This window comes from Bradyrhizobium sp. 138, from assembly GCF_023074075.1.
Taxonomy (GTDB): Bacteria; Pseudomonadota; Alphaproteobacteria; order Rhizobiales; family Xanthobacteraceae; genus Bradyrhizobium.
On sequence record NZ_JADPKT010000095.1, the window covers coordinates 115,344 to 169,532 of the forward strand.

Genomic DNA, 54,189 nt, shown 5'->3' on the forward strand with positions numbered 1-54,189 from the left:
GATCGCGAACCTGCTGGCCTCGCCAGAGACGTACAAGCCGGACGACGTGCTGGTCCCCGCCGCTCGCGCCTTTGCCAAGATGGCAAAGAGCACGGCGTGGCCGGCAGTGGTGCGGCTGCGCGAGGCGTCTCTCGCCCATTTACGTGGGCGCGTCGCCCTGCCGCTGGAGGCGCCACGGGACTGGACCAGGGCCAACCCGCTCAAATGCACCTGCGCTGACTGCCGTGGGCTGGGCGCGTTCCTGGTTGCGCCGGATCAACAGCAATGGCGCCTGAAGGCGGTCCAGGATCGGCGGAGCCATGTCGAGCAAAGCGTCCGGAGTGCTGTGTGCGACCTTGACCTCACGACCGAAAGGCGTGGCAGCCCCCACACGCTGGTCGCCACCAAGAATCAGGCGAGCTACGAACGACGCGCAAAACAGCGTCGGCAGGATCTGGAGCATGTGTCGGCGCTGGGGGGATGATGTTGGCCTTGCAACGCATGGAATAGCGGGTTCGACTGCACATGAGTCGGAAGAATAAGGTTCCACTTGCTGATCGCGTCGCCAGGGCGGCGGAAGCGGCGCTTGCCGCCCGGCAATTCGTGAGCAGCATCGACATCCTCATCGGCATCGGGTGGCTCGACCTTGAGGCGGTGGAGCGCTGGCGCCGCGGGCAGATCGATTGCCTGGAGGATGCGGTCCGGACCAATCTGCCGCGCATCTCGGAAGCCATGCAGCTATTCCGGTCGTGGGCGACCGCGCAAGGATTGTTCGCAAGCGAGACGGCGTATGTTGCTCGTACGCCGCGGCGTCAGATGCTGCGCTTCAGCCGGAGCGGAGATCCCCAGATCGAGGCGTCATACCGGACACATTGGGTGTCGCCGGAGCTTTCCGAGAAGAAGCGCGAGCGCCTGGCGGACAAGGCAAGGCGTGCTCCGGAGCTGGTGGTCATCCAGCCACTGAACACGGAGTGGACATGCCATCGATGCGGCGGCACCGGCGATCTCCTGATGATGGAGGATCCTGGTCCGGCATGCCTGCGCTGCGTTGGTCTCGATGATCTCGAATATCTGCCGGCGGGCGATGCTTTGCTCACGCGGCGCGCGAAAGCGAAAAGCACCCGATATGCTGTGGTCGTGCGCTTCAGCAGGACTCGTGGCCGCTATGAACGACAAGGTCTGCTGGTCGAGCCGCAGGCGCTGGCAGAAGCCAAGACGCCATGATGGATTCCAGCTCCGTTCATCGCCTCGGTGGCATCGTGCGAAACAGCAAGCAATAAATTCTCGTCCATCATTGATGGCGCCGGCGAGAGTGCAATTGGTTCAGCTGATTCTTCCGCGATCGTACAAAATCGCAGCCTGGCGTAGATTTGGTGCCCCGGGGCCGACCATATCTGATCTACTAAGTAATTGACAACACTGGATAATCTAGGCGAACGAAAATTGCCTACCCAAGTTCCCACCCGTTAGGTTGCGGGCTGCCGTGGTGTACTATGCAGCTACACGATAAGAGATCGGGCCCAGTCCATCCTCAATCAGGTATTCGGTCCCCGAGGACGCAAAGCTGCGTTCCGCTTCGAGCTCCGCTTCCTCGTAAGATAAGAAAATTCGCCGCATAAATTGATAGCCCCTGATTGCCGCGACCACTGCACCAGAATCGAACTTCACATCCTCAGTGCCGCGAGCCCGCAGCACCGACACGATCCATAGCAGAGTAACTATCCGGGTAATGCTGACGTTTGGCATTTTCGTACTGGCAATGGTCATCGGACTCACCTGCGAGACCTAGGTCTATTTCGTTGAGGGTTGCGCACATGACGGTATTTCTCTCGATCCTCGGCGCACTCGGCGTCGGCGGCGTGATCGGTGTCCTCGTTACGCAGGTCATGACGAACCGGCGCGAGATCACAAACCGGCGAGTTGCTTTCAAAAAGCAGCAGCTTGAGCAATTCTACGGGCCGCTCCTTGCGGCACACAAGGAAATCCGTTCACGGAGCGAGCTTCGGGTGAAGCTTGAAAACGCGCTCGACAGCGCACACACCGAAGACATGTTCCGCTCTGGCCCTAGTCGTGTCGAAGCGGCATCTAATCCACACGTATCTGCAATCGCGACGAATGTGCAAGACGAGAACCAGACGTTCCGCGAGGTGTTGATGCCGCGCTACCGGCAGATGATCGACATTTTCCGCGACAAGTTGTGGCTTGCCGAACCGGAAACTCGGAAATTCTTTCAGCAACTCATCGAGTTTGTAGATGTGTGGGACAAGATATTGACTGAGAAATTGCCACGCACAGTCGCAGTTGCGATAAATCACACGGAGAAAAACTTAGCGCCGTTTTACGAGCACCTCGAACAAGTGCACGATCGGCTTCAGTCTGAAGTCAGCTAGTCAAGCTCGCGAAAAGCCTCCCCGCCATATCTACATCTACTGCGACCATGCACGTCGCACGCGAGACTCGCGCAGCAATCGCAAGCCTTCGTTGCCTCATCCTCGCAGTCCGGATTATTGTTGTAGTCAATGTGTTGGCAGGTTTTCATAAGGTTCATTGTCTCATGCGCTCGGAAACGTCCAAACGCCGCTGCAACGAATCGTATGACTTGTCAAAAGGTGGGAATCGAACCACGGACAAATCGGATGGGTAGGACGCTAGTTCGATTTTCGTCGCTACCCAGATTCCTCCCCATATGAATGTAACTCGCGGTTGTTCACCGCGTTGCATAGCGCTTCATGTTGAGTGAGATCGGGAATCGAACCACCGACATTTGGTGGGTAGAAGTCATGGTGCCCAGGGGCGGAATCGAACCACCGACACTGCGATTTTCAGTCGCATGCTCTACCAACTGAGCTACCTGGGCGTGCTCCAAGAGAGGGGCCAAAGCCCATCGAGCGGGCGGTTTATAGTGGGCCGGAAGCGGCCTGTCCACCCGGCTTCGCCAACTGGCTTCGCCGGGCGCGGCCCGGCTGTGCACAAGCTGCAGCGGGCTTGCGGCGGCTGGCGTGCGGGGCGCCGGCCATCCAAGCAATCTCTTGATCTTATTTGACTATTCTACGTCTTCGACGTCGTCGTCGCGGCCGGGGATGACATAGGAGCCTTTCAGCCAGCGGTTCAGGTCGACGTCGCGGCAGCGCGAGGAGCAGAACGGACGGGTGGCTTCCGACTGCGGCTTGCCGCAGATCGGGCAGGTTTTGATCGGGCTGGCGGGCTTTTTGATGTGGTCGTCCATGATGTCGGCAGCTTGCGCGGGCTGAAACAGTTCAAGAGCCTGTCGGCAAACGGGTTCCTCGTACCGGCGGCGCATGCGCCCCGTCAGGCCATTCTACTTTGCATGGGGTTGTTTTCGCGATTTTTGTTGGCCGCGGCTTGCCGGCTCACAGGGCGGTGGCGTTGAGCCAGCCGAAGCGGATCGGGAAACCCTCGCCGCCGAGCAGCGTGGTGGTCTCGTAGAGCGGCAGGCCGACCACGTTGGTGTAGGACCCCACCATCTTGACCACGAAGGAGCCGGCGATGCCCTGCACGGCGTAGCCGCCGGCTTTGCCGCGCCATTCGCCGGAGCCGATATAGGCCTGAATGTCGTCTTCCGAGAGGCGCTTGAAGCGGACGCGGGTCTCGATCAGGCGCTGGCGGAAGGCCTCGCGCGGCGTGACGAGGCAGATCGCGGTGTAGACGCGGTGGTTGCGGCCCGACAGCAGCCGCAGGCACTGCGCGGCTTCGTCCACCAGATTGGCCTTGGGCAGGATGCGGCGGCCGACCGCCACCACGGTGTCGGCGGAGAGGATGAAGGCGCCACGCAGCTCATCATCCAGCTGCACCGATTTCAGCGCCGCATCGGCCTTGACCCGGGCAAGCCGGTTGGCGCAGGCGCGCGGCAGCTCGCCCCGCCGCGGCGTCTCGTCGACGTCGGCCGGCCGGAGCGCGTCCGGCTCGATGCCGGCCTGGTTGAGCAGCGACAGCCGACGCGGCGAACCGGAGGCAAGTACGAATTTGGGGCGGCCAAGCATCAGGTGATTTGGGGGATGAAACAGGGGTGAATTGCGCGCGGAACCTATCGGAAGGGGCCCGGTTTCACAACCCGGGAACCCGAGGTTTGGTGATTCGAGGTTTCCGACATGGCTGTGCCCTCAGTCTGTGACGCGGGTGTTACGAACGCCGCGCGCTACCCGCTCGCCGCGCCCACCTTGGCGAAGCGCCGGCGGATGCGCATCACGAGCTGGTCGCAGACCTCACGATAGGCCGCGAGCTTCTGGTCGCGGCTGCCTTCGATGGTGGTGGGATCCTGCGTCGGCCAGTATTCGACGTCGGCCGCGAGTGTCCGCGTCAGCTCCAGCGCCTTGTGATGCGCTTCGGGCGAGAGCGTGATGATGAGGTCGAAATTCAGCCCCTCCCAGTCCTCCAGCTCCTCGAAGGTCTGCGGCTTGTGGGCGGAGATGTCCTGGCCGAGCTCGGCCATCACCGACACCGCAAACGGATCGAGCTCGCCGCGCCTGGCGCCAGCCGACTTCACGTAGAGGCCTTGCGGAAACATGTGCTGCAGCAGGCTCTCGGCCATCGGCGAGCGCACGCTGTTCATCGCACAGGCGAACAGCACCGATTGCGGATCGCGTGCGCGTGGCGGCGCCGCCATCGCGCTTAACCCTTCCAGTGCAGGACGGTTATGAGCGTGAACAGCCGGCGCGAGGTCTCGAAATCGACCCGCACCTTGCCTTTCAGCCGCTCCTGCAGCGTGCGCGATCCCTCGTCATGGATGCCGCGACGGCCCATGTCGATGGCCTCGATCTTGTCGGGGGTCGCGGTGCGGATCGCCTGGTAGTAGCTGTCGCAGATCATGAAATAATCCTTCACGATCCGCCGGAACGGCGTCAGCGACAGCAGATGCGCGACGACGGGCGTGCCGTCCTCGCGGCGGATGTCGAACATCAGCCGGTTGCCGGTGATGCCGATATGCAGCGTGAACGGGCCCTGCCGCTCGGCGCCATCAGGCGCGAACAGGTTCTGCTCGATCAAATCGTAGATCGCGATCGCGCGCTCATGCTCGATGTCAGGCCCGGAACGGCCGATCGATTCTTCGTCGAGCGTGACGCCGACGATGCGGTTCTGCGAGTCGTCCTGTTCGGGCGGCTTTGTCATGACAGATTGAGGCGCAATCCAATCGAACGCGAATGGGCGTCCAGCCCCTCCGCTTGTCCGAGCGTCATCGCGGCCGGACCCAGCGCACGCAGCTGATCCGGGCCGCATTTCAGGATCGAGGTGCGCTTCATGAAGTCGTGCACCGACAGCCCCGAGGAGAATCGCGCCGAGCGCGCCGTCGGCAGCACGTGGTTGGAGCCGCCGACATAATCGCCGATTGCCTCCGGCGTGTGGGGCCCGAGGAAAACGGCGCCGGCATTGCGGATTTTCGCGGCGAGCGCGTCGGGATCAGCAGTCATGATCTCGAGATGCTCGGCCGCGATGGCGTCCGCGAGCGGAATTGCGTCATTGAGGTTCTTCACCATGATGACGGCGCCGAAATCGGCCCACGACGCACTGGCGATCGCGGCGCGCGGCAGCGTCTTCAACTGCGCCTCCACCGCCTTCTCGACATCTGCGGCAAGGCGCGCGGAGTCAGTGATCAGGATCGACTGCGCGCTGGCGTCGTGCTCGGCCTGCGCCAACAGATCTGCTGCGATCCAGTCGGCATTGCCGCTGTCGTCGGCAATCACCAGCACTTCGGACGGGCCGGCGATCATGTCGATGCCGACCTTGCCGAACACCAGCCGTTTTGCAGCGGCGACATAGGCATTGCCCGGGCCGACGATCTTTGCGACCGGCGCGATGGTCGCGGTGCCGTGCGCAAGCGCAGCCACGGCCTGCGCGCCGCCGACGCGGTAGATCTCGCTGACGCCGCCGAGATGCGCTGCCGCCAGCACCAGCGGATTGAGCTTGCCGTCGGGCGAGGGCACCACCATCACGAGGCGCGCGACGCCGGCGACCTTTGCGGGCACGGCGTTCATCAGCACTGAGGACGGATAGGCGGCGGTACCGCCGGGCACATAGAGGCCGGCAGATTCGATCGCGGTGTAGCGCCAGCCGAGCTCGACACCGAGCGGGTCGGTGAAGCGCTCGTCCGTCGGCAGCTGGCGGCGGTGATAAATCTCGATGCGGTCGCGTGCGAGCTTGAGCGCGTCCAGCGTCGCGGCATCGCAGGCCTTTGTCGCGGCTTCTATCTCGGCGGCGGTGACGCGAAGCTGGGATGCATCCAGCGTCAGCCGGTCGAATTTTTGCGTGGCCTCGAGCAGGGCCGCATCGCCCCGCCGGGCGACGTCGTCGACGATCGCGCGCGCGGCGGCCTCGACGTCGGCCGAGGCCTCACGCTTGGCGGCGAGGAAGGCCGCGAATCGCTGGTCAAAATCGGCGCTGCTGCGGTCGAGGCGAACGGGCATGTCTGGCTTGGCTTCTGGCTGGTCTTTGGGGCGGATTGGCGCACCAGGTCCCCTGCTCAATGGCGCGGCAGGGAAGCGGCGTCAACCCTCGCAAGGCGCCGTTCTGGCTTCGGGGGCGAGGCGATGCGGCTGGTATACAGGCAAGTTCACAGCTCCCCCTCGATCTCCATCCCCGCTCCCAGCGAGTCCGCCCCGAGGTCGGTCAGCTCGCATTCCAGGCATTCGACGTCGAGCCGGATGGCGCCGCCTTGCGCGAACAACAGCAGCGCGCTGCCGGCGGGCTCCTCGTTGCGCCCGTCCCTCGGGTGAAATTCGATGCCGACGAGGTCCAGGACCTTGTCGGGACCGCCTAAGTCAATGTTGCGCGACTTGCAGGCGAGCACGCGGTCGAAGCGGAGTGCGGCGACCAGCCGACGCGGCTCGGCCTCGCCCTCCAGCGTCTGCTCCCAGTCCAGCCGGCTCATCCCGACCACGAGCCGCTTCTCGCTTTGTCGCCAGATGATGTCGGAGGCCTGGACACGCGCGTCCTGGACATGGGTCGAGATCACGGCGAGATCTTCGGCGTCGAGTGCGATCAGTTTGAGCTGGGGCGGCATCGCCGACGCTTCTCCTTCGGAGTGGATCGGGCTCAACGCGCACAGGCCCCGAAATTTCCGTCCAAAACTAACGGGTCGGCGGGTTAGAGGCTATTGATATCCTCCATCTCCAGCACCTTCCGCGGATACCCCGCCCGGGCGACGTGAATCATGGCGCGGCCGATTTGCTCGGTGGAGGTGACGAGTCGCGGGAAAAGCCGGCGCAGCACCGACCACAGGGGGCCAGGTTGCGGTATAGACCGCCTGCACCCAGGCGGTCTTGGAACGGGCGCCGTGCAGGGGCTGGATCGCGCCTGGCCGGAACATATAGGCGGCCTTGAACGGCAGCTTGAGCAGATCGTTCTCGGTCTTGCCCTTGATCCGCGCCCACATCCGCGACCCCTGCTCGGTGGAATCGGTGCCGGCCCCGGTGACATAGGTGAAGGTCATCTGCGGATTGAGCCGTGCCAGCGTCGTCGCTGCCGCGAGCGTGAGGTCATAGGTGAGGTGCCGGTAGCGCGCTTCGCTCATGCCGATCGAGGAGACGCCGAGGCAGAAGAAGCAGGCATCGAAGCCGGTCAGTTGGGTTTCGATCGTCGAATAGTCCAGAAAATTATCGTGGATGATCTCGACGAGCTTGGCGCTGCGCACGCCGGTCGGGCTGCGGCCGACCACGAGCACACGGTCGATGCCGGGATCGATCATGCATTCGCGCAAAACGCCCTGCCCGACCATGCCGGTCGCGCCGAAGATGATGACTTGCATCGGGACGTCCCCAACAGGCTCGCGGCTCATGCGGCGGCCGCGATCTCGTCGTAGGATACATCGGTCAATGTCGCCGAGACATCCCACAGCATGGCCGCGGCAGCGAAATCCTTCGCGTGCGGCATGATCTTCGCCACCGCGGGCGCCCCCTTCATTTCGTAGAATCCGTTCGGACCGTAATACCCGCCGGGCTCCGCTGTGGGCGAAGTCGCGGCGAACAGGGTCGGCAGTGCGCCCTCGGCAGCGGACTGGCTGAACAGCGGCTGGAGGAGCCGGCCCACCCGCCACTGCAACGTGTTGGCACCCGGACCGTTCGCGATGAGATCGGTTCGCGCAAAGCCGGGATGCGCCGCAATGCTCCTCACACCCCAGCCGGCCGCGTCGCTACGGCGCTGCAATTCGAGCGAAAACATCAGCATCGCCAGCTTGGACTGGCAGTAGGCGCGCCACGCGCGATAGGAGTTCTTGCCTTGCAGATCGTCGAAATTGATCGCGCCGGAGCGGTGCGCAAGGCTCGCGAGATTGACGACACGAGACGCCTTGGCGCGGCGCAGTTGCGGTAACAGGCGCGCCGTCAGGGCGTAGTGACCGAGATAGTTGGTGCCGAGCTGCATCTCGAAACCATCCTCGGTCTGCTGTCGTTTCGGCAGCGCCATCACGCCGGCATTGTTGACGAGGAGGTCGAGCTGCTCGTTGCCGGCGGCAAAGCGCCTGGCGAAATCGGCAACGGAAGCGAGGCTGGCGAGATCGAGATGCTCATAGGCGATCAGCGCGTTGTGAAACCGCTCGCAAATGCCCTCGATCGCCCGCAGGCCCTTTGCGTCGCTGCGTCCGGTCAGTATGACAATGGCACCGGCGCCCGCCAGCGCCATCGCCGTCTCGTAACCGAGGCCGCCCGTCGCTCCCGTAACCACGGCCGTCTTGCCGGCGAGAGAGGGGATGTCTGCCGTGGTCCAGTCGGTCATGCCATGTCTCCCTTCGGGCTGGAACGAGGCCCGCGACCGGTCTAAATGTGCACTGAGTGCAACTTTGCAAGAGGCGAAACATTTGAAGGCTTCGAAGGTCGTCCGGAAACGCATCAAGTCATTGCCCCCGGGCGGAAATTCCCCTGATGGCACCGGCCTGCGCCAGCGCAAGCAGCAGGAGACCCGCGCGCGGCTGACCCGGGCGGCGATGACGCTGTTCCTGGAGCGCGGCTTCGAAGCCACGACCATCGACGACATCGCGGCCGCAGCGGACGTGTCGCGTCGCAGCTTCTTCCATTATTTCGCCTCCAAGGAGGACGTGGTCGCTGCCTGGCAGGAAGGCGCAGCAAGCGCATTGGTTGCCGAGATCGTTGCCCGGCCTGCGGATGAAGCCATGCTGACGGCCGCGGAGAATGCGATCGCAGCGGCGGTCAAGCGGATCGATCCGGCGGAAGCCGCGGCGATGTCGCGGCTCAAGCGCGACAATCCCGCGCTTCAGGCCCGCGATCAGCTCAAATACGAGAAGCTCGAGCGCGCGCTGGCCGACGGGCTCGCCCGGCGCGCCAGAACCAAGTCCGACCGGCTGAACGCTCGGCTCGTCGCGATGATCGCCACCGGCGCGATGCGCGTCGGCGGCGAAAGCTGGATCGGCGACGGCGCGCGGGAGAAGCCGGAGGCTTTCGTCAAGCGCACCTTCGACGCGATCAGGGCGATACTGAAGTGAGGCGCCCTCCCCTGGAGGGCATGTAGGGTGGGAAAGCGAAGCGTGCCCACGTCTTCTTCGTTATCAATGACAGATGGTGGGCACGGCGCAAGTGCGCCTTTGCCCACCCTACGATTCTCTCCCCTTGTGGGAGCAAGTTTCGTAGGGTGGGCAACGCGAAGCGTGCCCACGTCTTCGTCGTCATCAATGACAGGTGGTGGGCACGGCGCAAGTGCGCCTTTGCCCACCCTACGATTCAAGGCTCGCGGCGAGCCCTCACTCCCTGAAGAACGCCAGCAGGTCGGCGTTGATGGTCTCGGCGTGCGTGGTCGGCATGCCATGCGGGAAGCCCTTGTAGGTCTTCAAGATGCCCTTCTTCAGCAGCTTGGCCGAGAGCGGGGCGGAATCGGCGTAAGGCACGATCTGGTCGTCGTCGCCGTGCATCACCAGCACGGGCACGTTGATCTTCTTCAGGTCTTCGGTGAAGTCGGTCTGCGAGAAGGCGACGATGCCGTCGTAATGCGCTTTCGCGCCGCCCATCATGCCCTGGCGCCACCAGTTCTGGATCACCGCTTCCGACGGTTTTGCGCCGGGACGGTTGTAGCCGTAGAACGGGCCGGCGGGGAGGTCGCGATAGAATTGCGTGCGGCTGGCGGCGAGCTGCTTCTGGAGATCGTCGAACACGCTCTTCGGCAGACCGCCGGGATTGGCGGGGGTCTGCACCATCAGCGGCGGCACCGCGGAGAGGATCGCGGCCTTCGCCACCCGGCTCTCGCCGTGGCGCGCGATGTAGTGCACGACCTCGCCGCCGCCGGTGGAATGGCCGACGTGAATGGCGTTCTTGAGGTCGAGATGCGCGGTGACGGCCGCAAGGTCGTCGGCATAGTGATCCATGTCGTGACCGTCAGCGACTTGCGACGAGCGGCCATGGCCGCGGCGGTCATGGGCGATGACGCGATAGCCGCGCGTGACGAAGTATATCATCTGCGCGTCCCAGTCGTCCGCCGACAGCGGCCAGCCGTGGCTGAACACGATCGGCTGACCACTGCCCCAGTCCTTGTAGAAGATCTCGACGCCGTCTTTGGTGGTGATGGTGGGCATGGACTGCTCTCTTTCAGTGGAAATCAGTTGCGTTGCGCGTGATCGAGCACGCGCCGATGATGCGCAGATAGGTGCGCGAGATCCCGAATGCGATGTCTCGCATCAAGTGGGAACGTTGAGAATCGTGTGATCAGGCAAGCGCCATCGGCCTGAAGCGGCGCCAGGCGCCGATGGTGATCACGACGAAGAACACCAGCACGATGCCCTGCACCACCGCGAACACCGGACCCGACGGCGGCGCCGGCGACACGGCCGGCGCGAGCGCGGCAAGCGCCGGCACCTTGAGGAACGACTGGATCACCAGCACGAAGACGTTGAAATAGAGCGAGACCATCGCGGTCACGATGTAGGCGGGACGCCAGACGCCCGTGAGCTTCATGCCGTACAGCGCGAAGCAGGCGATGGCGAGCAGCACCAGCGAGATGATGCCGATGATGTGCGAGGGCAGCAGCTTCTCGAACGGAAACAGGAAGCCGGTGACGCTGGTCAGGATCGTGAAAGCCAGGAAGATCGCGGTGAGGCCCGGCATCGACTTCGAGCCGAGCAGGCCGAACATCACGGCGAGGCCGGCGGCGATCGCGATCAGGCTGATGATGACGTGGACCAAAGTGAAGGCGTGCAGGCTCAAGCCAAGGACCATGACATCTCTCCTACTCTCCGCGTTGAGATGAGCAGAGTAGTATTACGGTGCTCATGGAATTGCCAATGCGTTGTCGCCGCATGCATGGGCGCAGCCATGCGTCATCGTGCGAATCGACAAACGCATGGCTGATTTTTTTGCACCGCTGTCACAAGCGCGAGCAGTTGGTAGCTCGTCGCTTTCGACGAAAGTTGAATCGATCCCCTCACACGTCCTTGGTGTCGAAGATCAGGAGGTCGGCGCCGCCGCTGGCGAATTTCGGCACGTCGCCCGCTGCCGCCTTGCCTTCCTCGCTGCCGAATGCCGACTGGATGGCGGCCACGCTGTCGAAGGTGAGGATGGCGACGAGGTGGATTCCGGAGGGACCGGCGGGTGAGCCGACCGTGCCCGTGCTGACCGCGTATTTCTTCAAGCCGGGAAGTTTCTTCGCGAGCGGGATGTGCGTTTCGGCATAGTGCTTGTCGAACGCGGCAGCATCCTTGGGCGTCTTGTAGAGCACGACGAGTTCAGCCATTTAGTCCTCCCTTGAACCTTGTTCTCCCACGGGCGATGAGCCTCGCGACGAAGCGATAGTCCGTGCGACACGGCAAGATGGCAAGCCACATTCCGCTTGCCATCCGCTTGTCTTCTGCTTGTCTAAAGCGCCGGTTTTGCGGCGTCGCCGAGATAGCCGTGCAGGGAGGCCACGACCTGCGCGCCCTCGCCGATGGCACCGCCGACACGCTTGACCGAGCCGGAGCGGACATCGCCGACGGCATAGACGCCGGGCACGGAGGTCTCCAGCGGCGCGACCAGCCGGCCCTGGTTCTGCTCGGACTGCGCGCCTGTCACGACAAAGCCGCCGCGATCGAGCGTCACGCCGCAGCCATCGAGCCAGGCGGTGGCGGGATCGGCGCCGACGAACAAAAACAGATTGCGGATGTCGGCAGCATCCTCGTCGTCGGACAAGCGGCTCTTCCAGCGGATGCGCCGCAGCAGCGAGGTCTCGTCGCCCTCGAGCGCGGTGATCTCGGTATTGAACATCAATTCGATGTTTGGCGTCGCTTCGATGCGCTCGATGAGATAGCGCGACATGCTGGCGCCCAGGCCGCCGCCGCGGATGATCATCAGGACGCGTCTGGCATGCCCCGACAGGAACACAGCGGCCTGGCCTGCCGAATTGCCGGCGCCGACCAGGGCCACCTCCTCGCCGGCGCAGAGCCGCGCCTCCACGGGCGAGGCCCAATACCAGACGCCGCGTCCCTCGAACTTGTCGAGATTCGCGATCTCAGGCCGGCGATAGCGCGCGCCGCTCGCGACCACGACCGCACGCGAGCGCAAGGGATCGCTGCCGTCGAGCGCCACCGAGAACACACCGTCCTTGCGCGTGCAATCGAGCGACTTCACCGTGACGGGGATCATGATATCGGCGCCGAATTTTTGCGCCTGGGTGAAGGCGCGCGCCGTCAGGGCCTGGCCCGAGATGCCGGTCGGAAAGCCTAGATAATTCTCGATGCGCGCGCTGGCGCCGGCCTGGCCGCCGAAGGCGCGGATGTCGAGCACGGCAACGGACAGCCCTTCGGACGCCGCATACACGGCGGTGGCGAGCCCGGCCGGTCCGCAGCCGACGACGGCCACGTCGTAGATGCGGCCATCCTTGGCCCCGCCGATCATGCCGATGGCGCGCGCAAGCTCGGTCTCACTGGGGTTGCGCAGCACCGCTCCGCTGGCGGCGACGACCAGCGGCCAGTCTTCGGGCTTGGGCGAATAACGCGCGATCAATTCGGCGGCGTCGCGATCGCGCTCGGGATCGAGCAGATGATGCGGCTGACCGTTGCGGGTGAGGAAGCCCTGCAAGCGCACCACGCCAGCGGAGTTCGACGGACCGATCAGCACCGGACCGCCGGCGCCGCCCTGGATCAGATTGACCCGGCGCAGAATCAGCGCGCGCATGATGCGCTCGCCAAGGTCGGCCTCGGCGACCAGCAGCGCGCGCAGCCGGTCCGGCGGCAACAGCAGCGTCTCGACATCGCCCTCGGCGCGGCCGTCGACCAGCGCCAGCTGCCCGGAGAGCTGGCCGAGCTCGGCCAGGAATTGTCCCGGCCCTTGGTCGATCACCGGGGTGACATGACCAAGGCCGTCGCGCTGGGTGATGGCGACATGGCCCTTCAGCACCACGAACATGCCGGGCCCGGGCTTGCCGGTCTCGAACAGGAACTCGCCGTCTTTGTAGTTACGGACCTCGCCGAAATGCCTGACACGCTCGATCTCGGCCGGGGTCAGCGCGGGAAAGGTCTGCTCTGGGCGCGTGAAGCGCGACATCAGCGCGTCACCGCTATCTCGTTGCTGTTCGTCCTGCCCCATCGTCATTCTCACTCATTCCAGAATTCTAAAGCGGAGTGCTTTAGGTTAAATCGATTGCTGCGGCTCGTTCACCTCTCCCGCTTGCGGGAGAGGTCGGCGCGAAGCGCCGGGTGAGGGCTCTGTCCACACGGGGGTTCTCGATTGCTGAAGCACCCTCTCCCCGACCCTCTCCCGCAAGCGGGAGAGGGAGTGCACCTCCGTCGTTGAGGCGAACAAGCCTCATCTCATCACGCTCCAGGTGTCGACTTGCCGGCGGTCTCCTTACTTGGGGAACCATCATCGTTTTGCGAGGGCTCAGGGCTTGCGGCGCGTTCGCGCGCCTGCAGCTTCCGCCGCTTCAGGTTTTCGCGCAGTGCCGATTTCAGCCGGTCGTCCCGGGACGCCTTCGCCTGTCTCGTGCTCTTCTCGGTGTCGTCAGCCATCACGGGTCCACTCGGTGACATCGGCGCTACCATGCCCAAGGAATCTGGCAGCTCAAGAGGCCCGCGTGACCCGATCGTGCGAAACCCGAAATGGATCCAGCGCGAGCTCTCGGGCAACTGGCCAGTTGGGTGGGGAATATCGGCCCTGAATCGGTGGAAAGCCGGCGGTTTCGAGCCCAAATGGGCACTTTGGCCCCGATATCGGCCCGATTTTCTCGTTTTGACGCGGCTAGCAAGCTTGCACAGGAGGGGGGCTTGTGGCAGATATCGGCCCGCTTGGTCGGCCCCTCGGGCGCCCGATTCTTCACCAGCACATGCTGCCGTAGCTCAGTGGTAGAGCACTCCATTGGTAATGGAGAGGTCGACAGTTCAATCCTGTCTGGCAGCACCATTCCCCCATTGAAGCGACCCCCTCGGCCTGGCCAGCGAGCCCGCAATTTCCACGGATGCCATCGTGATCAAACGTTCCCTGCCCTATGAAGGACTGCTCCACGAGATCGTCGAGCACAACGGCGTGCTCTATCTCGGCGGCATCGTCCCTGAGGATGCGGGGCTCGACATGGCAGGCCAGGCCGACGATGTGCTTCGACAGTTGAAGACCTTGCTCGATGGGGCCGGCTCCGATCTCTCCTGCGTTCTGCAGGTGACGATCTTCATGGCTGATCTCGCCGACAAGGCGGCGTTCAACGAGGTGTGGAAGCGCTATTTCACCGCGAACCATCTGCCGGCCCGTGCCGCCATCGGCGTTGCGGATCTCGGCCCCGGCGTCAGGCTGGAGCTGACGGCGATCGCCGCCCGTCGCTGATCCAGGGCTATTGCATCTTGCGCGACCTGAGCGCGCGCCTCGTCCTTCGAGACGACCGCTTCGCGGTCTCCTCAGGATGAGGCTAAGCAGCATCGATGCTCGCTGAACCCAGAGCCACGCATTCGGTCCTGATCCTGAGGGCCCGCCAACGGCGGGCGTCTCGAAGGATGGCCGCGGGGGAAGTCGCTCCCGTATGCGTTTGCCCTGCGTCGCAAAGATAGGTGACGCCGGCGAGGCGCGATCGTTCGGTCATTCCTGTGTCCACACATGAAGCAGCGTTCTCGCGGCTTGAAGCGCCCGAGTTTTGCTCTCCTCTTTCGCCCTCTCTTGTGAAGAGGGCGCAGGGAAGGCCGGGTGCCGGCTGACACCCATGGTCCGCTGCGCGAAAAAATTGCACACGCAATGCGCAGGCGGAAAACAGGTGGGCCGGAAAACACCCGGCCTTCCCTGCGCGATGGTTTGACGGCCTATGCCTGCTCTCCCCGGAGCCGAGTGTCCTTCTGGCCTCCGTCACCTCGCGAAAACCGATGCACCGCGTCCGGTTGGCCGATGCATCTTCGCGAAAGCTTGGCTGTAGCAACGACAGCCAGGACCACATGGTTTAGCCGTACGCAGTTGCGCCGTTCGTCACACGGAGAAGGACCTCACGAGGTTCACCCGCCCTGGTCCCGCCTTGCCGTGCCCGACGCAGCCGCGTCCACCGCAACCCCGGCCCACGTTCGTTGCGACGTACGATCGCCCCTCTTCCATCGGGCCGGGATGACGGGAAATATGCCGCAATTCCGAATTTCGGTAAAGTGGAATATTTTTGCAATGGGGGCTTGACGAGTTGTGGGTGTTTTGCCCGACGTTTCAAAATCGGTGCACGATGTCGACTTTGTTGGCCCCCCTTCGAAAAGATGCGTCACACTGTCCTTTTGACCACTAGATTCATGGTGATAGTGTCATAACTCGCGGTCTGTCCGGGAGGACACAATGCAATGGCTTGACCGGCTGTTTGGGAGGACGTCGGCGCCTCCGACCCGACTCTTTGCGAGATTTCGGCGGAGGGGACCGACTGATCCCGACCTTCTGAAAATTGCCAAAGACCGAAAAGGTCATGTTTCACGAAGAGCCGTAAGAGATGAATATAATCGGCTGGTCTTGGAGAAGTACGCGCACGATAAGTCGTGATTTCCAAGACGCGTCGAGGCCTTGCTCAGTGGCGAGACATGATGGTTCGCGACCGCTCTTACCCGTCTTGCGCACCATCAATTGTCGTCGCCCACCTGCAGGGTCGTAAAGCGATCATCGGCGCGGCGCAGCCGTCGGCAAAGCTCGCGGTTGATGTTCTGCAGGACGACCACGTAGGCGTGGATGTCGGCCTTGTAGCAGGCGTAGAGATTCTTCGCGGTCAGCTCGTACAGCACAGTCGGCACCTCCGCGATGACCGTGGCGGAGCGGTTTTGCATTTCGATCAGCGTCATCTCGCCGAAGAAGTCGCCGGGCTCCAGATGGGAAATCGGGATGATACTGCCCGCATTCGTTAGTTTGCTCACGGCCAGCCGACCGGATTTGACGATGAACATCGAGCGTCCCGGCTCGCCCTCCGCCACGACGGTGCTGCCTGCCTCGAAGCGGCGCTCGACCAGCATCGACATCAGGAGATCGAGGCTTCCGTCCGAAAGGCCGCCGAAGAACGGCGTCGCGAGCAGGAACGCTTTCTGATCGGGGGCGGTGACGGTCATGGCGCGAGGTTACGCTTCGTCGCTGATCGCGGCAAGCAAGGCGGCGTAGCCGGTCATTGCGAGCGTGGTTCGCAGGATGGGTAGAGCACTTGCGAAACCCATCATGCTCCCGCGTCGAGAAAGTGAGATGGGTTTCGCTTCGCTCTACCCATCCTACGGCTCCGTCATCGCAATCCAGAATCTTTCCGAGGCGACAGTCTGGATTGCTTCGTCGCAAGAGCTCCTCGCAATGACGCGTGGAGAGGCCGTCAACTCACAGGTCCACCGCTCGTTGCCGCGCGACACTTTCCCCGCGCAACGTCCTTCGCTTTCGCCAGACCTGCAGATCAACCATGACCTTGATGGTCGCCGCGAGGACGGCTGCACACAGCACCGCCTTCGAAACCGTCTCCATCGTCCCCTCGATCAGCAGGCAATGGACCACGCTGCCTACGACGATGACGATTGCGAGGGGAATATGGACGATGCGCCAGGTTCGCAGGCGCAGTCCCAATCGCCGGCGCAGCAGAGCCAGAAGCGCGACGACGAAGATGGCCCACATCGCGGTCACGCCGAAGGGCGAGAACGGCGTCGGCGATGCGTAGGTCAGTGCGTCGATCATATCGGGCGGGCTGGTGATCCAGAGGCCGGCGACGTGGATCGCCACCGCCAGCGCCAGCGCGCCGCCGATCCAGTGATGGACGCGACGGCCGCGATAGGCCGACAGTCCCGGTAGATAGCCGCCGATCAGCAGAGGCTGAACCAGCACGAGACCAAGCGCAATGATCCCGGCGAATCCGGCGAGGATGTAGACCGGACCGCGCCATGCGAGCTGCTCGCTTGTTGCAGCCAGCGCGACCGGCACGCCGATGGCCACAGCAAGGGCGGTCCAGATCAGGATCACCCGCGCCGATCTCGACCCCGTCATTCGCTGGCCCGGTCAGGCCGGCTGCAGCACGAAGTGCGCCTCGAGGCTGGTTTCCTTGGCGCTTCGCATCACCGGCCGCAGGAAGACGGTTTTGAACTCACCGCTGTCATAGGCGAGATGGCCATGCGGCTGGCCGAAGATCGGAATGATCTGCGGCATCTCCAGCCGGAACTTACCGTCCTTGTCGGTGAGCGTGGCGCCATGGCTCTGCGGCTCGTGCTCCTGGCCTTCGACCGTGTGGGCCCAGATCTGGATGCGCTGCCCGGCGAGCGGGGTGCCGTCGCCAGCGCGGCGCACGGTGCCACTCATCCAGAAGCCGCCCTTGCCGATGCGCTCCACGATCGCCGCGCCCTTGCGATAATTGTTCGCGCCGCCCGACATCGTCTCGGTCGGCGCAAGGCCCGCCGCACGGGCCGGCAACAGGAGGCCGGACAGGCCGGATGCCAAAACCCCGGTTGCGAGGACGGAGCCGCCCGCGGCGAGGAGGTGGCGGCGATTGAATACGACCGTGGTCATGTCGGTTCCTCCGGGCGTGGCGCGGTTGCTTCCGCAAGGCTACAACAACAGGCGCAAAACGCCCAGTTGCGATGAAGGGCGCCATAGGTCGCAATAACAGTGTTGTGAACGATGGCATCGCTGGTCAAACCGTGGGGCAACGGCATCGTCGCGACACTACATGTGATGCTACAGACGCGCATCGTGGCACATCCTTCCCTTTCAGGTATCCTCGCATGATCCCCTTCTCCGTGCTTGACCTCGCGCCGATCCGCCAAGGCGGCGATGCGGCGCAGGCGTTTCGCAACTCGCTCGATCTGGCGCAGCACGCGGAGGCCTGGGGCTACAAGCGGTTCTGGCTGGCCGAGCATCACAACATGACGGGGATCGCGAGCGCGGCGACGTCGGTGGTGATCGGGCACATCGCGGGCGGCACCACGACGATCCGCGTCGGCTCGGGCGGGATCATGCTGCCGAACCATTCGCCGCTGGTCATCGCCGAACAGTTCGGCACGCTGGAATCGCTCTATCCCGGGCGGATCGATCTCGGGCTCGGGCGGGCGCCGGGCACCGATCAGTTCACGGCGCGAGCGCTGCGGCGCGACCTCGCCACAGCTGCCGAGAATTTTCCGCATGACGTGCTGGAGCTGCAGGCGCTGCTCGGCGATATCAAGCCGAACCAGGCGATCCGCGCCGTACCGGGCATGGGGACCAAGGTGCCGCTCTGGATCCTGGGCTCCAGCACGTTTGGCGCGCAGCTGGCCGCGATGCTCGGGCTGCCGTTCGCGTTCGCCTCGCATTTCGCACCGCAGATGATGATGCCGGCGCTGCGCGAATATCGCGCGCGCTTCGAGCCGTCGGCACAGCTTGCCAAGCCCTATGCGATGATCGGCGTCAATGTGTTCGCGGCGGACACCGACGCGGAGGCGCAGCGGATGTTCTCATCGCTGCAGCAGCAGTTCATCAACTTACGCCGCGGCACGCCGGGCCCGCTGCCGCCGCCGGTGGACGACATGGACGCGCTGTGGTCGCCGGCCGAGAAGGCCATGGTCGGACAGTCGCTGTCCTGCTCCGCGGTCGGATCGCCTGATGTGGTCGAAGCGAAGCTGAAGGCGCTGATCGCCGAGACCGGCGCGGACGAGCTGATCATCACGGGGCAGATCTACGACCACGCAGCGCGGCTGCGCTCGTTCGAGATCGCGGCGGAGGTGCGGGAGAGGTTGGCGAGGCAGGCGGTGTGAGAAGCATTTCTCCTGCGGCCCTCCTCGAGACGCCCGCTTTAGGCGGGCTCTCAGGATGAGGGCGGAGTTTGCGGCAGCAATTCGATGGGCACCGATGCCGAGTAGCCTCATCCGGAGGAGACCGCGAAGCGGTCGTCTCGAAGGACAAGGCGGGCGCTCCGCGGGCCAGGCCCAAAGAGGAGAGAGCCCTCACCCCGACCCTCTCCCGCAGGCGGGAGAGGGAGCGCTGCGCGTTCGTGGTCAGCCTCTCGCGCGCTAATCCGCGAACCCGAACAGCTTGGCCGGATTGTGCACCAAAATCTTCTCCAGCTCCGTCTGGTCCGCGACATACCGGTACATCAGCTCCAGCAGATCGGCATCGTTCGGCGGCTGCTTCACCGAGACCGGATGCGGCCAGTCGCTGGCCCAGACGCAGCGATCAGGAGCGGCTTCGATATAGGCGCGCGCAATCGGGATGACATCGTCGTAGGGCGCGCCGAGCTTCGAGGTCTTCTCGCCGAGCGACAGCATCACCCAGAAATTGCCCTTGGCGAGCAGCTCGAGCATCTTGCGCAGATTCGGATCGGCCTTGCCGGCTTCCGGGTCGGGACGCGCCATGTGGTCGATCAGCACAGGCACGTCGAGATTTTCGTACTTGGCGACGCTCGACATGATGCCGTCCTTCTCGGGCTGGATCTTGACGTACCAACCGAGCTCGCGAATGCGCGCGATGGCGCGGGCGAAATCGGCGTCCGACAGCACGGCGCCGAGCTCCTGGCGGAAGCTGAAGCGGGCACCGCGCACGCCGGCCTCATGCAGCTTGGAGAGATACGAATCGCTCGCTTCCGCGAACACCAGCGCGTTGGCGCAGCCGCGATAGTTCGGGCCCATGGCAGCCAAGCCGTCGAGCACGACGGCATGGTCGGCGCCATAGGTGGTGGTCTGCACGATGATGCCGCGCTCGATGCCGAGCGCCTTGTGCATGCGCAGCGCCGCTTCCCAGGTCGCACTCGGCATGCGATAGGCCGCGCCGGGGCGCTCCGGATATTTGTCGATCGGACCCAGCACGTGAAACTGGCTGTCCACGGTCTTCGGCGGCGGTGCCTTGATCGGACGGCGCGGATTGGGATCGAACGGCAGATAGGTCGGCATGGATGCTCCTTCAGTCGATCACGGCGGTGAAGTCGCACTGCACCAGCGCGCCGCCGTCCATGTTGTCCATCGGCAGCGCGTGGCGCGCCGGGCGCGAATGCTCGTCCGGAAACATTTTTAGCCACTCGACATTGACCGGCCCGCGGTTGCCGCGGTCCTTCAGCCACACCGTCATCTTGATGATGTCGGAGGTCGAGCCGCCGGCGGCCTCCACCGTCGCCTTCATATGCGCGAACATGTTGGCGCATTGCGCGTCGAGGCTTTCGGGCATCGTATTGGTCGCGGGATCGCGGCCGAGGATGACGCCCGACATCACGAGATTGCCGATGCGGCAGGCGTTCGGAATCGGATTGACGTGCTTGAAGCCGCCGATGTGGATGCTCCTGCGCCGCGTGTGACCACTCATGATGCGCTCCCTGTTTGTTGTTGCTTCAGACGAACTGGCACGACACCGAGCCGAACGCGCCATAGTCGGCATGGAAGGTGTCGCCGCGGCGGATGTCGACCGGACGCGTGAACGATCCCGCCAGCACCACTTCACCGGCCCTAAGATGCTCGTCATGCGGCGCAAGGCGGTTGGCGAGCCAGGCAATGCCGTTGGCGGGGTGATTGAGCACGCCGGCGGCAAGGCCGGTCTCCTCGACCTCGCCGTTGCGGAACAAAAGCGCGCCGATCCAGCGCAGATCGGCGTCCAGGGGGCGGAACGGCCGGCCGCCGAGCACCAGCGCGGCATTCGCCGCGTTATCCGAGATCGTGTCCATGACCTTTCGCGTCTTGCCAGTCTCAGGATCGACGCGATGCATGCGCGTCTCCAGAATCTCCAGCGCCGGCGTCACGTAGTCGGTGGCGTTGAGCACGTCGAAGATGGTGCAATCGGGACCACGCAGCGGCGCCTTCAGCACGAAGGCGAGCTCGACCTCGATACGCGGCGCGTGGAAGCGGTCGAACGGAACAGGCGTCGCGTCGGCATAGAACATGTCGGCGAACAGCACGCCGTAATCCGGCTCGGAGATGCCGACCGCATTCTGCATCGCCTTCGAGGTCAGGCCGATCTTGTGACCCCTAATGATTCGGCCGCGGCCGAGCTGGAGTTTGGTCCAGGCGCGCTGGACGGCGTAGGCGTCCTCGATGCTGAAATCCGGATATTCCTTCGTGAACATCGGGATCAGCGATTTGGTGCGCTCGGCCTCATCGAGACGCGCGGCAAGGCGTTCGATCGTGACGGCGTCCAGCATGATCTAGCTCTCCGCGGCCACGGTGTTGCGCAGCACGCCGATGCGGCTCGACTCGACCTCGACGACATCGCCGACTTTCAGCCAGCGCGGCGGATCGAAGCGGGCGCCCGCACCGGTCGGCGTGCCCGTCACGATCATGTCGCCGGGCTTCAGCGTTGCGAAGGTGGAGAGATAGGAGATCAGGAAATCGAACGGGAACATCAGCCGCTCGGTCGTGTCCTGCTGCCGCACCTCGCCATTGACGCGCGTGACGATGTCATGCGGCCCGCGCGGGTCGAGCTCGTCCGACGTGACGATCCACGGGCCGATGCTGCCGGAGCGATCGAAGTTCTTGCCTTGGGTGACGTTGAACTTGCCGTGGCGCAGCCAGTCGCGGATCGTGCCCTCGTTGCACAGCGTCATGCCGAAGATATGCGACCACGCCTGCTCGCGCGGGATGTGACGGCCGCCCTGCCCGATCACGATGACGAGCTCGCCCTCGTAGTCGAGCTGGTCCGAAACCTTCGGCTTCTCCAGCGGCTGGCCGGAGCCCGTCATCGACGACATGCTGCGCACGAACAGGCTGGGATATTTGGGCAGGTCGGAATTGTCTTTATATTCGGCGTTGCGTTCGGCGTAGTTGACGCCGATGCACCAGAGCTTCTCCGGCGCCAGCACCGGCGGCAGCAGGACGAGGTTGTCCAGCGCATAGTCGGGCTTGGCGCCGGCCGCCGCTTCCTGCGCGTCGGTGAGCGCGTTGGCGGCGATCAGCGCGCGCAGATCGGAGAAGTCGCGGCCGATCCGCCTGCTCAGATCGATCACACCACCTTCGACGGCCGCGCCGTAACGCGGCTCTCCATCCACGAGATAGCTTACGAGGCGCATGGTCGTTCTCCAATGGTGTTCGGGCAGCGCGGCGGCGGCGCTCAGTCTTTAGATTTCGGGGTCTGGAACACGGTGTTCAGCGTCACGATCTCGCCGAGCCGGGCGTAACGGGGACCGCCGATGCGGGCGATCGGGTCGAGCGCTGAGGTCTCGACCTTGCCGTCATTCAAGAGGCCGTCGCGGATGTGGAACATCACGACCTCGCCGACAATGAGCCGGCTCTTCGCATCGCCGAATTCGAGGCATTGGCGGAAGCGGCATTCCATCGCGACCGGCGCTGCCGCCAGCCGGCGCACCTTGATCACCTCGCAGGGCAGCGTCTCGAGCCCGAGATGTTCGACCTCGCTGATCTCAGGCGGATGCTCGACCGACGAATCGTGCAAGGCCTGCATCAGCGGGGTGTCGGCGATGTGGATGACATATTCCTCGGTATCAAGGATGTTGTGCGCGGTGTCCTTGTAGTCGGCGCCCTTGCGGCCGACGCTGATGGCGAGCATCGGCGGCTTCTGCGAGACGAAGGTGAAGGCGCTGAACGGGGCGAGGTTGAGCACGCCGCTGCGCGACAGGCTGGTGACCCAGGCGATCGGACGCGGCACCACGATGCCGGTCATCAGGCGGTAGATGCGCTCGGCGCCGAGCTCGGTGGGATCGATCCGCATGGCTCAGTTCGCCGTGATGTTGGCCTTGCGCACCACCGGAATCCACTTGGCGTCCTCGCGCTCGAGATAGGCCCTGAATTCGTCCGGCGTCATCGGCGTGGCTTCGCCGCCGAGTTTTTCGAATTTGTCGACCACGCCAGGATCCTTCAGGATCGCGACCAGCGTCTCGTGCAGCTTCTCCACGATCGGCGCCGGCGTGCCTGCGGGCGCGAACAGGCCGGTAAAAGTCTGGCCGTCGAAATCCTTGTAGCCGAGCTCGGCAAAGGTCGGCACGTCGGGCAGCGACTTCAGGCGATGCGGGCTGGTGACGGCCAGCGCGCGGAACAGGCCGGCCTTGATGTGCTGCAGGCTGACCGTGAGCTGGTCGAACGCGAACTGCACCTGGCCGCCGAGCAGATCGTTGATCGCCGGCGCGTTGCCACGGTAATGCGCGGTGACCCATTGCACCTCGAGGCTGGATTGCATCAACTCGCTGAGCAAATGGTTGGTGGTACCAGGGCCCGGCGAGGCCATGGTCAGCTTGCCGGGCTCGCGCTTGGCGAGGTCGATGAACTCCTTGACGGTGATCGCCTGCACCGACGGATGCACCTCGAGCACCAGCGGCGTCATCGAGATCGTCGAGATCGGCAGGAAATCCTTCTTCCAATTATAGGCCTCGCGCTTGTTGATCTCGGTCGCGAACAGCACCGGGCCGTTGGCGCCGACGAACAGCGTGTAGCCATCGGGCGCCGATTTCGCGAAGGCCTCGCCCGCGATCATGCCGCCGGCGCCGGCCTTGTTCTCGATGACGAAGGGCTGGCCGAGCTTTTCCTGCAGCTTGTCGGCGACGATGCGCGCGGCGCTGTCGACATTGCCGCCGGCGGGATAGGGCACGATCAGCTTGACGTTGCGTGCCGGCCATTGCTGGCTGGATGCTGGCCCCGCCAGCATCGCAGTGGCGGCAGCTATGGCAATCCAGATTAATCTCATGTTAACCTCCCGGCGGCGCTTCCAATTCCATGTCGAATGCCTCGGCATCGTGCAGGGCAGCTCGATCGGGCCGCAATCTCCAGATGCGCGCTTGTCCTGTCGAGTGAATTGTGGCGTTCTTGTCCATATTATGGACAGAACCAAATTCGCCCGCAACGCGATGACACCGCGGCAGGGCGCGCAGGCGATCCGGCGCGCGCTCGCGGTGCTGCGCATTCTCGCCGCAGGCCGCGAGGCCGGTGTGCCATTGACCGAGGTCGTGCGCGCGACCGGCCTCACCCGTCCGACCGTGCATCGCATCGTGCACGTCCTGATCGAGGAAGGCATTGTCGAGCGGAACGAGCGGAGCGGCCGCTACGCGATCGGCAACCAGGTGCCCGAGCTGGCGCTGGCGCGGCCGCGGCCGTCGCGGCTGCTGATTGCCGCCAACCCGTCGCTGCAACGTGCCTCCACCGAGATCGGCGACACATTGTTCCTGACGGTGCGGACCGGCAACGACACGCTGTGCGTCGATCGCAGGATCGGCGTCTATCCGATCCAGGTGCTGTCGATCGAGATCGGGGCGCGCCGGCCGCTCGGCGTCTCCAGCGCGGGCGTCGCGATCCTCGCCGCGATGCCGGCGCAGGAGGCGCGAAAGATCGTCGCGGCGAACGAGAAAAGGTTCGAGGCCTACCGGACCGACGTTGCCGCGGTGATGAGCCAGGTCACCGCGGCGCGGCGGCGCGGCTACAACATGAGAGAGATCGGCCTCGTGCAGGGCACGAAATCGATCTCGACCTGGATCAAGACCCCGGATGGACAGCCGGCTGCGGCGATCACCGTCTCCGCGATGCGAACGAGGCTCGGGCCAAGGCGCGAGCAGGAGGTTGCGGAGATTTTGCTGCGGGAGGCGGGGATCATCGAGCAGGCGATTGGGGGTTAGGTGGTGCGGGTAGATGTTGGGTGCACTCATGCTACCACGGCGTCATGGCCGGGCTTGTCCCGGCCATCCACGTCTTCCTCCGCGGCACAAAGAACGTGGATGCCGGGACAAGCCCGGGCATGACGACCTCTTGCGGGGAGTCAATGGGCTGACTTCGCGCGCCATTTTATGGCACAACGCCCCATCCACCGACCGACCCAACGAGGCCACGCATGCCCGCGCCGAAACCGCCTGCCTTCGAGACCCTGAGCCTGCATGCGGGCCAGCATCCGGATCCCGTGACCGGGGCCCGGGCGGTGCCGATCTACCAGACCACGTCCTATGTGTTCCAGGATTCCGATCACGCCGCTGCGCTGTTCAACCTGGAGCGCGCCGGCCACATCTATACGCGCATCTCCAATCCGACCACGGGCGTGCTGGAGGAGCGGCTCGCGGCACTGGAGGGCGGCGTCGGCGCGATCTGCACCGCCAGCGGCATGGCCGCGCTGCATCTGGCCATCGCAACGCTGCTGAGCGCCGGCGACCACATCGTGGCGTCGAGCTCGCTCTATGGCGGCACCATCAATCTGCTGGCACACACGCTGCCACGCTTCGGCATCACCACCACGTTTGTGAAACCGCGCGATCTCGACGCGTTCCGCAGCGCCATCAAGCCGAACACAAAACTCGTGATCGGCGAGACCATCGGCAATCCCGGGCTGGAGGTGCTCGACATCCCGAAAGTCGCGCAGATCGCGCATGACGCAAAGATTCCGCTGCTGATCGACAACACCTTTGCCACGCCCTATCTCAGCCGTCCCATCGAGCTTGGCGCCGACATCGTCATGCATTCGGCGACCAAATGGATCGGCGGCCACGGCATCGCGATCGGTGGCGCCATCGTCGATGGCGGCCGCTTCGACTGGCGCGCGTCTGGCAAGTTCGCCGTACTGACCGAGCCCTATGGCGGCTATCACGGCATCGTCTTCGACGAGCAGTTCGGCACGGCCGCCTTCATCATGCGCGCGCGCACCGAAGGCCTGCGCGATTTCGGTGCCTGCCTGTCGCCGACCAACGCGTTCCAGCTGCTGCAGGGCGTCGAGACGCTGGGCGTGCGCATGGACCGGCATATGCAAAACACGCACCTCGTGCTGGAAGCACTGAAGTCCAACAAGGCCGTCGACTGGGTGCTGCATCCCTCGCTGGAGACGCACACGGATTATCAGCTCGCCAAGCAGCTCCTGCCGCGTGGCGCCGGCTCGATCATCTCCTTCGGCATCAAGGGCGGGCGGCCCGCGGGCCGCAAGTTCATCGAATCCCTGCGCATGATCAGCCATCTCGCCAATGTCGGCGACGCCAAGACGCTGGTGATCCACCCGGCCTCGACCACGCATCAGCAGATGGACGCCGAGCAGCTCAAGGCCGCCGGGATCGGCGAGGAACTGGTGCGGCTGTCGGTCGGCATCGAGACCGCAAGCGACATCATCGACGATCTCGCCCAAGCGCTGCGCATCTCGCAAAAGGTGTGACACCATGAAGCTCTCCGTCAACGGCGCTGACGTATTTGTCGCAACCGGCGGCCGCGATTTCGACAAATCCCTGCCCGCAGTCGCCTTCATCCATGGCGCCGGATTCGACCATTCGACCTGGGCGCTGCATACGCGCTGGTTCGCTCATCACGGCTTTGCCGTGCTGGCGCCTGATCTGCCCGGTCACGGCCGCTCGGGCGGGCCTTCGCTCGGCAGCATTGCCGAGATGGCCGACTGGACCGCGGCGCTGCTCGATGCGGCGGGAGCTGCGAAGGCGCATCTGATCGGCCATTCCATGGGATCGCTGATCTCGCTGGAGACGGCGGCACGTCATCCCGACAAGGTCTCCGCCCTGAGCCTGATCGGCACCGCCGCGACCATGACGGTCGGCCCGGATTTGCTGAAGGCCGCCGAGGCCAATTCGCAGGACGCCAACGACATGGTGTCGATCTGGGGCCTCGGCTTCAACGCCGAGCTCGGCGGCAGCCTCGCGCCGGGCTTGTGGATGCATGGCGGCGCGCAGGCGGTGCTCAGGGCCTGCGAACCCGGCGTGCTGTTCAGGGATCTGTCCGCCTGCAATGCCTATGCAAATGCACTTGCCGCCGCCGCGAGCGTCAAGGTGCCGACAACGCTGATCCTCGGCGAGCGGGACATGATGACGCCGGCGAAAGCCGGCAAAGCACTGGCGGCGGCAATCCCGCATGCAAAGACCGTCGTGGTGCCCGGCGCCGGTCACATGGTCATGGCCGAGCGGCCCGACGAACTGCTGGCGGCCTTGCGGAACTGAAAAAAGGATCAATCGTCCGCGTCATGCGTTGCGGTCAGATATCCCTGTGATTCCAAAAGGGAACTCGACCCATGCCAAGACAAGAGATCATTCGCAAAGCGAAGCAGGACAAGCGCGCCGGCAAATCGGCAAGCACGCAGGCCGGCGAATTCGTCAAGGACGAGATCGACAGGATCCGCAAAGGCAAGCACGGCGCACGCTCGACGAAGCAGGCCATCGCCATCGGCCTGTCCGAAGCGCGCCGCGCCGGCGTCGACCTGCCGCCACCGCGCAAGGGACGCACCAAGAAAGCGACGCGCCGAAGCGCCAAATATGCCTATGAGGTCGGCCAGGGCAAGCGCACCGCGAAGCGCCGCCCGAAGGTGTCGCGCGCCGTCGAAGGCGTGTTGAAGAAGGAGCCGCGCTCGACCGCATCGCGCAGCGCGCTGTCGAAGCAGGGCAAGCGTGCTGCGAGCCAGCGAAGCGCCGCGTCGCGCTCGGCCGCCGCGCGAAAGGCGAGCCACACCAAGGGTGCCAAGGTCCGCTCCACTGCGGCAAAGAAGGCAGCGCGCACCAGGGCGCGGCGCCGAAGCTGATCAGCTCAAACGACGGCCCCGCTCGGCGAACACCGCGCGGGCCGCACGCTCGGCTTCGCGCGCCGAGCGAAACTGGCGGCCTTCGAGACGGTCGAACAGCCGCTCGGAGGAGAAAAAGCGGAAACCGCGCGCATCTTTCGTGACGATGCCGGCGGCGCGATCGTGGATCTCGATGATGTAGGCGTTCGACCGGGTCTGGGACATGGCTGCTCGTTCGCCGATGGCTCGGCGTTCCTGTTCGGGGATTCCTGGTGCTGGGAGTTGCTAGGAGGCGGTCAGCAACAACAACAGGCGCCCGTGGCCGCCGAGACACAGCGCCGCATCATGCACACATGCATGTCGTTCTGATTGCGCTGGTGATCGGTTCTCATATCGCGGCTTGAGCTCGAGGAGCAGTCTCAACGCTCCGAATATCGAGCGATTAGCGCGTTCGGTCAATGAAATGGCCATCCATATTTGACGTGAGCGCGCTGGCGCTCTTCTCTCGCGGCAAGCACCGGCAGACGGTTTCATCTCGCGCGGCCACGGTTCATCGGCTGCAACGATATGCCGGGCTCTTGTAGAGTGGGCAAAGCGAAGCGTGCCCACGATCTTTCGCGATGTTGGGCAGGTGGTGGGCACGGCGCAAAGCGCGCCTTTGCCCACCCTACGCTTTTGAACGCGCGGAAAGAGAGTCGCTCACCCGTCTCACCGCCATCGGGCAAGGGAAGAACGTTCGATCACCACATCGTCGCAGCAGCGCGCTCCGGCCACGCGCGGTCATACTCCGCGCCGCCGACTTTATTCTCGCTCATCTCGGCGAGGATCTGGCCGGGCGTCGGCAGGGTCTTCGGGTCGACGCGCTTGTCGGGATTCCAGAGATCGGAGCGCACGATGGCGCGGGCGCACTGGAAGTAGATCTCGTCGACCTTCATCACCATGACGCTGCGCGGTGCCTTGCCATCGACCTTGAACGAGGCCAGCAGATCCGGATCGACCGAGAGATGGGCGCGGCCGTTGGCGCGGACCGCGTTGCCGGAGCCGGGGATCAGGAACATCAGCGACACCCTGGGATCGCGCACGATGTTGCGCAAGGAATCGACACGGTTGTTGCCGCGGCGGTCCGGCAGCATCAGCGTCTTGGGATCATGGATGCGGACGAAGCCGGGCAGATCGCCGCGCGGCGAGCAATCGATCCCCTCCGGCCCGATGGTGGCGAGCGCCGCGAACGGCGCTTTCTCGATATAGATGCGGTAGAGCGGCGTGACATGGTCGGCGACTTTCACGGTCGAGGCGTCATTGGTGACGCCATAGATGGCCTCCAGCTGTTCGACCGTTTCGATCACCGACATTCCGTTCTCCTTGCTGTACCGGCTATTCCTGCCAGCCCTGGTTCCGGATCACACGCAGGAGCTGGCGGCCATGATCCTCCGCGCTGCCGGCATTGAGGATGGTGACATCGGCATGCGCCGAGGCGTCGTCGACGCTGCGGGTCAGGCGTTCGGCGATGTTGCCGTCGCTGTGCCGCGCGCGCGCGGCAAGCCGCACGGCCAATACCTCCGGCGGCGCCGTGACCGCGACCACCACGACATTGGCATAGGCCAGGCGCAGCGCGCCGATCACCGTGCGCGAGACGTTGGCGACGACCGTACGCCCGGCGCGAATATCGTCGTTGATGCCGGCCGGCAAGGCGTAGGAGTGCCCATGCGCCTCCCAATGCACGGCGAAGTCGCCGTGCTCGCGCGCATTGCGGAATTCGTCTGGCGTCACCGCGATGTTGTCCTCATCGGCGGAGGATTCGCGCGTCACGACACGGCGCGGAAAGACAACGCTGGGGTCATCGACGCACGCCGCCCGCGCCAGTCGCAGCAGCGTGTCCTTGCCGGCGCCGCTGGGACCGACCACGAGCACGAGCCGCCCGGGACCGATCCCGCCTGCGTTGCTCTGTGCCGTGGTCACGGTCTCACTCATGCGACGCGGCTTCCTTCGCGCCAGACGCTGCGGACGACGGGAACGTGGCCTGCGACATGCACGCGAATGAGGTCGGCGCGCTTGCCGATCGCGACCTCGCCGCGGTCGGTGAGGCCAACCGCCTCGGCTGGCGCCTTCGTCACCGTGCGGATCGCGGCGGGAAGGCTGATGGCCGGCACGTGCTCAGGCAGCTGCAGCGCGCCCATCAAGAGGCTCGACGGGATGTAATCCGACGACAGGATGTCGAGCAGGCCTTCGCGCGCGAGATCGACCGCGGCGATGTTGCCGGAATGCGAGCCGCCGCGCACGACATTGGGCGCACCCATCAGGATGTCGATGCCGGCCCCATGCAAGCCGCGCGCGGCTTCCAGCGTGGTCGGGAATTCCGCCACGGCGACGCCGTCGCGCACGGCGTCCGCGACGTTCTCCTCGGTGGTATCGTCATGGCTGGCGAGCGGGATCTTGTACTGCTGCGCCAGCGTCACGATCTCGCGCATGTTGGTCGCGGCATAGAGCCTCTGGTACTCAAAACGCTTGGCGAACAGCTCGTCGAGCTCGGCATCGGTCTTGCCGCCGCCCTTGCCGCGGTAATAATCGCGCAGCTTGACCTCGTCGCGGAACTGGCGCTGGCCGGGCGTGTGATCCATCAGCGACATCAGCTTGACGTCGGGACGGTCGATCAGCTCCTTGGCTTCCTCGACCACGCTCGGCATCGGGATCTCGCAGCGCAGGTGCAGGAAGTGGTCGGCACGCAGCAGGCTGGCCTCGCGCGCGGTCGTGATCGCGGCGGCGAGCGTGCCGGCACGGCCATCGACTTCCTCGGCGCCGTCCTCGCGCCAGACCCGGAGCGAATCGAACACGGTGGTGATGCCCGAGGTGGCGAGCTGACCGTCATAGGAGACGACGGCGGCGACCGGATTCCAGAACACTTTTGGCCGCGGCACGTAATGGGCTTCGAGATGGTCGGTGTGGAGCTCGATCAGGCCCGGCATGATCAGGTCGCCGCCGGCATTCTCCGCGCCCGCAGGCGCCCGGCCGTCGCCGATCTCGGCGATGCGTCCGTTGCTAAGAGCCAGCCAGCCCTGCTCGATCACCCGGTCGGCCAGCACGATCCTGGCATTGGCGATCACGATGTCTTTCGGGGCGTTCATGTCCATGTCCTTCAGGCGGCGGCGGCAAAGCTGGTGACGTCGACGATACGGTCGGCAATCAGATGACGGATTTCGTCGTCATGGACAATGGCGACCATGGCGACGCCCTGGCGCTTCTTTTCAGCGACCAGCTCGACCACCACAGCGCGGTTGGCGGCATCGAGCGAGGCGGTCGGCTCGTCCAGCAGCAGGATCGGCAGATCCGAGATGAAACCGCGCGCGATGTTGACGCGCTGCTGCTCGCCGCCGGAGAAGGTCGCGGGCGGAAGCCGCCAGAGCCGCTCGGGGATGTTGAGGCGGTGCAGCAACTCGCCGGCGCGGGCCTGCGCGTCAGCGCGGGCCATGCCGTTCGCGATCAGCGGTTCGGCGACGACGTCGATGGTGGCAACCCGCGGCACCGCCCGCAGGAACTGGCTGACATAGCCGATGGTGGAACGGCGGACGTTGAGCACCTGGCGCGGCTCGGCGCTGGCGAGATCGATCAGCGCGCCGCGATGGCGAATGCCGATGCGGCCGGAGTCGCAGCGGTAATTGCCGAAGATCATTTTCAGGATCGACGATTTTCCGGCGCCCGATGGCCCCGACAGCACGACGCATTCGCCGGGATTGACCTGGAAGGTCACGCCGCTGACGACGGGCAATTCGATGCCGCCCTGCAGGTGCATCGTAAAAGTCTTCCTGGCGTCGGCGATATCGATCATGGCGGTCATTGCAATGCTCATGGTGTAAAGTTCATGGCGGCAGAATCGAGGAGACGAGGAGTTGCGTATAGGGCTCGCGGGGATCGTCGAGCACCTGATCGGTGAGACCGGTCTCGATGACGCGGCCGCCCTTCATCACCATCACGCGGTGTGACAACAGCCGCGCCACCGCGAGATCGTGGGTGACGATGATGACGGCGAGATGCAGCTCGGCGACGAGGCTGCGCAGGAGGTCGAGCAGGCGGGCCTGCACCGAGACGTCGAGGCCGCCGGTCGGCTCGTCCATGAACACCAGCCGCGGCTCGGTGACGAGGTTGCGGGCGATCTGCAGCCGCTGACGCATGCCGCCGGAATAGGTGCGCGGCGCATCGTCGATGCGGGCGACGTCGATCTCGACGCGCGTGAGCCAGTCTGACGCAGTGTCGCGGATGCGGCCGTAGTGATTCCACCCCACCGCCATCAGCCGCTCGCCGACATTGGCGCCGGCCGAGACCGCCATGCGCAGCCCTTGCGCGGGATCCTGGTGCACGAAACCCCAATCGGTGCGGAACAGGAAGCGCCGCTCGGCTTCGCCGAGCGTGGCGAGATCGCGAGCGACACCGTCGCGCATCCGATAGGACACATGACCACCGCTGGCCGCCAGCTGGCCCGACAGGAGCTGCAGCAGCGTCGACTTGCCCGAACCTGATTCGCCGACGATCGCCAGCACCTCGCCGGGATAGAGCGAGAACGACACGTCTCGGCACGCGGCGATGCGGCCGAAGGATTTGCTCAGAGATGTCGCGACCAGCAGCGGCTGGTCGTTCTCAAGCGCGGCTTGATCAACCATGCGCTTTCTCCTTATACGGCGCGGCACTGAGGCTGCCGTGATGGCCGGCGGCCTGGCGGCCCTCGCAGTAATCGGTGTCCGAGCAGACGAACATGCGGCTGCCCTTGTCGTCGGTGACGATCTCGTCGAGATAGGAATCTTCCGCGCCGCACAGCGCGCAGGGCGCGTTGAAGCGATAGGGCTCGAACGGGTGATCCTCGAAATCGAGCGACACCACTTTCGTATAGGGCGGGATCGCGTAGATGCGCTTCTCGCGGCCGGCACCGAACAATTGCGGCGCCGGGCAATTGTCCATCTTGGGATTGTCGAATTTCGGCGTCGGCGATGGGTCCATCACGTAGCGCGCGTTCACCTTCACCGGATAGGCGTAGGCGGTGGCGATGTGACCGAAGCGGGCAATATCCTCATAGAGCTTCACATGCATCAGGCCGTATTCGGCAAGCGCGTGCATGCGCCGCGTCTCGGTCTCGCGTGGCTCTAGGAAACGCAGCGGCTCCGGGATCGGCACCTGATAGACCAGTACCTGGCTCTCGTTCAGCGCCGTCTCCGGGATGCGGTGACGGGTCTGGATCACGGTCGCATCGTCAGTCGCCGTGGTGGTGGCGACGCCCGCAGTTTTGGCAAAGAATTTTCGGATCGAGATCGCGTTGGTGGTGTCGTCGGAGCCCTGGTCGATTACCTTCAGCACGTCGGTGGGACCGAGGATCGCGGCGGTGACTTGCACGCCACCGGTGCCCCAGCCATAGGGCATCGGCATTTCGCGGCTGGCAAACGGCACCTGATAGCCCGGGATCGCGATCGCCTTCAGGATGGCGCGGCGGATCATCCGCTTGGTCTGCTCGTCGAGGTAAGCAAAGTTGTAGGCGGGCGCGTTCATTCCGCGGCCTCCTTCATGGCATCGGGCGCTTGGGCATCCGCGAACTCCTGGCGCAGCTTGCGCAGCAGGCCGAGCTCGGACTGGAAGTCGACATAATGCGGCAGCTTCAGATGCTCGACGAAGCCGGTCGCCTGGACGTTGTCCGAATGCGACATCACGAACTCCTCGTCCTGCGCGGGTGCACGCACCTCCTCGCCGAGCTCACGGGCGCGCAATGCGCGATCGACCAGCGCCATCGACATGGTCTTGCGCTCGCTCTGACCGAAGGCGAGGCCATAGCCGCGCGTGAAGCACGGCGCTTCGGTCGCAGAGCCCTTGAACTGGTTGACCATCTGGCACTCGGTCAGTTCGATCGAGCCCAGCGGCACGGCAAAGCCGGCGTCTTCGGCGACGAATTCCACCTCGACCTCGCCGAAGCGGATCTCGCCGGCAAAGGGATGGTTGCGGCCATAGCCGCGCTGGGTGGAATAGCCCATCGCCAGCAAAAACCCTTCGTCGCCGCGCGCGAGATTTTGCAGGCGCAGATCGCGGTCGGCCGGAAAGTTCAGCGGCTCGCGGGTGAGATCGCCGACGCCGGCGCCGTCTTCGGCCTGCGGCGAGGATTCGATCAGCCCGTCGCGGCCGAGAATGTCGGTCACGCGCGGCGTCAGCGCGGTGGACGCCTCGGTCGTGGCCGGCGCCTCCGGCACGAAGCCTCTCGCGAGCGAGGGATCGAGCAGGCGATGGGTATAGTCGAAGGTCGGGCCGAGGATCTGGCCGCCCGGAATGTCCTTGAAGGTCGAGGACACCCGCCGCTGCACGCGCATCGCGCCAGTGTCGACCGGCTCGCTTGCGCCGAAACGTGGCATGGTGGCGCGGAAGGCGCGCACCAGGAAGATCGCCTCGATCAGGTCGCCGCGCGCCTGCTTGATCGCGAGCGAGGCGAGTTCGCGATCGTAGAGCGAGCCTTCGCTCATGACGCGGTCCACGGCGAGGCCAAGCTGCTCGGAGATCTGATCGAGCGTGACCTCCGGAACGCTTTGGTCACCGCGCCGCCTATGGGCCAGCAGGCGATGAGCGTTCTCGATGGCGCGTTCGCCGCCTTTGACTGCGACATACATGCTTTCAGCTTCCCTTGCTCACGACGCGCGTGGTGCGGGGTATCGCCACCACGGCGTCATCGGCGACCAGCACCACATCGATGCCGCGCGGAAACAGCGCCTCGTTGAGATGCAGGCGCTCGAACAGATCGAACGGCTTGATCGACGCCTGGAGCGTCGTGGCGCCGTCGATGCCGGGACCGCGCAGCTCGAAGGGGCGGCCCGCTTCGAGGCTCTCGACCTGCAGGATGACCGTGGTCGAACGGTCCGGATATTCGCTGGTGCCGAGTGCGAAGCGTTCGAGCGGCGGAAGCGCCGCACCGTCGCCGATCAGCGCGAAGCTCGCGATCGAGGAATCCTGCATCACCGGCGCACCGGTGTGGAATTTCAGCCATTTCACCAGGTCCGGGCTCTCCGCCATCCGCGAATCGAGCCAGAGCGGCGTGTCGTGATCGAACAGCGTCAGTGCGATCGCGGCGGTGCCGCGCATCATCGTATCGGGCGTTCCCGCTCCCGGCACGATGCGCTGGACCGAGCCGGGCCGCGCCATCGCGTCCATCACCGAGCGAAAGGTCGATTGCGCCGACAGCACCTTGTCGGCGAAACCCGGCGGCAGTTCCGCAATCGTGGTCATGATCTCACCCCTCACCGCGCACCATGGTGTAGAAATCAACCTTCGTCGCAGCGGTCTCGGCCGCTGCCTGCGTGCGCCTCGTCATAAGCTGCTCGCGCAACGGCGCGATTACATCCCGCTCCACCGCGCCGCCGAAATCACGGGACTGCACCAGCGCGTCGCACAGCGCGATCAGCCGCGCCTTCTCACCGTCGCGTCCGAGCGTGTAGCCGAAGCCGACCTCGCCGCTCGCGAGCCGGACCGCCGCGCGCGACACCGTGGCTTCGCCGAGGTTGAAGGGCGCGCCGTCGCCGCCGGCCCGGCCGCGCAGCATGACGAGGCCGTTTTCCGGCGTCCGCAGATCCTGATGGTCCGGAAGAGCAAAGTTGCGGAGGCGGGCGGCGATCTCGCCCGCCTCCGCCTGCGCCAGCACGGCCATCGCGGCCTTGCGCTGGGCTTGCTGGTCGTTGTGCTGCGTCACCTGGTCCACCGAACTCTTCTGCCGAACTTGCCGATTCTAAGTTGTCTATGATACTAGACAACTTCATAAGTGAGCGCCATGTCTGTTTCGTGACAAAGCCGTGATTTCTGAGCTAGGCTGACCGGCGATATGAGCATGCAAGACACTGCATCGTCCGGCGTTGCGCTGTGGCGCCTCGTCGCCGACGGCATCGAGCGCGGCATCGCCGACGGCCGCTTTGCGGCCGGCGACAAATTGCCGGGCGAAATGGAGATCGCCGAAACCTATCGCGTCAACCGCCACACCGTGCGGCGCGCGCTGGCCGCGCTTGCAGAGCGCGGCCTGGTGCGGGCCGAACGCGGCAGCGGAACCTATGTCGAGGCGCAGAAGCTCGCCTACCCCTTGCGCTCGCGCACCCGCTTCTCCGAGATCGTCGGCGCCGAGGGGCGCGAACCGCATGGCCGCCTGATCGAGGCGACCGATGACGTCGCGACGCGCGAGCTCGCGCGGGAGCTCGGCCTGAAGACCGGCGCGCCATTGGTACGGATCGAGGCCATTCGCCTCGCCGACCGCACGCCGATCTGCGTCTCGACGAGTTGGCTGTCGGCCGTGCTGTTTCCCGACGCGGGCGCCGTATTCGCCGCGACGCGCTCGATGACGAAGTTGCTCGAACATTATGGCGTGCGCGACTATCGCCGCGGCGCGACCCGGATCACCGCCGGCATCGTCGACGCAACCGACGCCGTCCGGCTCGATCTCGCGCTAGGACGTCCGATCCTGGTGGTCGACGCCACCGACCACGACCTCGAGGGCAAGCCGCTGATGACCAAGCATTCGCGGTTTGCGGCAGAGCGGGTGGAGTTTCTGGTGGAGTCGTAGGGGCCTTCCCCTCTCTCCGCGAGGCATGACTCGTAGGGTGGGCAAAGGCGCCCTTGCGCCGTGCCCACGATCTCTCTCAATCGCTGGAGGTGGTGGGCACGCTACGCTTTGCCCACCCTACGGCACCTTTATTCAGGCGACCGCCCTTCGGCCGATAATCGCAAAGCGCAGCTTGCCCGAGATGAAATCGATCGCGGCGACCGCGACCAGGATCATCAGGATCAGGAACGACACCTTCTGCCATTCCAGGACGCGGATCTGCTCGGCGAGCTGGAGGCCGATGCCGCCGGCGCCGACGATGCCGATGATGGTGGCGGAGCGGGTATTGGATTCGATGAAATAGAGCACCTGGCCGGCGATGACCGGCAGGACCTGCGGCAACAGACCGAAGCGGATCTCGTGCAGCGGGCTGCCGCCGGAAGCGCGGATGCCTTCGACCTGCTTCTGGTCGGCGCCCTCGATCGCCTCTGAGAACAGTTTTCCAAAGGCGCCGAAATCCGACACCGCGATGGCGAGCACGCCGGCGAACGGGCCGAGCCCAACGACGTTGATCCACACCAGCGCCCAGATCAGCGTGTCGACGCCGCGGATCGAATCCAGGACGCGACGCACAGGAAAGCGCAGGAGCTTCGACGGCACGACGTTGCGCGCGGCCAGCAGGCTGACCGGAAGCGCGAACACCGCCGCCAGCGTCGTACCGAGCAGCGCGATTGAGAGAGTCTCGCCGAGCGCCTTCAGATAGATCGGCAGCGAGGAGCCGGGATCAGGCGGGATCATCATCAATGTGATCCAGCCGAGCTGGCTGAGGCCGGCGATGAATCGCGACGGCGAAAAATCGAGATCGACGAGGCCGTAAATGAGAACCGCGAATGCCGCGACGATCATCGCGGGCATGGCGAGGCGCGCCGAGGCGGGCCGGTCGAACACGTCGGGGTAGCGCGCGCGAAGCTCTCGCGGATCGACCTCGTGCGGCGTCACGTCCGCGCCTCCCTGCCGAACAGGCGGCCGCGCAGCCAGCCGGTGGTGATGTCGATGATGAAGACCGTGACGATGATGGTGAGCAGGATGGCGCTGACGTCCGAATAGTAGAACTTGCGGATGGCGACGACGAGCTCCTGGCCGATGCCGCCGGCACCGACGAAGCCCATGACCGAAGCCTCGCGAACGTTGATCTCGAAGCGCAGCAGCGCGTAGCTGGCATAGCCGGCCGTCACCTGCGGCACCACCGCGAAGCGCATGCAGGCGAGCCAGCTCGCGCCGGTCGAACGGATGCCCTCGACCGGCTTCATGTCGGCGTTCTCGACGATCTCCGAGAACAGCTTGCCGAGCGCGCCGGTGGAGTGGATCGCGATCGCGAGCACGCCCGCCATCGGCCCGAGCCCGAAGGCAATCACGAACACCAGCGCGAAGACGATGCCGGGAACGGTGCGAGCGAATTCGAGCAGGCGCCGCACCGTGAAGCGCAGCCAGCGGGCGGGCGAGGTGTTTTCAGCCGCGAAGAAGTTGAGGCCAAACGCCAAGGTCGCGCCGATCAGCGTGCCGACATAGGAGATCAGCAGCGTCTCGCCCAGCATCTTCAGCCATTTGCGCCAGCCCCAGAGCCACTCGCCGACATCGGTCCAGACGCGCTGGCCGGTGTCGAGCGTGAGGATGCGGTCGAAATAGCTGACGAAATTGCCGAAATAGGTGAACAGCGTACGCAAATTCACTTCGGCGCCGATCGCGGCGAGCGTCAGAGCCGCGGCGAAGATCGCGATCCCCGACAGCAGCCGCAGCCGCTTGCGCCCGACCGCCCGGCGGTAGGCGGCGTTCAGCGCGGCAAGCTGCTGCTCGGGGAGGATCGAAACCGCTGTCGTCATCGGCCTGAGATTAAGTCCCGTCAAAGAAAGAGCCGGGTCGATGGACCCGGCTCCAGGTGCGTCGCCCTGAGATCAGGACGCCTTCTTTTTACGCAGCGCGTCGACGAACTTGATCAGCTCGATCGTGCCATCCCAATCCTTGGTGGTGGCGTGATTAAAACCCTTCTTCTGTCCGTCCTGGAGGCGATCGAACGCCGCCCTGTCCTTCGCCGGCGCGTCGAAGAAGGCCTTCGCGATAGCCGCCTTAGCGTCGTCCGGCAAGTCGGAGTTATAGGCATAGGGACCGTTGATGATCGGTGCCGATTTGTGGATGATTCGGAAGTCGTCCTTCTTCATCGCCGAGCCGTCGGCATTCTTCAGCATGCCCTTGGTCAGCATCTGCGCCAGCGTGGAATCGTCGTCGGTGGTCCACTGGTTGGCGGCGACGTCGACCGTGCCCTGCGCCAGCGCCAGCATCGCGTTCTCATGGCTGCCCGTGAAGACGACCTTGCTGAAATAGGTATCGGCATCGTGGATGCCCATCTTGTCGAGCTCGAAGCGCGGCACGTTGTTGCCGGAGGTCGAGTTCGGGTCGACCAGGCCGAGATTCTTGCCTTTGAGGTCATCGATCTTCTTGTAGGCGCTGCTCGCCTTGACGAAGAACACCGAGTAATAGCCGGTGGAGCCGTCGGCGTTGATGTCGTTGGCGAAGGCATCGGTCTTGACGCCGGTCAGGCGGGCGCGCGCGAACGAGGCCGAGCCGTAGCTGGCGATATGGATGTTGCCGGAGCGCTGGCCTTCGATCACCGCGGCGTAGTCGTTGGCGATGCGCAGCGTGACCTTCACGCCCAGCTCCTTCGAAAGGTAGCTCATGAACGGCGCCCAGCGCTCGGTGACGCCGGAGGCGTTCTCGGCCGGCACGACCGCGAAGGTCAGCTCGGGATATTTGGCCTTCCAGTCGTTGGCGGAGGCGGAAGCCGTGAACGCGAGCGCGGCGGCGCCGGCAAGGATTAATCTGCGAGTGATCATGATACCCTCTTCATCAGTTTGGGTCGGTTGACGCAAAGACTTGCAAAAGAAACAGACGTCGCTCAGGCGGCCGCGGCCGTTCCGAGCGCCGGGACACCCGCGGGCGCCGGGACAGGCATGGCGCCCATGACATCGGCGGCTTCGAGATCGTAGAGCTCGCGCGCAACGTGATCGGTCAGCGCGGACGGTGCCCCGTCGAACACCACGCGACCCTGCGCCATGCCGATCAGGCGGTCGCAATAGCTGCGCGCCAGATCGAGCGAATGCAGATTGCAGAGCACCGTGATGCCGAAATGCTTGTTGATGCGCAGCAGCGCATCCATCACGATCTTGGTGTTGCGCGGATCGAGCGAGGCGATCGGCTCATCGGCGAGGATGATGTCGGGCTGCTGCACCAGCGCACGGGCGATCGCGACGCGCTGCTGCTGGCCGCCGGAGAGCTGGTCGGCGCGCTGGGCGGCGAGCGAAGCGATGTCGAACTGTTCGAGTGCGGACATCGCCAGCGCCTTGTCCTGCTCCGGCCAGATTTGCGACAGCGAGCGCCAGGCCGGCATCGTCGCAAGGCGTCCCATCAGGACATTGGTGAGGACATCGAGCCGGCCGACCAGGTTGAACTGCTGGAAGATCATCGCCGACCTTGCCCGCCACTGCCGCAGCTCCTTGCCGCGCAGCGCGGTGACGTCGACGCCGTCGAACAGGATGCGTCCGTCAGTCGGCGTCACCAGGCGGTTGATGCTCCGCAGCAGCGTCGACTTGCCGGCGCCGGACCGTCCGATCACGCCGACGAAGCCGCCGGGGGAAACTTGAAACGAGGCATCGTCCACCGCGGCTTTTGCGCCGAAGCGACACGTCAGACCATCCACCACCAGCATGCGGGGCTCCAGATTGAACTGGAGTTCACCGCTAACGCCGGCACTTAACACTTGTGTGACACGGGCGTTGCAGTGCGGCGATCCTACACAGCTCATCCCCTGTCATCGCGGTGTCATGACATCGTCATCGAGCCGCTCGAAGAGGAACGCCCACCCTCTCAACTCTGGATGCAACATGGCCGCCAAAGCTCTTTCGGTCCAGCCGACCATCGATCCCTCGGCCAAGCTGCATGAGACCAGGCTCGGCGCCTATACCGAGGTCGGCGCGCGGACCATCCTACATGAAGCGGCGATGGGCGATTACTCCTATGTCGTCAACGATTCGCAGATCACCTACACCACCATCGGAAAGTTCTGCTCGATCGCGGCGATGACGCGGATCAATCCCGGCAACCATCCGATGCACCGCGCGACGCAGGCGCATTTCACCTATCGCTCCAGCGCCTATTTCGAGGGCGAGAGCGACGATGCCGAGTTCTTCGACTGGCGGCGCCAGCATCACGTCCATATCGGCCACGACGTCTGGATCGGCCACGGCGCGATCGTGCTGCCGGGCCGCAACATCGGCACTGGCGCGGTGATCGCGGCCGGTGCCATCGTCACCAAGGACGTGCCGGCCTACACCATCGTCGCCGGCAATCCGGCCCGCATCGTGCGGCGGCGGTTCTCCGAGGCGATTGCCGGACGGCTCGCGAGGCTGGCCTGGTGGGACTGGGATCACGACAAATTGCGTGACGCGCTGCCCGATTTCCGCAAGCTTGGGATTGAAGATTTTCTTGCGGCATACGAAGCACAAGCGAGCTCTCTCGCCCATTCTCCTGCCAGCAAACGAAGCGCGGTCGCGTGACAGACATCTTCCTTGAAGGCGGCCGGGCCCTGATCGGCGCCGAGCTCGTCGAAACCTCGCTCCTCGTGTCCGGAACGGACATTGCGCAGATCGACGCCTCTCGCGGCCGGGCGCGGCTGGCGATCGATGCACGCAACCTGCTGGTGCTGCCCGGCATCGTCGATCTTCATGGCGATGCCTTCGAACGGCAGATGATGCCGCGCGCCGGTGTCGACTTTCCGATCGACGTCGCGCTCGCCGACAGCGACCGCCAGGCCATCAGCAATGGCATCACCACGGTGTTTCACGCCACGACCTGCTCGTGGGAGCCGGGCCTTCGCAGCAGCGACAATGCGCGCGGACTGATGGAGGCGATCGAGCGGCAGCGTCCGCAATTCGCCGCTGACACCCGCTTCCATCTGCGGCACGAGACTTACAATCTCGAGGCCGAGACCGAGATCAGCGAGTGGCTTGCCGAGGGCCGCGTCGACCTGTTCGCCTTCAACGACCACATGGACGGCACGGTCGCCGACATGGCCAAGCCGCGCAAGCGCAACCGCATGGTGGAGCGCACCGGCCTGTCGAGCGAGGATTTCGACCGATTGGTCGAACGCGTGGTCGCGCGCGCAGCCGAGGTGCCGGCTTCGGTGGCGCGGCTGGCCGCCGCGGCCCGCGCTGCCGGGGTGCGGATGCTCTCGCACGACGATGCGACACCGGCAATGCGCCAGGAGTTTCGTGCGCTCGGCGCTGAGATCGCGGAGTTTCCGGTCAACGAGGAGACGGCGCGGGCGGCAGCGAGCCATGGCGATGCCATCGTCTATGGCGCGCCGAACGTCGTGCGCGGCGGCAGCCACACCGGCTGGACCAAGGCCTCCGACATGATCGCCAAGGGGCTCTGCTCGGTGCTGGCATCGGACTATTATTATCCCGCCCAACTCCTCGCCGCGTTCCGCCTCGCCGCCGATGGCGTATTGCCGCTGACGGAAGCCTGGAATCTGGTCTCCGCCGGCCCTGCGCGCGCGACCGGCCTTGCCGATCGCGGCGTGCTCGCGGAAGGCCGCCGCGCCGACATTCTGCTGGTCGACGACAGCGTGAAGCTGAGGCCGCGGCAGATTGCGGTGATATCAGGCGGCAAGCTCGTCCATCTCACCGATGCGTCGCGGCTGCTCACTGCTGTGGCGACGCCGCGCGAAGCTGTCGTCGCGGCTTAAACCGGCTATGCTCCAGCCATGACAGGTTTTCCCCGCTACGCGATCTATTTTGCTGCAGGCCACGACAGCGCCCTCACCCGCTTCGGCGCCGAGCTGCTCGGCTACGATGCCTATACCGGCAATGAACTGGCCTTTCCCGCCGACGCATTGCGCGTCGCGCCTGATTGGCGCGACGTCAGCGCCGATCCCCGCAAATACGGCTTTCACGCCACGTTGAAGGCGCCGATGGCGCTCACGCCTGGCAGGACGGAGACCGAGTTGATGGCCGCCTGCGCGGCATTCGCCGGCAAGGCCCGGCCGCTTCCCGTGATCCGGCCGGTCGTCGATGCCATCAGCGGCTTCATTGCCGTCATTCCAGCCGAGCCGATCGAGGCGCTTCAAGGGCTTGCCGCCGATTGCGCGCGCGAATTCGACTCGTTCCGGGCTGCGCTGTCGGCGGAAGACCGCGCGCGGCGCAGACCTGAGAAACTCAGCGAACGGCAGCGCGACTATCTCGACCGCTGGGGCTATCCCTACGTGATGGAAGAATTCCGCTTCCACATGACGCTGACGGGACGGCTCGATGCGGCGCGGCGCGGGCCGATTTTGGAGATGCTGCGGGCGCGGTTTGCGGCGTTGGGGATGGATACGCTCAAGATCGATCGCATCGCGTTGTTCAAGCAGGATGATGCCAAGGCGCGATTTCGCATCATCGGCGAGTGGGACTTGAGGCGGTAGGCTTCACCGTCATCTCACAAGATTGAAGACGAGCGCCACGGCGCCGACCAGAACGAGGCTGGTCGCCCAGACTGCATCGAGATTGAACCAGCTTCGCGAGACGAACTTCAATCCCAGATAGCGGTAGACCAGCCAGGCCAAACACCCGCTGGCCCCGACCATAGCGGCAACGTGCACCAGGGACACCAGCACCGCCATCCCGACACTTGCCTTCATCAACGCGCTCGCGGCCTGATGGCCGGCATCGAGCTCGAAGGCCTGGCAGAGCCCGAGATAGATCGGCACGAGCATCAAGGCGGCGCCGTGAGCAATGGCGACGGCAAATGACCAGAGCACCAATTGCGTCGGCGGAATTCGTGCCAGCGCGCGGGGATGGCGCCGAACGATCAACCGATAGACGCCGAAGCCGAAGACGAAAAGGCTCGCGACCAGCTGGATCGAACGCTGCCACTCCGCCAGCACGAGCAGGAACGCGAATGGCAGCAGCACGAGAAGCGTTGCGAGAAGATGCCCGGCCGACAGCGCCCACAAGGCGCGGAAAAGTGCGCGCGGGCTCTTGTCCAGGAGCCCGGCCGAAACGGCGAGCGGCCATCCCATCCCCGGATTGATGCCGTGGTAGAGACCGCTCGCAACAAGAGCGAGCCACAGCCAGCCGAGCGCCGGGCTCGCGTGTCCCCAATCTAGGCCGACGGATAGCAAAAGGAGTCCGTCGAACAATCGCCGCCCTCGAGCCTGATCTGGTGCGCGCGATATCCGTCGGGGAAGCTCACGAAGTAGTCCTTGTCGAGCTCGAGGCCGCCGTCGCGACCGGCATTGGCCATGACTGCCGCGCCCGGAACCCCGCCGGGATAGAACTGGTCGTCCCAGGTGGAATAGAGCGAATTGGTCCAGTACACACGTTTGCCATCGCGGCTGATCTCGACCATCTGCGGGCCGGCCGTGAATGCCTTGCCGTTCGGATGCGGAGTGCGGCGCGCGATGCCGCCGATGTGGACTGAGCCCGCAAGCTTCGGCTTTCTGGGATCGCTGACGTCGTACTGGCGCATCTCACCCGTGCCCCAGCACGAGACATAGAGGAACCGGTCATCCATCGACAGGTCGATGTCGGTCACCAGCGGCGGCACGGCACCAAAGCCCTGCAGCAGGGGCGGGAGCTTCTCCTTTGGCGCGGGCTCGGGCGGGATCGTCGCCGTCTTCTCTGCATGGAATTTCCCGCCTTCGCGCCACCAGGTCCAGATCGATGCTTCGAGGTTGGTGGTGTCGACCACAACGCCAACGAAGCCGTACTCGCGAACCGGATCGTGCGCCGGTCGCACCTCCAGCGCCATCTGATGGTTGGCGCCGAGATCGATGGTCTGGACGTTGCGACGTGCGCGTAGATCCCAGAAGTGGAGACGATGGCCATATTTGTTCGACAGCAGATCTTCCGGGACGATCCCGTTCTCGAACTGCGGCGGTAATGCCCATTCGCTCGTCACCATGTAGTCGCGCGGCAGGTTCCACCAGAAATCATAGTGCAGCGTCTGCGGACCGCGGTCGATCTCCCATCGTCCCAGGACCTCGAACGTCTCACAATCCATGATGAAAACGCCTGGAGGTCCGTTGGTGCCGTCCTGGCCGCCGCCGCCCAGCGTGCTGACATAGATGCCGTCCGGCCCGCAATGGATCGTGTGCGGCCGCGAGTAGCCGGTCTTCTTGAAGACTTCCTCGGGCTCGATGATCTTGTGGATCTTGGCTTGGGTTGGATCTGGCTTGGTGTCGATGATGTAGATCCGCGACGAGCGCAGTCCGGGGATGATGAGATAGCGCCGCTCGATGAAGGCATGCCCGGCGAGCGGCGACAAGGCGGAGGAGCAGGCATTCCAGCCGAAGTGATGAAACTCGTCGCCCTTGTTGGGCATCGTCACGGTGTGGACGATTTGGCTGTAGGTCGGCGATCCCGGCTTGACGTCGATGACCGCGAGAGCATCCGGCTTGGAGAAATCCGGACTGAGCAGCAAGGTGTAGGCAAAGTTCTCCGCAGGTGCTTCCATCGCAAGCTTGGGCGATGCGTGAAATGTGGGATCGGGCCTCATCGTCATGGCACTGCCTCCCTGATCTGTCGGTTCGCGCCAACCTGGCTCGGGATAACGGCATAATGAAGAGGTATTACGCGATGTCTTGAGATGCTCCCCTAGGCTGGTTGGCAGGCGTACAATATGTCATCGCCGAGCTGTGGGAAACTGGCGGAATCGCGTTAATTCGACGCCTTTGGCCGAAATGCGGATCAGCGCTCCGCTTCACGGAGCTTGTCCGGGACGACGGTTGAGTATATCCGCGCGACGTCCCTCCACCCGCAGCCCTCGTAGGGTGGGCAAAGGCGCGGAGCGCCGTGCCCACGATCTTTCTCAATGGCAACAGGTGGTGGGCACGCTCCGCTTTGCCCACCCTACGATCGCGGAGTGTCTCGCTCTACTTCCCCCACCGCAGCGCCAGTGCATTGCGCTCCTTGGCCAGCTCCAACAGCCCAGCCCTTGTTGCCGGATGCAGCGGTTGCAGCGGATGGCGCACGGTGTCGGACTTGATCACGCCGCCGGCCTGCATCATCGCCTTGCAGGCGATCAGGCCGCATTGGCGGTTCTCGTAATTGATCAGCGGCAGCCAGCGCTCATAAGCGGCCTTCGCCTTCTCGCGGTCGCCGGCGAAATAGGGATCGACGATCTGGCGGATGCCGTCGGGATAGCCGCCGCCGGTCATCGCGCCGGTGGCGCCGGCATCGAGATCGGCCAGCAGCGTGATCGCCTCTTCGCCGTCCCAGGGACCCTCGATGTCCTTGCCGCCGGCCTCGATCAGGCTGCGCAGCTTCGAAGCCGCGCCTGCGACCTCGATCTTGAAATAGCGGATGTTGGAGAAGTCGCGCGCCAGCCGCGCCAGCAGCTCGACCGACAGCGGCGTGCCGGCGACCGGCGCGTCCTGGATCATGATGGGAATGTTGATCGCGCCCGAGAGCACCTTGAAGAATTCGACGATGCCCTTCTCGGGCACGCGGAAGGTCGCGCCGTGGTAGGGCGGCATCACCATCACCATGGCGGCCCCCGCCGCTTCGGCCTGCTTGCTGCGCGCGGCGCAGACGACCGAGCTGAAATGGGTGGTGGTGACGATCACGGGAACCCGGCCCGCGACATGCTCCAGCACCGCATGCATCACAGTCTCGCGCTCGGCATCGGTCAGCACGAACTGCTCGGAGAAATTGGCGAGGATGCAGATGCCGTTCGAGCCGGCATCGATCATGAAATCGATGCAGCGGCGCTGGCCCTCGAGGTCGAGCTCGCCGCGCTCGTCGAAGATGGTGGGCGCGACCGGGAACACGCCGCGATAGGGGCGCTGGGCGTTGTGTGGGGTGACCGGCATCGAACTCTCCATCCCTGTTGTGTCTTGCGTCTGGCGCTACGCTCACGGAGCGAGGCGGCACAGATGTACCCGCCGCGCGGACCGGCGGCAATGCCGAAGGCACGACGTCAGGATGGAAGAATGAGGCGAAACTACGCGGTCTTCACCGCTCCCAGGAAGCCCTCGACCGCGACGCGGAGACGGTCGGCGTCGGCCGACATCTTCCTGACGGATTCCGACAACACCGTACCGGCATTGCCGGTCTCCTGGTTGAGCCTGGCGACGCTGCCGATGGTGTCGGTAACCTCGCGGGTGCCTTGCGCCGCCTGCTGGAAGTTGCGCGAGATCTCGGTGGTCGCCGCGCGCTGCTCTTCGACCGCGGCAGCAATCGCCGTCATCTTCTCGTCGATGCCGCTGATCGCGCCGCCGATCGAACGGATGGCGGCAACCGCCTGGCCCGTCGCACCCTGGATCTCCTCGACCTGACGTGAGATCTCCTCTGTCGCTGTCGCCGTCTGGGAGGCGAGGCTCTTGACCTCGCCGGCGACCACGGCGAACCCGCGGCCGGCCTCGCCCGCGCGTGCAGCTTCGATCGTGGCGTTCAAGGCCAGAAGGTTGGTCTGGCTGGCGATGGCGTTGATCATCTTCACGACCTCGCCGATGCGGCTTGCGGTCTGGTCAAGGATCTCGACCGTCGCGTTGGTCTGCTCGGCCTGCGACACGGCTTCGCGGGCCTCCCGGGCGCTGGACTGCACCTGCGCCGAGATCTCGCCGACGGATGCGGAGAGTTCCTCGGTCGCCGCCGCGATGGTCTCGAGATTGTTGGTGGCCTGCTCGGCGGCGGAGGAGACCGCCGCGGTCTGGCTGCTCGATTGCGAGACCAGCGAGCGCACGCCGGTCGCGGTGGCATCGAGCTCCCGTGTCGAGGCGACAACGCTCTGGATGACCGCCTGCACGGTGTCGTCGAAGCTGCGGCACGCGGAATCGACGGTGCCGGAGCGGGCGAGCTGGAGTGCCTGCTGCGATTCACGCTCCTGGCCCAGCCGCTCGGCGGTGGCCGCGCTCTCGCGCAGGCTTTCGAGAGCGGCCGCCATGGTGCCGAACTCGTCGGGATGCCGGGATTGCGGCACCGGCGTCGCATAGTCGCGCGCGCTGATGCGGGCGATGGCGTCGAGAATGGCGCGAACCGGGCGCATCAGCCGATTGCGCACCACGTACACGCCGGTCAGGGTCACGGCGAGCGCGAGCACGAAGGCGAACGATTGCACGATGAGATTGGTGAGGGCTTTGGCCTGAACCATCTCGGCCCGCGCGATCGACTGGTCGAGCGCCGTGTTGGCGACGGCGACGATGGGCGCGAAAGGCGATTGGCACAACGCGTTCCATTCCGCAGGCGGCATCGCCGGCTTGCCGCTGCCGTCGAAAGTCCTGGTGAGATCGCCGATCTGCTTGAGCACGCCGTCGGTCTTGGCGCGCGCCTGTTTGGCTAGGTTGACCATCTCCGCCGACACGTCAGGCGCGGCCAGCAGTTCCTCCATGCCGGTCCAGCCGGCGGTGACGATGCCGTTCCAGCCGGCCACGGTCTGCTTCTGGGTCTCGTCGAGCGGCTTGGAGGTGTTGACGTTCGGGCGCAGGGTCGAGCACTGGATGCCGTAGCGGTCGCGCACCTGCCAGGCGAGGCGGCGGGCCTGGATCATGCGGGCGATGAAGGGATCGTTGGTCCAGGCGCGATTCGACACCGCGGTGGACGCCAGATTGGCGGTCTCGATCACCTTGGTGACGCCGTCGTACCAGGATGCGGTGCGCTCGATCTTGCGCTCGGCACGCGGCAGCTTGGCCTCGTCGTAGAACAGCTGGAACTTCGACGCGGCCTCGCTCCAGCGCTGCTTCAGCGTGCTTGCAAGTTCGTCGCGGCGGGCAAATTCGATGGTGGAGAGCGCCGCGACGATGGAATCATAGCCGGCCTGCTCGGCTTTCTCGGCGGCGCCGAGCTTGGCGCGCGGATCGTCCTCGCCGAGCAGCGCGCTCTGGGCATCACCCCGATTGTTGCGCAGGGACAGCACGCCATGGAAGATCGCCTTGTCGGCATTCGCAAGCCGTTCCGTCTCCAGACTGTCGCTGTAGCGGCCGAAGGCCCCGACCATCTGGGTCGCCGTGGAGGCCAGCGCGCCGGCGGCCAGCAACGCCATCAGCGTCAGGAGAAGCGAGCTTACCGATTTCTTAAACATCGTCATGGGTCGGGGGCCTACTCTTCACGAGAGGCCACCTTGCATGGCGACATGCCAAGGTTTGGTTAAGACTTTAATCAAGTACCCGCGGTTGTGCCGCCGGCCGCTCCTCATGGCTGGCCGCGTTCCCTCACGCGACCTTGGTGAAATCCGGCGGGCGGCGCTCGGCAAAGGCCGTGAACGCTTCGCGCGCCTCGGCGGTGCGCAGACGCTGGGCAAACTGCTCGCCCTCGGCCTGCATCTGCGCAACCAGCGCCTCGCCGTTGCGCATCAGCTTCTTGGTGGCGGTGAGCGCGCCGGCCGGCTGGCGGGCGAGACGTTGCGCCAGCGCGAGCGCCTCGGCATCGAGCTTGTCGAGCGGCACCACGCGGTTGGCGAGGCCCCATTCGAGCGCTGACCTGGCGGGAACGGTCTCACCGAGCGCGAACATCTCATAGGCGCGGGCATAGCCGATGCGCGCCGGCATCAACAGGCTGGAAGCAGCTTCCGGCACCAGCGCCAGGCTGACGAAGGGCGTCGACAATTGCACGTTGTCGGCGAGCACGACGAGATCGCAATGCAGCAGCATCGTGGTGCCGACGCCGACGGCGCGGCCCTGCACCGCCGCGACAAGCGGCCTTGTGCAGCGGGCCAGCGACTGGATGAAGCGCCATACGTTGCGGCTGCCTTCGGACTTGCCCGACGCCACAGCGGCGAATTCGCCGACGTCGTTGCCGGCGGTGAACATGTCGCCCTCGCCGCGGATCAGGATCACGCGGGCCGACGGATCGAACTCAGCGGATTCGATGGCGTCAGCGAGCTTGCCATACATCGCATCCGTCAGCGCGTTCTTCTTGTCGGGACGCGCCAGTGTGAGGCTGAGAATTCCGCCATTGTTCTCGATCCGGACGTGCTCGGTCATCGGTCTCTCCTTCTAGTCGTCTGAATGCCTTGGAAACTTGTCCTGGATGCTGGTGAGCCAGCGTGCGACGATGTCGATCTCCGCAGCTGTAAATCCGTCCGTCAGCGCCGCGTTGACCTCGGCCGCGCCGGCCTTCGCCTGGGCCAACGCCATTCGTCCCTTCGGCGTCAGCCAGATCCGCCAGGCGCGTCCGTCCTCGCGATCGGCCCGCCGCTCGATCAGCTTCACAGCCTCGGTGCGATCGACGAGGCCGGAAATGCCGGCCGGCCCCAGATCGAGCGCCGCGCCGGCCTCGCCCATCAGGACGCCGTCCTGCTTGCCGAGAATGAACAACAGCCCGGCCTGCGCCGGCGTCACCTCGCTCTCGGGCCGCGCCGCCATCCAGCGCTGCAGCCGGCGCTGCGCGACGCTCAGCAGGTAGATCAATCGATGATGCCGCGCGTCGGCGCTATTATTTCGCATGCGAAATATATAAGCGTGACGCCGGGGCTTGTCAAAGTCGTTTCGCGGCAGCCGCCGAAAACGAAAGCTGAGGCGACCGGAGCGCTTGACAGTCGATACATTTCATGTTCCCTATTCGTTCTATTCAATCGTAGATTGTCCGGGGATATTTCGTGATGAATAGTATGCGTGACGAGAATCAGGCGGCCCAACTCCTGATCCATAATGACGACGATACTCCCGACGAATTCGTGATCGATCTGCTCCGTCAGGTCTTTGGCAAACCGGAGCGCGAGGCGGCAGCATTGATTGCCGAGATCGAGCGGAGCGGAAAAGCGGCCTCCGGCCCCTACCCCCAGGCCGTTGCCGATGCCTTGTTCAAATCGGCACAGCAACGCATTTCCGTGGAAGGGCTTAACCTCCAGATCACGCTTGAGACAATCAAGACGCCTTGCGAGCTTTGCGACAAGCCGGAGGGCAGGTCAGCGTGCGGATCGGGAGCCGCACCATCTGGCTGTGCAGCGACTGCAATCGTGCGGCGGAAACCAGAGCGGACGCACGGGAAGAAGAATTCGACTATGCCTGCGACGTCTTGGACTGGCATTTTGCCGGTGTCCCGCGCAGCAAGCTCGTGATCACGATCCGCCAGTTTCCTGGTCACATGCGAGCGGATGTCCAGGCAGCCGTCGATCACCTGTTCGGCAAGGCTGTTCGACTTCTCGGCCTGAATGAAGAGCAGCGGTACGAAACCCTGTCGATTTCACGGCTCCTCCGCGACGGCCGCTACGCGGTAGCGATTGCGCCCCTGCAATATTCTGATGTCGAGGTTGGCGAGAAAGATCCCGTCAAGTGTCTCGATAATGGACTATGGCTTTGCGAGCAGGACGATCTTCGTTACGCGGTATTGCTCTGTGCACATCGCGAATATAGCCGCGAGCCCGGAATCCGTATTGAAATCGCGATGCCCTCGGGCGCCATAGGCACAGCCCTCGTCCAGCAATGTTTCAGTGAACTGGAGCAAGCCGTACAATCCGCGCGTACCTATCGCGGCAAGATCCTCTCGCTCGACTCCGATTCTGACTATCGCGGCCGTTCGCGCGGCATCACCGTGCACCGTTTGCCGCCTGTCGCACGCGACGAAGTGATCCTGCCCGAGAAAACCTTGCGGCTGCTCGACCGCAACGTGCTGAATTTTGTCGGCTCCCGTGATCAATTGCGCCGGCTGGGTCAATCCACTCGCAAAGGCATCTTGCTGTACGGGCCGCCGGGTACCGGCAAGACGCATACGATCCGTTATCTCGCAACACATCTGCCCGGACATACGACACTGATCATCACCGCCGAGCAAATCGGGCTTCTCGGCGCCTATATGAACCTCGCACGGCTGCTCCAGCCCTCGATGGTGGTGATCGAGGACGTCGATCTCATCGCCCGCGACCGCGACGACATGGGCCCCTGCGAGGAATCCATGCTGAACAAATTGCTCAACGAAATGGACGGGCTGAAGGAGGATGCAGACATCCTGTTCGTGCTGACCACCAACCGGCCTGAGGATCTCGAAGGAGCCCTGGCCGGTCGCCCCGGCCGCATCGATCAGGCGATCGAAGTGCCGCTCCCCGATGAGGCCGGCCGCGGCAAGCTGGTCCGGCTCTATGGCAAAGGACTGCCCCTCGACGACGCGATCGTCGCGGAGGCTGCCCGACGCAGCGAGGGCACGAGTTGCGCGTTCATCAAGGAATTGACGCGGCGGCTGGCCCAGGCCAGCCTCGCGCGCGATGGCGGCAAGTCCGTGGCCTCCGTCGACATCGACGAGGCGCTCGATGATATGCTCTTCTCCGGCGGTCGGCTCAATGCGCGCCTGCTGGGCGGCGCGCAGCAGATGGCCGCGGGGTGAAGACGACGCGCCCCCCGGCAGGCCTCCTTGCCTTTACGGCGCGCAGGTAAAGCTCGACGCCTCCGTCACCGGCCCCGACTTGTAATGCGGCCAGGCCGGCCAGCGGCACAGCGGCAACGCGCGCAGCGTCGCGAACGACGGCGGCTCGACCTTCTGCTCGATAACCTCGAGATCGCCGGGCGCCTTGCCCTTCTCGACCCAGTCGACCAGCACGCTCAGCATGTCGACATTGGCCGGCGCGCCGGAGCCGACATGGTCGACGCCGGACGCGGTGTAGAGCCGCGCGAACTCGGCGGTCTCGGCCTTGCCCATCTTGCGCTCGACGTTCTCGAAATAACGGATGCCGGCATAGGGGCTCTGGGCGTAATCGGCCATGTGCTCGAGCATGATCAGACGGCCACCTCGGGCACGGAAGCGGCTGAGATCGGGATCGGTCGAATCCATCAGCTTCGACACTTCGAGCAGCCGCGCCTTGTGCTCCTCCACCTTATAGGTGGTGACGTCGAGCTTGGGATCGCGCGCGAAGACGTATTTGATGCCGCCGGCGCCGTAGATCCAGGCAATGCCGTTGTTCGGCGCAGGCGGCTGCGCCGGCGGCGCGGTGCCGAGCCACCACGAAACCCAGCCGCCGGTCGGACCGATCGCCGGCGTATCTTCACCCGACACGCCCCAGCCAGGATAATCGTCGAGACCATTGGCGAGCGCGAACGGGAATTTGTAGGCGCCGTGCAAGGTCTCGATCGCCTTGATCTGCGGATCGGTCAGACACTGATCGCCGCTCTGGCCAGAGGCGCAGCGTAGCGTCTCGACCTTGAATGCCGCCTTGCAGCCGACGGGGTCCTGCACCAGCGCATCGTCGGAACCGTCAGCCTTGTCGCACGCCGCCCGCACGGCATCGCCGACGAGCTTCACCTGCGCCGGATTGATCCAGCCCGCGCCCATGGTGACGAGACCCGAGCGCGTGCCCGCGTGCTGCAGGCCGACCCAGTTGATCACGGGCACGCGGGCAAAGATGCCGTCGAAATCATCGGGGTAACGCTGTGCCATGGTGAGACCTTCACGGCCGCCCTCGGACGAACCCACGAAATACATCTTTTCCGGCTTCTTGCCGTAGGCGCGCTCCATCAGCCCCACAGCCGCATCGCGCACCTTCTTGTAGGCGCGATGGGCGAAATTCTCGAAGGCCTCGTCGTTGAGCGCAAAGACCTGCGGCGGTTCGCCTTGCTTCGTTTCATGGCCGGAATCGGTGCCGTAGGTGACGAAGCCGCGCGCGAGCGGCGACGGCTTGTCGAACGGAGAGGCCGGCGGCAGCGCAAGACCGGTGATCAGCACGCCGTTGAAACCGCCGCCGCCATATTGCACCGAGCGGCCGTTCCACTCGACGGGAAGGTTGACCTGGAATCTGATCGGCGGCGCCTTGGGGTCGACCGGATCGATATGGCCGATCACCTTGCAGAAGCCGGGGTTGGCCGGCGTGATGCGCCCGGACGGCGTCGGCCCGCGTTCGGCGACGGCGATTGGCGAGGGCGCCTGCAACGCGGTCGAATCGATCTTCACGGCGTCGGTCCCGCCATTGAGGCCCTTGCAGACGGTTTCTGCGTCCTCCGCCAGGGTCAGCGCCAAAGCGGAATTCGCGCTCAGCGCCGCCGCTGTGGCCACGAGGCATGCGCACAGCTTCGCTCTTGTCAGCGTCATCGTTCCCACCCGGATTTGTGTTCTCATTCAACCCAACAGAGGCCGCATTCAATGCGACCTCCGGCCTGCCGTCAATGACGCGCTAGTGCTCGAACACCAGCCGCGCGCCGACCGTGCCGTCGAGACTTCGGATCTGCTGGAGCAGCGCGGCTGAATCCTGGCTGCCGAGATCGGCGTCGAGCACGACGTAACCGAGATCGCCGGCGGTCTCCAGGTATTGCGCGGCGATGTTGATGTCGCGCTGGAGGAAGACCTCGTTGAGCCGGCGCAGCATGCCGGGCACGTTGCGATGGACATGGCTGAAGCGCGCGCCGGAGGGACGCAAATGCAGCTGCACTTCCGGGAAATTCACCGCGCCCATGGTCGATCCCGTGATGAAATAATCCACCAGCTTGCGCGCGACCTCGCCGCCGATGCGCTCCTGCGCCTCTTCGGTGGAGCCGCCGATATGCGGGGTCAGGATGACGTTCTCGAGGCCCTGCACCGGGCTGTTGAAGCGATCCGCGTTCGAGGACGGCTCGACTGGAAACACGTCGATGGCGGCGCCGGCAAGGTGACCGTCGCGTAAGGCGCGCGCGAGCGCGTCGAGATCGACCACGGTGCCGCGGCTGTTGTTGATCAGGAACGAGCCTAATTTCATCGCTCGCAATTCCTTCTCGCCGATCATGCCCGCGGTCTCCGGCGTCTCCGGCACGTGCAGGCTGACGACGTCGCTCTGCGCCAGCAGCTCCTCCAGCCGTTCGACCGGCTCGGTGTTGCCGTGGCGGAGCTTGTCGGTGCGATCGAAATAGATCACGCGCATGCCGATCGCCTCGGCCAGCGTCGAGAGCTGCGAGCCGATATTGCCGTAGCCGACGATGCCGAGGGTGCGGCCGCGCACCTCGCGGCTGCC

General features: G+C 64.9%; 60 protein-coding genes, 2 tRNA genes and 1 pseudogene (2 of these 63 running past the window's edge). 17 read left to right on the forward strand and 46 right to left on the reverse strand.

Going from position 1 to position 54,189, the window contains the following annotated elements; genetic code table 11:
* Both IVA79_RS34645 and IVA79_RS34650 read left to right on the forward strand, forming a co-directional pair.
* On the forward strand, positions 1–463 hold the end of the coding sequence (locus tag IVA79_RS34645; RefSeq protein WP_247561636.1) for a 2OG-Fe(II) oxygenase. It extends 1,820 nt beyond the left edge of the window; only the last 463 of its 2,283 coding nucleotides appear in the window; the start codon falls outside the window, past its left edge; it ends in the stop codon at positions 461–463.
* A gap of 119 nt (positions 464–582) precedes the next feature.
* Complete coding sequence (locus IVA79_RS34650; protein ID WP_247561637.1) at positions 583–1,203, forward strand: hypothetical protein; 621 nt, start codon at positions 583–585, stop codon at positions 1,201–1,203.
* A 267-nt stretch (positions 1,204–1,470) separates the two neighbouring features.
* Here the strand turns inward: IVA79_RS34650 and IVA79_RS34655 are convergent, their stop codons facing one another.
* A complete protein-coding gene (locus IVA79_RS34655; RefSeq protein WP_247561638.1) occupies positions 1,471–1,746 on the reverse strand; it encodes a hypothetical protein in 276 nt (91 codons plus the stop codon).
* 47 nt (positions 1,747–1,793) lie between these two features.
* Here IVA79_RS34655 and IVA79_RS34660 point away from each other — a divergent pair, with 47 nt between their 5' ends.
* A complete protein-coding gene (locus IVA79_RS34660; protein WP_247561639.1) occupies positions 1,794–2,369 on the forward strand; it encodes a hypothetical protein in 576 nt (191 codons plus the stop codon).
* Between the two features lie 391 nt (positions 2,370–2,760).
* Here the strand turns inward: IVA79_RS34660 and IVA79_RS34665 are convergent.
* From IVA79_RS34665 to IVA79_RS34705, 9 genes and pseudogenes are all read right to left on the reverse strand, one after another.
* Positions 2,761–2,836 (reverse strand) — tRNA-Phe (locus IVA79_RS34665).
* Between the two features lie 186 nt (positions 2,837–3,022).
* Positions 3,023–3,205: a DNA gyrase inhibitor YacG gene (gene yacG, locus IVA79_RS34670; RefSeq protein ID WP_247561696.1), complete on the reverse strand. Its 183-nt coding sequence runs from the start codon at positions 3,203–3,205 to the stop codon at positions 3,023–3,025.
* 145 nt (positions 3,206–3,350) lie between these two features.
* A complete protein-coding gene (locus tag IVA79_RS34675; RefSeq protein ID WP_247561640.1) occupies positions 3,351–3,980 on the reverse strand; it encodes a Maf-like protein in 630 nt (209 codons plus the stop codon).
* Between the two features lie 155 nt (positions 3,981–4,135).
* Positions 4,136–4,603, reverse strand: coding sequence for a low molecular weight phosphatase family protein (locus IVA79_RS34680; RefSeq protein WP_247561641.1), 468 nt, complete (start codon positions 4,601–4,603; stop codon positions 4,136–4,138).
* Between the two features lie 5 nt (positions 4,604–4,608).
* Positions 4,609–5,106 (reverse strand): UPF0262 family protein, encoded by a 498-nt coding sequence (locus IVA79_RS34685; RefSeq protein WP_247561642.1) that lies wholly within the window; start codon positions 5,104–5,106, stop codon positions 4,609–4,611.
* Positions 5,103–6,398, reverse strand: a complete 1,296-nt coding sequence (hisD, locus tag IVA79_RS34690; protein WP_247561643.1) for a histidinol dehydrogenase — start codon at positions 6,396–6,398, stop codon at positions 5,103–5,105. The genes IVA79_RS34685 and hisD overlap by 4 nt, the downstream gene beginning before the upstream one ends.
* A gap of 146 nt (positions 6,399–6,544) precedes the next feature.
* Positions 6,545–6,994 (reverse strand): DUF2948 family protein, encoded by a 450-nt coding sequence (locus IVA79_RS34695; protein WP_247561644.1) that lies wholly within the window; start codon positions 6,992–6,994, stop codon positions 6,545–6,547.
* An 83-nt stretch (positions 6,995–7,077) separates the two neighbouring features.
* A pseudogene (locus IVA79_RS34700) lies at positions 7,078–7,738 on the reverse strand (epimerase).
* Positions 7,739–7,764: 26 nt separating this feature from the next.
* The gene (locus IVA79_RS34705; RefSeq protein WP_247561645.1) at positions 7,765–8,703 is read right to left on the reverse strand and encodes an SDR family oxidoreductase; all 939 of its coding nucleotides are present in this window, start codon (positions 8,701–8,703) and stop codon (positions 7,765–7,767) included.
* An 82-nt stretch (positions 8,704–8,785) separates the two neighbouring features.
* Between IVA79_RS34705 and IVA79_RS34710 the strand changes: the two genes are divergently transcribed.
* Positions 8,786–9,427, forward strand: a complete 642-nt coding sequence (locus IVA79_RS34710) for a TetR/AcrR family transcriptional regulator (RefSeq protein WP_247561646.1) — start codon at positions 8,786–8,788, stop codon at positions 9,425–9,427.
* Positions 9,428–9,682: 255 nt separating this feature from the next.
* Here IVA79_RS34710 and IVA79_RS34715 read toward each other — a convergent pair whose 3' ends face one another.
* The 5 genes from IVA79_RS34715 to IVA79_RS34735 all read right to left on the reverse strand — a co-directional run bounded on the left by IVA79_RS34715 (position 9,683) and on the right by IVA79_RS34735 (position 13,912).
* Positions 9,683–10,507, reverse strand: coding sequence for an alpha/beta hydrolase (locus tag IVA79_RS34715; RefSeq protein WP_247561647.1), 825 nt, complete (start codon positions 10,505–10,507; stop codon positions 9,683–9,685).
* Positions 10,508–10,637: 130 nt separating this feature from the next.
* Positions 10,638–11,147, reverse strand: coding sequence for a hypothetical protein (locus IVA79_RS34720; RefSeq protein ID WP_247561648.1), 510 nt, complete (start codon positions 11,145–11,147; stop codon positions 10,638–10,640).
* A 205-nt stretch (positions 11,148–11,352) separates the two neighbouring features.
* A complete protein-coding gene (locus tag IVA79_RS34725; RefSeq protein ID WP_247561649.1) occupies positions 11,353–11,661 on the reverse strand; it encodes an EthD family reductase in 309 nt (102 codons plus the stop codon).
* Between the two features lie 122 nt (positions 11,662–11,783).
* Positions 11,784–13,490 (reverse strand): FAD-dependent oxidoreductase, encoded by a 1,707-nt coding sequence (locus tag IVA79_RS34730; protein ID WP_247561697.1) that lies wholly within the window; start codon positions 13,488–13,490, stop codon positions 11,784–11,786.
* A 227-nt stretch (positions 13,491–13,717) separates the two neighbouring features.
* Positions 13,718–13,912, reverse strand: a complete 195-nt coding sequence (locus IVA79_RS34735) for a hypothetical protein (RefSeq protein WP_247561650.1) — start codon at positions 13,910–13,912, stop codon at positions 13,718–13,720.
* A 316-nt stretch (positions 13,913–14,228) separates the two neighbouring features.
* On the opposite strand from IVA79_RS34735, the gene IVA79_RS34740 reads away from it, so the two are divergent.
* Both IVA79_RS34740 and IVA79_RS34745 read left to right on the forward strand, forming a co-directional pair.
* A tRNA-Thr gene (locus IVA79_RS34740) sits at positions 14,229–14,303 on the forward strand.
* Positions 14,304–14,366: 63 nt separating this feature from the next.
* The gene (locus IVA79_RS34745; RefSeq protein ID WP_247561651.1) at positions 14,367–14,717 is read left to right on the forward strand and encodes a RidA family protein; all 351 of its coding nucleotides are present in this window, start codon (positions 14,367–14,369) and stop codon (positions 14,715–14,717) included.
* A 1,250-nt stretch (positions 14,718–15,967) separates the two neighbouring features.
* Here IVA79_RS34745 and IVA79_RS34750 read toward each other — a convergent pair.
* The 3 genes from IVA79_RS34750 to IVA79_RS34760 all read right to left on the reverse strand — a co-directional run bounded on the left by IVA79_RS34750 (position 15,968) and on the right by IVA79_RS34760 (position 17,867).
* Positions 15,968–16,444: a cyclic nucleotide-binding domain-containing protein gene (locus tag IVA79_RS34750; RefSeq protein WP_247561652.1), complete on the reverse strand. Its 477-nt coding sequence runs from the start codon at positions 16,442–16,444 to the stop codon at positions 15,968–15,970.
* 253 nt (positions 16,445–16,697) lie between these two features.
* Positions 16,698–17,351 (reverse strand): ferric reductase-like transmembrane domain-containing protein, encoded by a 654-nt coding sequence (locus tag IVA79_RS34755; RefSeq protein ID WP_247561653.1) that lies wholly within the window; start codon positions 17,349–17,351, stop codon positions 16,698–16,700.
* A gap of 12 nt (positions 17,352–17,363) precedes the next feature.
* Complete coding sequence (locus IVA79_RS34760) at positions 17,364–17,867, reverse strand: Twin-arginine translocation pathway signal (RefSeq protein WP_247561654.1); 504 nt, start codon at positions 17,865–17,867, stop codon at positions 17,364–17,366.
* Between the two features lie 215 nt (positions 17,868–18,082).
* On the opposite strand from IVA79_RS34760, the gene IVA79_RS34765 reads away from it, so the two are divergent.
* Positions 18,083–19,087: an LLM class flavin-dependent oxidoreductase gene (locus IVA79_RS34765; RefSeq protein ID WP_247561655.1), complete on the forward strand. Its 1,005-nt coding sequence runs from the start codon at positions 18,083–18,085 to the stop codon at positions 19,085–19,087.
* A 255-nt stretch (positions 19,088–19,342) separates the two neighbouring features.
* Here IVA79_RS34765 and IVA79_RS34770 read toward each other — a convergent pair whose 3' ends face one another.
* Genes IVA79_RS34770 through IVA79_RS34795 form a run of 6 tightly spaced genes read right to left on the reverse strand, consistent with a single transcriptional unit; the run spans position 19,343 to position 23,945 of the window.
* Positions 19,343–20,218 carry an amidohydrolase family protein gene (locus IVA79_RS34770; protein WP_247561656.1) on the reverse strand — a complete coding sequence of 292 codons (876 nt, stop codon included), beginning with the start codon at positions 20,216–20,218 and terminating at the stop codon, positions 19,343–19,345.
* A 10-nt stretch (positions 20,219–20,228) separates the two neighbouring features.
* Positions 20,229–20,624 (reverse strand): RidA family protein, encoded by a 396-nt coding sequence (locus IVA79_RS34775; RefSeq protein ID WP_247561657.1) that lies wholly within the window; start codon positions 20,622–20,624, stop codon positions 20,229–20,231.
* A 25-nt stretch (positions 20,625–20,649) separates the two neighbouring features.
* On the reverse strand, positions 20,650–21,453 hold the full coding sequence (gene hpaH, locus IVA79_RS34780) for a 2-oxo-hept-4-ene-1,7-dioate hydratase (protein ID WP_247561658.1): 804 nt from the start codon (positions 21,451–21,453) through the stop codon (positions 20,650–20,652).
* 3 nt (positions 21,454–21,456) lie between these two features.
* Positions 21,457–22,317 (reverse strand): fumarylacetoacetate hydrolase family protein, encoded by an 861-nt coding sequence (locus IVA79_RS34785; RefSeq protein ID WP_247561659.1) that lies wholly within the window; start codon positions 22,315–22,317, stop codon positions 21,457–21,459.
* Between the two features lie 41 nt (positions 22,318–22,358).
* Positions 22,359–22,976 carry a flavin reductase family protein gene (locus IVA79_RS34790; RefSeq protein ID WP_247561660.1) on the reverse strand — a complete coding sequence of 206 codons (618 nt, stop codon included), beginning with the start codon at positions 22,974–22,976 and terminating at the stop codon, positions 22,359–22,361.
* 3 nt (positions 22,977–22,979) lie between these two features.
* A complete protein-coding gene (locus IVA79_RS34795) occupies positions 22,980–23,945 on the reverse strand; it encodes a tripartite tricarboxylate transporter substrate binding protein (RefSeq protein ID WP_247561661.1) in 966 nt (321 codons plus the stop codon).
* Positions 23,946–24,075: 130 nt separating this feature from the next.
* Between IVA79_RS34795 and IVA79_RS34800 the strand changes: the two genes are divergently transcribed.
* From IVA79_RS34800 to IVA79_RS34815, 4 genes are all read left to right on the forward strand, one after another.
* Positions 24,076–24,867 (forward strand): IclR family transcriptional regulator, encoded by a 792-nt coding sequence (locus tag IVA79_RS34800; protein WP_247561662.1) that lies wholly within the window; start codon positions 24,076–24,078, stop codon positions 24,865–24,867.
* Between the two features lie 212 nt (positions 24,868–25,079).
* Positions 25,080–26,375, forward strand: a complete 1,296-nt coding sequence (locus IVA79_RS34805) for an O-acetylhomoserine aminocarboxypropyltransferase (protein ID WP_247561663.1) — start codon at positions 25,080–25,082, stop codon at positions 26,373–26,375.
* Positions 26,376–26,379: 4 nt separating this feature from the next.
* Positions 26,380–27,162, forward strand: a complete 783-nt coding sequence (locus tag IVA79_RS34810) for an alpha/beta hydrolase (RefSeq protein ID WP_247561664.1) — start codon at positions 26,380–26,382, stop codon at positions 27,160–27,162.
* 71 nt (positions 27,163–27,233) lie between these two features.
* Complete coding sequence (locus tag IVA79_RS34815; RefSeq protein ID WP_247561665.1) at positions 27,234–27,737, forward strand: DUF6496 domain-containing protein; 504 nt, start codon at positions 27,234–27,236, stop codon at positions 27,735–27,737.
* On the opposite strand, the gene IVA79_RS34820 is transcribed toward IVA79_RS34815, so the two are convergent.
* From IVA79_RS34820 to phnG, 10 genes are all read right to left on the reverse strand, one after another.
* A complete protein-coding gene (locus IVA79_RS34820) occupies positions 27,738–27,941 on the reverse strand; it encodes a hypothetical protein (RefSeq protein WP_247561666.1) in 204 nt (67 codons plus the stop codon).
* A gap of 515 nt (positions 27,942–28,456) precedes the next feature.
* On the reverse strand, positions 28,457–29,068 hold the full coding sequence (locus tag IVA79_RS34825) for a pyridoxamine 5'-phosphate oxidase family protein (RefSeq protein ID WP_247561667.1): 612 nt from the start codon (positions 29,066–29,068) through the stop codon (positions 28,457–28,459).
* A gap of 22 nt (positions 29,069–29,090) precedes the next feature.
* The gene (phnN, locus tag IVA79_RS34830; protein WP_247561668.1) at positions 29,091–29,687 is read right to left on the reverse strand and encodes a phosphonate metabolism protein/1,5-bisphosphokinase (PRPP-forming) PhnN; all 597 of its coding nucleotides are present in this window, start codon (positions 29,685–29,687) and stop codon (positions 29,091–29,093) included.
* Positions 29,684–30,838, reverse strand: coding sequence for an alpha-D-ribose 1-methylphosphonate 5-triphosphate diphosphatase (locus IVA79_RS34835; RefSeq protein ID WP_247561669.1), 1,155 nt, complete (start codon positions 30,836–30,838; stop codon positions 29,684–29,686). Before IVA79_RS34835 ends, phnN begins: the two co-directional genes overlap by 4 nt.
* 11 nt (positions 30,839–30,849) lie before the next feature.
* Complete coding sequence (gene phnL / locus IVA79_RS34840; protein WP_247561670.1) at positions 30,850–31,548, reverse strand: phosphonate C-P lyase system protein PhnL; 699 nt, start codon at positions 31,546–31,548, stop codon at positions 30,850–30,852.
* 22 nt (positions 31,549–31,570) lie between these two features.
* Positions 31,571–32,368 (reverse strand): phosphonate C-P lyase system protein PhnK, encoded by a 798-nt coding sequence (gene phnK, locus IVA79_RS34845; protein ID WP_247561671.1) that lies wholly within the window; start codon positions 32,366–32,368, stop codon positions 31,571–31,573.
* Positions 32,361–33,245: an alpha-D-ribose 1-methylphosphonate 5-phosphate C-P-lyase PhnJ gene (locus IVA79_RS34850; RefSeq protein WP_247561672.1), complete on the reverse strand. Its 885-nt coding sequence runs from the start codon at positions 33,243–33,245 to the stop codon at positions 32,361–32,363. Before IVA79_RS34850 ends, phnK begins: the two co-directional genes overlap by 8 nt.
* Complete coding sequence (locus IVA79_RS34855; protein WP_247561673.1) at positions 33,242–34,345, reverse strand: carbon-phosphorus lyase complex subunit PhnI; 1,104 nt, start codon at positions 34,343–34,345, stop codon at positions 33,242–33,244. Before IVA79_RS34855 ends, IVA79_RS34850 begins: the two co-directional genes overlap by 4 nt.
* A gap of 4 nt (positions 34,346–34,349) precedes the next feature.
* Positions 34,350–34,958, reverse strand: coding sequence for a phosphonate C-P lyase system protein PhnH (phnH, locus tag IVA79_RS34860; RefSeq protein WP_247561674.1), 609 nt, complete (start codon positions 34,956–34,958; stop codon positions 34,350–34,352).
* A gap of 4 nt (positions 34,959–34,962) precedes the next feature.
* Complete coding sequence (phnG, locus tag IVA79_RS34865) at positions 34,963–35,427, reverse strand: phosphonate C-P lyase system protein PhnG (RefSeq protein ID WP_247561675.1); 465 nt, start codon at positions 35,425–35,427, stop codon at positions 34,963–34,965.
* Between the two features lie 120 nt (positions 35,428–35,547).
* Between phnG and phnF the strand changes: the two genes are divergently transcribed.
* The gene (gene phnF, locus IVA79_RS34870) at positions 35,548–36,276 is read left to right on the forward strand and encodes a phosphonate metabolism transcriptional regulator PhnF (RefSeq protein WP_247561676.1); all 729 of its coding nucleotides are present in this window, start codon (positions 35,548–35,550) and stop codon (positions 36,274–36,276) included.
* 132 nt (positions 36,277–36,408) lie between these two features.
* Here phnF and phnE (IVA79_RS34875) read toward each other — a convergent pair whose 3' ends face one another.
* From phnE (IVA79_RS34875) to phnC, 4 genes are all read right to left on the reverse strand, one after another.
* Positions 36,409–37,254, reverse strand: coding sequence for a phosphonate ABC transporter, permease protein PhnE (gene phnE, locus IVA79_RS34875; RefSeq protein ID WP_247561677.1), 846 nt, complete (start codon positions 37,252–37,254; stop codon positions 36,409–36,411).
* Positions 37,251–38,135, reverse strand: a complete 885-nt coding sequence (phnE, locus tag IVA79_RS34880; RefSeq protein WP_247561678.1) for a phosphonate ABC transporter, permease protein PhnE — start codon at positions 38,133–38,135, stop codon at positions 37,251–37,253. The genes phnE (IVA79_RS34875) and phnE (IVA79_RS34880) overlap by 4 nt, the downstream gene beginning before the upstream one ends.
* A 72-nt stretch (positions 38,136–38,207) precedes the next feature.
* Positions 38,208–39,143: a phosphonate ABC transporter substrate-binding protein gene (gene phnD, locus IVA79_RS34885; RefSeq protein WP_247561679.1), complete on the reverse strand. Its 936-nt coding sequence runs from the start codon at positions 39,141–39,143 to the stop codon at positions 38,208–38,210.
* Between the two features lie 62 nt (positions 39,144–39,205).
* Positions 39,206–40,015, reverse strand: coding sequence for a phosphonate ABC transporter ATP-binding protein (phnC, locus tag IVA79_RS34890; protein ID WP_247561680.1), 810 nt, complete (start codon positions 40,013–40,015; stop codon positions 39,206–39,208).
* Between the two features lie 175 nt (positions 40,016–40,190).
* On the opposite strand from phnC, the gene IVA79_RS34895 reads away from it, so the two are divergent.
* From IVA79_RS34895 to IVA79_RS34905, 3 genes are read left to right on the forward strand one after another with little or no spacing between them, the layout of a single operon-like run.
* Positions 40,191–40,862 (forward strand): chloramphenicol acetyltransferase, encoded by a 672-nt coding sequence (locus IVA79_RS34895; RefSeq protein ID WP_247561681.1) that lies wholly within the window; start codon positions 40,191–40,193, stop codon positions 40,860–40,862.
* Positions 40,859–42,052: an alpha-D-ribose 1-methylphosphonate 5-triphosphate diphosphatase gene (locus IVA79_RS34900; RefSeq protein WP_247561682.1), complete on the forward strand. Its 1,194-nt coding sequence runs from the start codon at positions 40,859–40,861 to the stop codon at positions 42,050–42,052. Before IVA79_RS34895 ends, IVA79_RS34900 begins: the two co-directional genes overlap by 4 nt.
* An 18-nt stretch (positions 42,053–42,070) precedes the next feature.
* Entirely contained in the window at positions 42,071–42,769 is a 699-nt protein-coding gene (locus IVA79_RS34905; protein WP_247561683.1) for a DUF1045 domain-containing protein, read from the forward strand.
* 9 nt (positions 42,770–42,778) lie between these two features.
* Here the strand turns inward: IVA79_RS34905 and IVA79_RS34910 are convergent, their stop codons facing one another.
* The 6 genes from IVA79_RS34910 to IVA79_RS34935 all read right to left on the reverse strand — a co-directional run bounded on the left by IVA79_RS34910 (position 42,779) and on the right by IVA79_RS34935 (position 49,729).
* Positions 42,779–43,366, reverse strand: a complete 588-nt coding sequence (locus tag IVA79_RS34910) for a hypothetical protein (RefSeq protein WP_247561698.1) — start codon at positions 43,364–43,366, stop codon at positions 42,779–42,781.
* A gap of 83 nt (positions 43,367–43,449) precedes the next feature.
* Positions 43,450–44,850: a selenium-binding family protein gene (locus tag IVA79_RS34915; RefSeq protein WP_247561684.1), complete on the reverse strand. Its 1,401-nt coding sequence runs from the start codon at positions 44,848–44,850 to the stop codon at positions 43,450–43,452.
* A gap of 370 nt (positions 44,851–45,220) precedes the next feature.
* Positions 45,221–46,159 carry a dihydrodipicolinate synthase family protein gene (locus tag IVA79_RS34920; protein WP_247561685.1) on the reverse strand — a complete coding sequence of 313 codons (939 nt, stop codon included), beginning with the start codon at positions 46,157–46,159 and terminating at the stop codon, positions 45,221–45,223.
* A gap of 131 nt (positions 46,160–46,290) precedes the next feature.
* Entirely contained in the window at positions 46,291–48,372 is a 2,082-nt protein-coding gene (locus IVA79_RS34925; RefSeq protein WP_247561686.1) for a methyl-accepting chemotaxis protein, read from the reverse strand.
* A 124-nt stretch (positions 48,373–48,496) separates the two neighbouring features.
* Positions 48,497–49,267: an enoyl-CoA hydratase gene (locus tag IVA79_RS34930; protein WP_247561687.1), complete on the reverse strand. Its 771-nt coding sequence runs from the start codon at positions 49,265–49,267 to the stop codon at positions 48,497–48,499.
* Between the two features lie 12 nt (positions 49,268–49,279).
* Positions 49,280–49,729, reverse strand: a complete 450-nt coding sequence (locus IVA79_RS34935) for a MarR family winged helix-turn-helix transcriptional regulator (protein ID WP_247561688.1) — start codon at positions 49,727–49,729, stop codon at positions 49,280–49,282.
* A 155-nt stretch (positions 49,730–49,884) separates the two neighbouring features.
* Between IVA79_RS34935 and IVA79_RS34940 the strand changes: the two genes are divergently transcribed.
* Positions 49,885–50,343: an ATP-dependent Clp protease adaptor ClpS gene (locus tag IVA79_RS34940; protein WP_247561689.1), complete on the forward strand. Its 459-nt coding sequence runs from the start codon at positions 49,885–49,887 to the stop codon at positions 50,341–50,343.
* Positions 50,340–51,602, forward strand: coding sequence for an ATP-binding protein (locus IVA79_RS34945; protein WP_247561690.1), 1,263 nt, complete (start codon positions 50,340–50,342; stop codon positions 51,600–51,602). The genes IVA79_RS34940 and IVA79_RS34945 overlap by 4 nt, the downstream gene beginning before the upstream one ends.
* A 33-nt stretch (positions 51,603–51,635) precedes the next feature.
* On the opposite strand, the gene IVA79_RS34950 is transcribed toward IVA79_RS34945, so the two are convergent.
* Together IVA79_RS34950 and serA are read right to left on the reverse strand one after the other, a co-directional pair.
* Positions 51,636–53,297: a tannase/feruloyl esterase family alpha/beta hydrolase gene (locus tag IVA79_RS34950; RefSeq protein ID WP_247561691.1), complete on the reverse strand. Its 1,662-nt coding sequence runs from the start codon at positions 53,295–53,297 to the stop codon at positions 51,636–51,638.
* 82 nt (positions 53,298–53,379) lie between these two features.
* Positions 53,380–54,189: the 3' portion of a phosphoglycerate dehydrogenase gene (gene serA / locus IVA79_RS34955; protein WP_247561692.1), read on the reverse strand. It continues 435 nt past the right edge of the window; the window shows 810 of its 1,245 coding nt (coding positions 436–1,245); its start codon lies off the right edge, out of view — the gene reads right to left on this strand; it ends in the stop codon at positions 53,380–53,382.

What these genes read in the sequence shown, in the direction of transcription:
- IVA79_RS34655 (WP_247561638.1), bottom strand. Translation starts at nt 1,746, where the DNA reads ATGACCATTGCCAGTACGAAAATGCCAAACGTCAGCATTACCCGGATA.
- IVA79_RS34660 (WP_247561639.1), top strand. Translation starts at nt 1,794, where the DNA reads ATGACGGTATTTCTCTCGATCCTCGGCGCACTCGGCGTCGGCGGCGTG.
- yacG (WP_247561696.1), bottom strand. Translation starts at nt 3,205, where the DNA reads ATGGACGACCACATCAAAAAGCCCGCCAGCCCGATCAAAACCTGCCCG.
- IVA79_RS34675 (WP_247561640.1), bottom strand. Translation starts at nt 3,980, where the DNA reads ATGCTTGGCCGCCCCAAATTCGTACTTGCCTCCGGTTCGCCGCGTCGG.
- IVA79_RS34680 (WP_247561641.1), bottom strand. Translation starts at nt 4,603, where the DNA reads ATGGCGGCGCCGCCACGCGCACGCGATCCGCAATCGGTGCTGTTCGCC.
- IVA79_RS34685 (WP_247561642.1), bottom strand. Translation starts at nt 5,106, where the DNA reads ATGACAAAGCCGCCCGAACAGGACGACTCGCAGAACCGCATCGTCGGC.
- hisD (WP_247561643.1), bottom strand. Translation starts at nt 6,398, where the DNA reads ATGCCCGTTCGCCTCGACCGCAGCAGCGCCGATTTTGACCAGCGATTC.
- IVA79_RS34695 (WP_247561644.1), bottom strand. Translation starts at nt 6,994, where the DNA reads ATGCCGCCCCAGCTCAAACTGATCGCACTCGACGCCGAAGATCTCGCC.
- IVA79_RS34705 (WP_247561645.1), bottom strand. Translation starts at nt 8,703, where the DNA reads ATGACCGACTGGACCACGGCAGACATCCCCTCTCTCGCCGGCAAGACG.
- IVA79_RS34715 (WP_247561647.1), bottom strand. Translation starts at nt 10,507, where the DNA reads ATGCCCACCATCACCACCAAAGACGGCGTCGAGATCTTCTACAAGGAC.
- IVA79_RS34720 (WP_247561648.1), bottom strand. Translation starts at nt 11,147, where the DNA reads ATGGTCCTTGGCTTGAGCCTGCACGCCTTCACTTTGGTCCACGTCATC.
- IVA79_RS34725 (WP_247561649.1), bottom strand. Translation starts at nt 11,661, where the DNA reads ATGGCTGAACTCGTCGTGCTCTACAAGACGCCCAAGGATGCTGCCGCG.
- IVA79_RS34730 (WP_247561697.1), bottom strand. Translation starts at nt 13,490, where the DNA reads ATGGGGCAGGACGAACAGCAACGAGATAGCGGTGACGCGCTGATGTCG.
- IVA79_RS34735 (WP_247561650.1), bottom strand. Translation starts at nt 13,912, where the DNA reads ATGGCTGACGACACCGAGAAGAGCACGAGACAGGCGAAGGCGTCCCGG.
- IVA79_RS34750 (WP_247561652.1), bottom strand. Translation starts at nt 16,444, where the DNA reads ATGACCGTCACCGCCCCCGATCAGAAAGCGTTCCTGCTCGCGACGCCG.
- IVA79_RS34755 (WP_247561653.1), bottom strand. Translation starts at nt 17,351, where the DNA reads ATGACGGGGTCGAGATCGGCGCGGGTGATCCTGATCTGGACCGCCCTT.
- IVA79_RS34760 (WP_247561654.1), bottom strand. Translation starts at nt 17,867, where the DNA reads ATGACCACGGTCGTATTCAATCGCCGCCACCTCCTCGCCGCGGGCGGC.
- IVA79_RS34765 (WP_247561655.1), top strand. Translation starts at nt 18,083, where the DNA reads ATGATCCCCTTCTCCGTGCTTGACCTCGCGCCGATCCGCCAAGGCGGC.
- IVA79_RS34770 (WP_247561656.1), bottom strand. Translation starts at nt 20,218, where the DNA reads ATGCCGACCTATCTGCCGTTCGATCCCAATCCGCGCCGTCCGATCAAG.
- IVA79_RS34775 (WP_247561657.1), bottom strand. Translation starts at nt 20,624, where the DNA reads ATGAGTGGTCACACGCGGCGCAGGAGCATCCACATCGGCGGCTTCAAG.
- hpaH (WP_247561658.1), bottom strand. Translation starts at nt 21,453, where the DNA reads ATGCTGGACGCCGTCACGATCGAACGCCTTGCCGCGCGTCTCGATGAG.
- IVA79_RS34785 (WP_247561659.1), bottom strand. Translation starts at nt 22,317, where the DNA reads ATGCGCCTCGTAAGCTATCTCGTGGATGGAGAGCCGCGTTACGGCGCG.
- IVA79_RS34790 (WP_247561660.1), bottom strand. Translation starts at nt 22,976, where the DNA reads ATGCGGATCGATCCCACCGAGCTCGGCGCCGAGCGCATCTACCGCCTG.
- IVA79_RS34795 (WP_247561661.1), bottom strand. Translation starts at nt 23,945, where the DNA reads ATGAGATTAATCTGGATTGCCATAGCTGCCGCCACTGCGATGCTGGCG.
- IVA79_RS34800 (WP_247561662.1), top strand. Translation starts at nt 24,076, where the DNA reads ATGGACAGAACCAAATTCGCCCGCAACGCGATGACACCGCGGCAGGGC.
- IVA79_RS34805 (WP_247561663.1), top strand. Translation starts at nt 25,080, where the DNA reads ATGCCCGCGCCGAAACCGCCTGCCTTCGAGACCCTGAGCCTGCATGCG.
- IVA79_RS34810 (WP_247561664.1), top strand. Translation starts at nt 26,380, where the DNA reads ATGAAGCTCTCCGTCAACGGCGCTGACGTATTTGTCGCAACCGGCGGC.
- IVA79_RS34815 (WP_247561665.1), top strand. Translation starts at nt 27,234, where the DNA reads ATGCCAAGACAAGAGATCATTCGCAAAGCGAAGCAGGACAAGCGCGCC.
- IVA79_RS34820 (WP_247561666.1), bottom strand. Translation starts at nt 27,941, where the DNA reads ATGTCCCAGACCCGGTCGAACGCCTACATCATCGAGATCCACGATCGC.
- IVA79_RS34825 (WP_247561667.1), bottom strand. Translation starts at nt 29,068, where the DNA reads ATGTCGGTGATCGAAACGGTCGAACAGCTGGAGGCCATCTATGGCGTC.
- phnN (WP_247561668.1), bottom strand. Translation starts at nt 29,687, where the DNA reads ATGAGTGAGACCGTGACCACGGCACAGAGCAACGCAGGCGGGATCGGT.
- IVA79_RS34835 (WP_247561669.1), bottom strand. Translation starts at nt 30,838, where the DNA reads ATGAACGCCCCGAAAGACATCGTGATCGCCAATGCCAGGATCGTGCTG.
- phnL (WP_247561670.1), bottom strand. Translation starts at nt 31,548, where the DNA reads ATGACCGCCATGATCGATATCGCCGACGCCAGGAAGACTTTTACGATG.
- phnK (WP_247561671.1), bottom strand. Translation starts at nt 32,368, where the DNA reads ATGGTTGATCAAGCCGCGCTTGAGAACGACCAGCCGCTGCTGGTCGCG.
- IVA79_RS34850 (WP_247561672.1), bottom strand. Translation starts at nt 33,245, where the DNA reads ATGAACGCGCCCGCCTACAACTTTGCTTACCTCGACGAGCAGACCAAG.
- IVA79_RS34855 (WP_247561673.1), bottom strand. Translation starts at nt 34,345, where the DNA reads ATGTATGTCGCAGTCAAAGGCGGCGAACGCGCCATCGAGAACGCTCAT.
- phnH (WP_247561674.1), bottom strand. Translation starts at nt 34,958, where the DNA reads ATGACCACGATTGCGGAACTGCCGCCGGGTTTCGCCGACAAGGTGCTG.
- phnF (WP_247561676.1), top strand. Translation starts at nt 35,548, where the DNA reads ATGAGCATGCAAGACACTGCATCGTCCGGCGTTGCGCTGTGGCGCCTC.
- phnE (WP_247561678.1), bottom strand. Translation starts at nt 38,135, where the DNA reads ATGACGACAGCGGTTTCGATCCTCCCCGAGCAGCAGCTTGCCGCGCTG.
- phnD (WP_247561679.1), bottom strand. Translation starts at nt 39,143, where the DNA reads ATGATCACTCGCAGATTAATCCTTGCCGGCGCCGCCGCGCTCGCGTTC.
- phnC (WP_247561680.1), bottom strand. Translation starts at nt 40,015, where the DNA reads ATGCTGGTGGTGGATGGTCTGACGTGTCGCTTCGGCGCAAAAGCCGCG.
- IVA79_RS34895 (WP_247561681.1), top strand. Translation starts at nt 40,191, where the DNA reads ATGGCCGCCAAAGCTCTTTCGGTCCAGCCGACCATCGATCCCTCGGCC.
- IVA79_RS34905 (WP_247561683.1), top strand. Translation starts at nt 42,071, where the DNA reads ATGACAGGTTTTCCCCGCTACGCGATCTATTTTGCTGCAGGCCACGAC.
- IVA79_RS34910 (WP_247561698.1), bottom strand. Translation starts at nt 43,366, where the DNA reads ATGGGATGGCCGCTCGCCGTTTCGGCCGGGCTCCTGGACAAGAGCCCG.
- IVA79_RS34915 (WP_247561684.1), bottom strand. Translation starts at nt 44,850, where the DNA reads ATGACGATGAGGCCCGATCCCACATTTCACGCATCGCCCAAGCTTGCG.
- IVA79_RS34920 (WP_247561685.1), bottom strand. Translation starts at nt 46,159, where the DNA reads ATGCCGGTCACCCCACACAACGCCCAGCGCCCCTATCGCGGCGTGTTC.
- IVA79_RS34925 (WP_247561686.1), bottom strand. Translation starts at nt 48,372, where the DNA reads ATGACGATGTTTAAGAAATCGGTAAGCTCGCTTCTCCTGACGCTGATG.
- IVA79_RS34930 (WP_247561687.1), bottom strand. Translation starts at nt 49,267, where the DNA reads ATGACCGAGCACGTCCGGATCGAGAACAATGGCGGAATTCTCAGCCTC.
- IVA79_RS34935 (WP_247561688.1), bottom strand. Translation starts at nt 49,729, where the DNA reads ATGCGAAATAATAGCGCCGACGCGCGGCATCATCGATTGATCTACCTG.
- IVA79_RS34940 (WP_247561689.1), top strand. Translation starts at nt 49,885, where the DNA reads ATGAATAGTATGCGTGACGAGAATCAGGCGGCCCAACTCCTGATCCAT.
- IVA79_RS34950 (WP_247561691.1), bottom strand. Translation starts at nt 53,297, where the DNA reads ATGACGCTGACAAGAGCGAAGCTGTGCGCATGCCTCGTGGCCACAGCG.